This window comes from Streptomyces sp. NPDC059866 (assembly GCF_042731325.1).
GTDB lineage: Bacteria > Actinomycetota > Actinomycetes > Streptomycetales > Streptomycetaceae > Streptomyces > Streptomyces flavusporus.
The window spans coordinates 57,672-114,244 of record NZ_JBHWJT010000010.1; the positions used below are offsets into that span (position 1 = coordinate 57,672).

Sequence of the window (56,573 nt, forward strand, 5' to 3'; positions counted from 1 at the left end):
CGGCGGATGTCTTCGTACTCGGTCCTGCGGCCCATCCGCCGCAGCACGCGGCCCACTTCGAGGGGCCGCAGGTGGAGTGGGGCAGCGGGAAGGCGACCGGCGGTTCGCTCTGAGCGAACGGCCTCCCGGAGGGTGCCGTAGGCCGTGAAAGGCCGTACACGGAGATTCCGTGTACGGCCTTCTGGCTGTCGTGGGCGGGTCGGCCGCCGTCAGCGGTCCATGAGCCGGTCGAACTGCGTGGTGGTGTGCCGCAGATGGGCCACCAGTTCGTCACCGACCTTCGGTTCGGGGGCGTCGGCCGGCACGAACAGGATGGACACCTGCATGTGCGGCGGCTCGGCGAACCAGCGCTGCTTGCCGCCCCAGACGAACGGAGAGAGATTCCGGTTGACCGTGGCGAGGCCGGCCCGGGCGACGCCCTTGGCGCGCGGCATGACGCCGTGCAGCGCCTTCGGGGCCTCCAGGCCCACCCCGTGCGACGTACCGCCCGCCACGACCACCAGGAAGCCGTCGGAGGCCGCCTTCTGCTGCCGGTAGCCGAAGCGGTCGCCCTTGGTGACGCGGGTGACGTCCAGGACCGCGCCGCGGTACTCGGTGGCCTCGTGGTCCCCCAGCCACAGCCGCGTGCCGATACGGGCGCGGAAGCGGGTCTGCGGGAACTGCTGCTGCAGCCGGGCGAGTTCGTCCGCCTTGAGGTGGCTGACGAACATCGTGTGCAGCGGCAGCCGGGCCGCACGCAGGCGGTCCATCCAGCCGATGACCTCCTCGACGGCGTCCGAGCCGTCGGTGCGGTCCAGCGGCAGGTGGATCGCGAAGCCCTCGAGACGGACGTTCTCGATGGCGGCGTGCAGCTGCGGCAGGTCCCGCTCGCTGATGCCGTGCCGCTTCATCGAGGACATCACCTCGATGACCACGCGGGCGCCCACGAGGCCGTACACGCCGTCCACCGACGACACCGAGCGGATGACCCGGTCGGGCAGCGGAACCGGCTCCTCGCCGCGCCGGTACGGCGTCAGCACCAGCAGATCACCGCCGAACCAGTCCTTGATGCGCGCGGCTTCGTACGTCGTGCCGACGGCGAGGATGTCCGAGCCCAGCCGCGTGGCCTCCTCCGCCAGCCGCTCGTGCCCGAACCCGTAGCCGTTGCCCTTGCAGACCGGGACGAGACCCGGGAACTGCTCCTGCACGTGCTTGTGGTGCGCCCGCCAGCGCGCGGTGTCGACGTAGAGCGTGAGCGCCATGGCCGGACCTGGAACCTTTCTCGTGGCTGCGGTGTATCAGAGGTGTGGAAGCTATCGAACCAAACGCCCGGGGCTCAGCGGCGCGACATGTAGATGTCGAGCGCCTTGTGGAGCAGCTTGTTCAGCGGGAAGTCCCACTCGCCGAGGTATTCGGCGGCCTGCCCGCCCGTGCCGACCTTGAACTGGATCAGGCCGAAGAGGTGGTCGGTCTCGTCCAGCGAGTCGGAGATGCCACGCAGGTCGTAGACGGTGGCACCGAGCGCGTAGGCGTCGCGCAGCATCCGCCACTGCATCGCGTTCGAGGGCCGGACCTCACGGCCGATGTTGTCGGAGGCACCGTAGGAGTACCAGACGTGCCCGCCGACGATCAGCATCGTCGCCGCCGACAGGTTCACGCCGTTGTGGCGGGCGAAGTACAGCCGCATGCGGTTGGGGTCCTCGGTGTTGAGGGCCGTCCACATGCGCTGGAAGTACGACAGCGGGCGAGGCCGGAAGTGGTCGCGCACAGCGGTGATCTCGTACAGCCGCTGCCACTCCTCGAGATCGTGGTAGCCGCCCTGGACGACCTCGACACCCGCCTTCTCGGCCTTCTTGATGTTGCGGCGCCACAGCTGGTTGAAGTTCTTGTGCACCTCTTCCAGCGAGCGGTTCGCCAGCGGCACCTGGAAGACGTAACGAGGCTGTACGTCGCCGAAGCCGGCGCCCCCGTCCTCACCCTGCTGCCAGCCCATGCGGCGCAACTTGTCGGCGACCTCGAAGGCACGCGGCTCGATGAAGTCGGCCTCGATGTCACGCAGGCGCTTGACGTCGGGGTTCTGGATCCCCTGCTTGATGGACGAGGCCTCCCAGCGCCGGATGATCACCGGCGGCCCCATCTTCACGGAGAAGGCGCCCTGCTGCTTGAGGTGCGCCAGCATCGGCTGAATCCAGTCGTCGAGATTCGGCGCGAACCAGTTGATGACCGGACCCTCGGGGAGATAGGCGAGGTAGCGCTTGATCTTGGGAAGCTGGCGATAGAGAACCAGGCCCGCACCGACCAGCTCGCCGGTCCGCTCGTCGAACCAGCCGAGGTTCTCCGAGCGCCATTCCGCTTTGACGTCCGCCCAGGCCGGGACCTGCATGTGACTCGCCGACGGCAGGCTCTGGATATAGGCCAGATGCTGCTCGCGACTGATGGTCCTCAGGGTCAGGCTCATTCGGGGCGCTCCTCGGGCTGGTGTGTCCCCATGGGTTCAGGGGCTCCGGCTCTCGCGCCGAAGCCTACTGCGCCCTGCGAGCGCCCCGACTGGGCACACGGGACTTCGCCCCGGCCTGTCGCGGCCGGGGCGGTGATCAGCCTGCCTCGAGAGGCTCTGTGCGGTGTCGGCAGGTCAGAAGAGGCCGCCGAAGAGACCACCGTGGGCCATGCCCAGGAAGAAGCCGATGGCCGAGGCGCCGAGGCCCAGGATCAGTCCGAAGCGTTCGCGGGTCGTTTCCGAGATCCACTGGCCGTACGCGCCGGTGATGATCCCCACCAGACCGGTCCACGAGCTCAGCAGATGCAGGCTGTGGAACATCGCCGTGATGAAGGAGACCGCTCCGAGTACCAGGGTCACCGCGAGCAGGGCGTCCTGGACGGGGTGGGCCCTGTCGTCCGTGGCGAAAAGGGATCCGGCGGTGTTGGGTCGCAATGCCTGTGCCATGGGGCACCTCCTGCGGAAGGCGGCGCATCGTAGCGCCATACACACCCGATGTGTACAGATTGACGGTCCTCACCGCCGGATTTCAACCGGAAGCCGGTGTGCGGGTACTCTGTACCCTCTGCACCGGTGTCTGCCCAGGCCGCGGCCGGGAAGCCCGATCGGGCCCCCGATTGTCAGTGGCGGCCGATACCGTTGCGTACGCATCACAACCCTCCTGCCACGGAACGACCGTGGCCGCTGAGTCCAAAGGAGGTGGGTTCCACATGCGTCACTACGAGGTGATGGTCATCCTCGACCCCGATCTCGAGGAGCGCTCTGTCTCCCCGCTGATCGAGAACTTCCTTTCTGTCGTCCGTGACGGTGGCGGAAAGGTCGAGAAGGTCGACACCTGGGGCCGTCGTCGTCTCGCGTACGAGATCAAGAAGAAGCCCGAGGGCATCTACTCGGTCATCGACCTGCAGGCCGAGCCTGCGGTCGTCAAGGAGCTCGACCGCCAGATGAACCTGAACGAGTCGGTCCTCCGGACCAAGGTCCTTCGCCCCGAGACCCACTGAGCTCTTCCGCTCAGCTGATCTCGGGATTCGAGTAGCAGCACAAGCAGCCAGCAGCACACCCGCCGAGAGGTTCACCCATGGCAGGCGAGACCGTCATCACGGTCGTCGGCAATCTTGTCGATGACCCCGAGCTGCGCTTCACCCCGTCCGGTGCGGCGGTCGCGAAGTTCCGTGTCGCGTCCACCCCCCGCACCTTCGACCGCCAGACGAATGAGTGGAAGGACGGCGAAAGCCTCTTCCTGACCTGCTCGGTCTGGCGTCAGGCGGCGGAGAACGTCGCCGAGTCGCTTCAGCGAGGCATGCGCGTTGTCGTGCAGGGCCGGCTGAAGCAGCGGTCCTACGAGGACCGTGAGGGTGTCAAGCGCACGGTCTTCGAGCTGGACGTCGAGGAAGTCGGCCCCAGCCTGCGCAACGCCACGGCCAAGGTCACCAAGACCACCGGTCGCGGTGGCCAGGGCGGTTACAGCGGCGGTGGCGGCCAGCAGGGCGGCGGCTGGGGCGGTGGCCCCGGCGGCGGTCAGCAGGGCGGCGGCGCTCCTGCCGAAGACCCGTGGGCGACCGGCGCTCCTGCCGGTGGCCAGCAGGGTGGCGGCGGCTGGGGCGGTGGCTCCGGCGGCAGCGGCGGCAACGGCGGCGGCTACTCGGACGAGCCCCCCTTCTGAGCCGTACGGCTTAAAAGGTGGGTCGTACCCAAACTTCTTGATCACACAGGAGAAACACCATGGCGAAGCCGCCTGTGCGCAAGCCGAAGAAGAAGGTCTGCGCTTTCTGCAAGGACAAGGTCACGTACGTGGACTACAAGGACACGAACATGCTGCGGAAGTTCATTTCCGACCGCGGCAAGATCCGTGCCCGTCGCGTGACCGGCAACTGCACGCAGCACCAGCGTGATGTCGCCACGGCCGTCAAGAACAGCCGTGAGATGGCGCTGCTGCCCTACACCTCCACTGCGCGCTAAGGGAAGGGTGACCAACACATGAAGATCATCCTCACCCACGAGGTCTCCGGCCTCGGCGCCGCGGGCGACGTCGTTGACGTCAAGGACGGTTACGCTCGCAACTACCTCATCCCGCGGAAGTTCGCTATCCGCTGGACCAAGGGTGGCGAGAAGGACGTCGAGCAGATTCGTCGCGCTCGCAAGATCCACGAGATCCAGACCATCGAGCAGGCCAACCAGGTCAAGGCCCAGCTCGAGGGTGTGAAGGTCCGTCTGGCCGTCCGCTCCGGCGAGGCCGGCCGTCTCTTCGGTTCCGTCACCCCGGCCGACATCGCCTCGGCGATCAAGGCCGCCGGCGGCCCCGAGGTCGACAAGCGTCGTATCGAGCTCGGCTCTCCGATCAAGACGCTGGGCGCCCACGAGACGTCCGTGCGTCTGCACCCCGAGGTGGCCGCCAAGGTCAACATCGAGGTCATCGCTGCGTAAGCGCTGCGCTCGCTGAAGCAGTCAGTGGGGCCGCATCCTCTGGGGTGCGGCCCCACTGGTATGTCCGGGGCATGGCGGCGTGTTTCACGTGAAACACCGTCAACGCTGCTGTGTTTCACGTGAAACCGAGCAGAACGGGCGCGTCTCCTCGCGGCTCTCTCAGCGCGTGGCGCCCGTGACGAGCCAGCGTCCCGAGCGGGCCCGGATCCACAGGGTGAGTACCCGAATCGTCATCATCAGCGTCATGGCGATCCAGAGCGCGGTGAGCCCGCCGCCGAGGGTGGGGACGAAGAGCGCCACGGGCGTGAAGACGGCCAGGGTGAGCAGCATGGCCCAGGCAAGGTAAGGCCCGTCGCCAGCGCCCATGAGGACACCGTCCAAGACGAAAACCACGCCGCAGAGCGGTTGGGAGAGCGCCACCACCAGCAGGGCGGGGAGTGCGGCGTCCTTCACGGCGGAGTCGCTCGTGAACAGGGAGAGGAAGACCGGGCGGCTCACCACGACCAGGACGCCGAGTGCAAGGCCGACCACGATGCCCCACTGCACCATGCGGCGGCAGACATCGCGGGCTCCCTCGGCATCATTGGCACCGAGATAGCGTCCGATGATGGCTTGTCCGGCGATCGCGATGGCATCGAGCGCGAAGGCAAGCAGGCTCCACAGGGACAGGATGATCTGGTGCGCAGCGATATCGGCGTCACCGAGGCGAGCCGCAACGGCCGTGGCGATCATCAGGATCGCCCGCAGTGAGAGCGTGCGGACCAGCAGCGGTACGCCGGCCTGTGCAGACGCCTTGATCCCGGCGGCGTCGGGACGCAGAGAGGCGCCGTGCCTTCGGGCCCCGCGGACGACAACCACGAGATAGACCGCGGCCATGCCCCACTGAGCGATCACGGTGCCCCAGGCGGAGCCCGCGATACCGAGGCCGGCGCCGTAGACGAGGCCCGCGTTGAGAGCAGCGTTGGCGACGAAGCCCGCGACGGCGACATAGAGCGGTGTCCTGGTGTCCTGCAGGCCACGCAGGACACCGGTCGCGGCGAGTACGACGAGCATCGCGGGTATGCCGAGGGCAGAGATCCGCAGATAGGTGGTTGCGTACGGGGCCGCCGTGTCGGAGGCGCCGAAGAGTTCCACGAGGAACGGGGCCATGGGCAGGACGATGGCGATGACACCGGCGCCGAGCAGCAATGCCAGCCAGATGCCGTCCATGCCCTGGCGGATGGCTGCAGGGAGTTCGCCTGCGCCCACGCGCCGGGCCACGGCCGCCGTGGTGGCGTAAGCGAGGAAGACGAAGATGCTGACCGCGGTGGTGAGAAGGGCGGAGGCGACGCCGAGTCCGGCGAGCTGCGCCGTACCGAGGTGGCCGACGATAGCGCTGTCGGCGAGTACGAAGAGGGGCTCGGCGACCAGTGCGCCGAAGGCGGGGACGGCCAGCGAGATGATCTCTCGATCGTGCCGGCGTCGGACGGCCTTGAGGGGCGCAGGAGCCTGTGTCATGAGCACCAATCTAATCGTCCACAGGTAAGAGATGCAAAGCAATAGCGACCCTTACCTTCCGTCTCGCGGTGTGCGCTGTCGTACACAGTTCGAAGCGATCTTGGGCCGACTGGGAAAGTTTTTCTTCTGCACAGCCGGTGGATGGGAAAGGTGCAGGTCAAGGCGGGTCATTGGCGCCGACTGGGGGCTTGTTCACAGGGCTGTCCACCGCGTCGTGCACAGGTTTCGGGGAGTTCTCCACAGCATCGGGGCCGTCGTCCACATGGCCTGTGGATAACCGGATTGGCTGACGGTGCCCAGGGGCCTAACGTGGTCCGGCGCTCACTCCGTCCGCCGACTGAGAAATCGGTACAAAACTAAGGCGGGCAGAACCGGAGTTGAGCCTCTCATTTGTCAGTGCCGTGCCGTAGAAAGAGGGCATGGCGAGGTCCGCTCGGCGGACGGGAGGAGGTGGCTCGGTGAGCATTTCCGAGCCCTTGGACGACCCGTGGGCCGACAGCGGTCCCAGTGATCGTCTGCCCTCCCGCCGCCGCGGCGACGGTGGCCCCGGGCGCGATGAGCAGCATGAGCGAGGCCGGGACAACGGTGCGTGGGACGGCGGAGGTTCGTCCTTCGAAAGGGTCCCGCCGCAGGACCTCAACGCCGAGCAGTCCGTCCTGGGTGGCATGCTCCTGTCCAAGGACGCCATCGCCGACGTCGTCGAGATCCTCAAGGGCCATGACTTCTACAAGCCCGCCCACGAGACGATCTACCAGGCGATCCTCGACATCTATGCGAAGGGCGAGCCGGCCGACCCGATCACGATCGCCGCTGAGCTCACCAAGCGCGGCGAGATCAACAAGGTCGGCGGCGCATCGTATCTGCACAGCCTCGTGCAGACGGTGCCGACGGCCGCGAACGCCGAGTACTACGCGGAGATCGTCCACGAGCGTGCCGTGCTGCGCCGTCTCGTCGAGGCCGGTACCCGCATCACTCAGATGGGATACGCGGCCGACGACGACGTCGACGAGATCGTCAACCGGGCCCAGGCCGAGATCTATGCGGTCACGGAGCAGCGCACGAGCGAGGACTATCTGCCGCTCGGCGACATCATGGAGGGTGCGCTCGACGAGATCGAGGCGATCGGCTCACGCACCGGCGAGATGACCGGGGTGCCCACGGGGTTCACCGACTTCGACTCGCTCACCAACGGCCTGCACCCGGGCCAGATGGTCGTCATCGCCGCGCGTCCCGCGATGGGTAAGTCGACGCTTGCGCTGGACTTCGCGCGGGCTGCATCGATCAAGCACAACCTGCCCAGCGTCATTTTCTCTCTCGAGATGGGGCGCAACGAGATCGCGATGCGTCTGCTGTCGGCCGAAGCCCGCGTCGCGTTGCACCACATGCGATCCGGCACGATGACCGACGAGGACTGGACGCGTCTGGCCCGCCGGATGCCGGATGTCTCCGCGGCCCCGCTCTACATCGACGACTCCCCGAACCTGTCGATGATGGAGATCCGTGCCAAGTGCCGTCGCCTCAAGCAGCGCAACGACCTCAGGCTGGTCGTCATCGACTACCTCCAGCTGATGCAGTCCGGTGGTTCCAAGCGCTCCGAAAGCCGTCAGCAGGAGGTGTCGGACATGTCCCGAAACCTCAAGCTTCTGGCCAAGGAGCTGGAGATTCCCGTCATCGCGCTCTCCCAGCTGAACCGTGGCCCCGAGCAGCGCACCGACAAGAAGCCGATGGTCTCGGACCTGCGTGAGTCCGGCTCCATCGAGCAGGACGCCGACATGGTCATCCTGCTGCACCGCGAGGATGCCTACGAGAAGGAGTCGCCGCGCGCCGGCGAGGCCGACCTGATCGTGGCCAAGCACCGAAACGGTCCGACCGCGACGATCACGGTCGCGTTCCAGGGCCACTACTCCAGGTTCGTGGACATGGCGCAGACCTGATCCGGTGCCCGGCATGGCGGCACGGACGGGCAGGCGGAAATGCGCTCGACGTGCGCCGTCCGGCCGGATGAACTGTGGGCATGACGACAATTCAGGAAGAGTTGCTTCCGGGCACACGCCGGGCGCTGCTGCACCGCATCGCCGTGGCTCAGTCCGAAGGGCGTTCTCCGTCGCTGGTCGCAGCGGTCGTGCGGGACGGGCGGACCGTGTGGCACGGCGCGCGGACGTCGGTGGACGGACACGCGCCGGACGAGAACGTGCAGTACCGGATCGGCTCGATCACCAAGACGTTCACCGCGGTGCTCGTGCTGCGTCTACGCGACGAGGGCCTGCTCGATCTCGGCGACCGGCTGGAGAAGCATCTGCCCGGCACCGGTGCGGGCGAGGCCACCATCGCCGAACTGCTGGCGCACATCGGTGGTCTGGCCGCCGAATCACCCGCCCCGTGGTGGGAGCGCAGCCCGGGGTCGCTGCGTCCGGAGCTGGCCGATGTGCTCGGCGATGATCCTTTCCTGCATCCGATCGGGCGCCGGTTCCACTACTCGAACCCCGGCTACACGCTGTTGGGTGCCCTGGTTGAGCAGCTGCGCGGGGCTTCCTGGGAGGAGGTACTCCGGCGTGAAGTGCTCGAACCCCTGGGCCTCAACCGAACGAGCGCACAGCCGTCGGCCCCGCACGCGGGCGGCTGGGCGGTGCATCCCTGGGCCGATGTGCTGCTGCCGGAGCCTACGGAGGATCTCGGTCGGATGGCCCCGGCCGGTCAACTCTGGTCCACCACAGGAGACTTGGCCCGATTCGCGGTCTTCCTCGCGCAGGGCGACGATCGGGTGCTGAGCGCGGAGACTGTACGGGAGATGCGGATGCCCGCCGCGCCGGCAGAGGCCGCTGATGTCGCGGACGGGGTCACCTACGGGCTCGGCCTCCAGATCCAGCACCGTGACGGGCGTCTGCTCGTCGGTCACTCCGGGTCGCTGCCGGGCTTCCTGGCGAACCTCACCATCAGCGTGGCGGACGACGTCGCGGTGGTGGTGCTGGCCAACTGCACCTCCGGTCCGCTGTTGGCCGCCGTGGGCGCGGACCTCGTGCGTATCGTCGCCGAGGCAGAACCGCGGATTCCCGAATCATGGCACCCCCTGCCGGACGTCGACGCTTCCGTCCTGGAGTTGGCGGGGCAGTGGTACTGGGGGACTTACGCGTTTGCCCTGCGGCTGACCGGCGACGGAGGTGTGTCGCTGGAGCCACTGTCCGGCAATGGCCGCCGTTCGCGCTTCCGGGCCAATGGTGACGGCACCTGGACGGGCCTGGAGGGCTACTACGCCGGAGAACTTCTGCGGACGGTGCGCCGTCCGGACGGGTCCGTGAGTCATCTGGACCTCGGTTCGTTCGTGTTCACGCGTCAGCCGTACGACGAGAACGCGGAAGTGCCGGGCGGAGTGGACCCGGAGGGGTGGCGGGGGATCAGCTAGCGTCACCGTCCCGCGACATGAGGAGGGCTGTGTTTCACGTGAAACACAGCCCTCGTTCGTTCAGAGCGCGAGCTTGAAACCCACGTGGGACGCCGTGAATCCGAGCCGCTCGTAGAAGCGGTGGGCGTCCGTACGTGAGGAGTCGGAGGTCAGTTGTACCAACTGGCAGTCCTGGTTCCGGGATTCATCGATAGCCCACTGAATGAGCTGGGTGCCCAGCCCGCTGCCGCGCTCATCGGCATGAATCCGTACACCTTCGATGATCGACCTGGTGGCGCCGCGCCTGGACAGTCCGGGAACGATCGTGAGCTGGAGCGTGCCGACCACGCGGCCCTCGCGAACAGCGACCATCAGATGCTGGTTCGGGTCCGCGCTGAGCCGCTCCAGCGCTGCGAGGTACGGGACCAGGTCGTCCGGTGACTCGCGCCGGGCGCCCAGTGGGTCGTCCGCGAGCATTGCGACGATTGCGGGGATGTCGTCGACGACCGCGGCTCGTATCTCAAGGTCTCCCATGGCTGCACCCTATGCGGGCACCTTCACCGACTCCACAACCTGGACCAGCGGAGCAAGTTCGGGGTTCTTGGCGGCCTCGTCGAGCGCCTCACGCAGGGCCGCGTCGTTGGTCGGCCGCGCCTCCTTCAGCAGCTTCAGGCCCGCCTCGGTGACGTTGGTGTAGATGCCCCGGCGGTCGGTGGGGCACAGGTAGCGCTCCAGCAGACCGCGGTCCTCGAGTCGGGTGACCAAGCGCGTGGTGGCGCTCTGGCTGAGGACGACCGCGTCCGCGACCTGCTTCATCTGCAGGTGCCCGCCGTCGCCGTCGTGCTGTCGGCTGAGCACGTCGAGCAGAGAGTACTCGCGCACGCTGAGGCCGTGCTGGGTCTGCAGGGCGCGCTCGATGTGCGCCTCGATTCTCCCGTGCAGCAGGGAGAGGGCGCACCAGCCCTGGGCGAGGGCGGTGAGCGCGGGGTCCGTCGCTGTCATTGGCGTTTCCTCCGTCCCGGAGCGGCTGGAATCCAGGATAGACCACGGCTGCAATAGCCTGCGGTTGCATGTAGCCAGCGTATGCAACTATTGTGGACGCACGTAAAGCGCTCTTGCAATCTCTGGGAAGGTGTACACCCCATGCCTCTCGCGCTTCTGGCCCTCGCGATCGGGGCCTTCGGAATCGGCACGACCGAATTCGTGATCATGGGCTTGCTGCCCCAGGTCGCGGCCGACTTCGGGGTCTCCATCCCGACCGCCGGCTTCCTCGTGACCGGCTATGCGCTCGGTGTGATGTTCGGTGCCCCGCTGATGACCGTGCTCGGCACGAAGGTCTCCCGCAAGCGGATGCTGATGGTGTTGATGGGCCTGTTCATCGTCGGCAACCTGCTCTCCGCCATCGCTCCCGTCTTCGGGCTGATGCTCGTCGGCCGCGTGGTCGCCTCTCTCGCCCACGGTGCCTTCTTCGGTATCGGCTCGGTTGTCGCGGCCGAGCTGGTCGCCCCCGACAAGAAGGCCGGAGCCATCGCGATGATGTTCACGGGTCTGACCGTCGCCAATGTCGTGGGCGTCCCACTGGGCACGCTCGTCGGGCAGTCCGTCGGCTGGCGGGTCACCTTCGCCATCGTGGCCGTGCTGGGCGTCGTCGGTCTGGCCGGCATCGCCAAGCTCGTCCCGGAGATGCCCAAGCCCGAGGGCGTGCACCTGCGCCACGAGCTGGCTGCCTTCAAGAACGTCCAGGTCCTGCTCGCCATGGCGATGACCGTCCTCGGCTTCGGCGGAGTCTTCGCGGCCATCACCTACATCGCGCCGATGATGACCCACGTCGCCGGCTTCGCCGACGGCTCCGTCACCTGGCTGCTGGTCCTCTTCGGTCTGGGCATGGTCGGCGGCAACCTCGTCGGCGGCAGGTTCGCCGACCGCGCCCTGATGCCCATGCTGTACATCTCCCTGGGCGCCCTGGCCGTCGTGCTCGCGCTCTTCACGCTGACGGCACACGACAAGATCCTTTCGGCCGTGACCATCGCGCTGATCGGTGCCCTGGGTTTCGCCACCGTCCCGCCTCTGCAGAAGCGCGTCCTCGACCAGGCGCACGGCGCTCCCACCCTGGCTTCCGCGGTGAACATCGGCGCGTTCAACCTCGGCAACGCCCTCGCCGCCTGGCTCGGCGGCCTCGTCATCGCGGCCGGTCTCGGCTACACAGCCCCCAACTGGGTCGGAGCCGTCCTCGCCGCGGCCGCTCTGGTCCTCGCCTTCCTCTCGGCCGCTCTGGAGCGCCGCGAGAGCACCCCCAGTGCCGTGGTGGTGTCCGGTGCGCCCACCGACCAGCGGACCGCCGTCCACCACTGAACCCTGCCGAACCCCCTCGCCAGTCCCACCCGTAAGGAGAAGTCCGCATGACCACGTCCACCGCCGTCGCGCCCCTGACCATCCAGGACGCCGAGATCCTCGTCACCGCGGCCCATCGCGCCGCCGAGGCCGCCGCAGCGACCGTCAGCATCACCGTCCTGGACGCCGGCGGTCACCTGCTCGCGTTCCGGCGCGATGACCGGGCCGTACTGATCTCCGGCGAGACCAGCACCCGCAAGGCGTACACGGCCCTCCAACTGAACGCGCCGACCGCCGACCTCGTCGACGCGGTCAAGCCCGACGGGCCCTTCCACTCCCTGCCCACCGCGCTCGACCGCCCGCTGCTGTTCATCGCGGGCGGCCTGCCGATCCACCGCGGCGGGCGGCTGATCGGTGCGATCGGGGTCGGCGGGGGCGCACCGGATCAGGACCACGGCTTCGCCACGGCCGCCGCGGAGGCACTCGCCTGAGCCGGCCCCGATCAGCGGGTAACGCCGGTTCCCTGGAGGGACCGGCGTTACCCGTGCCGGAGCATCAGCCGGCAGCCACCGTCAGCGGAGCGAAGCGCCGGCTCCAGTCACCGGGCAGCTCCGCGACCCCGTACGTCATGACCGCGTTGAAGGCGACCGACGCCAGCCCTCGCTCCTTCGCCCACGCCAGCAGCTCCTCGTGCCGTACGTCGATGTCGGTGCGCAGTGGGCGGTCGGTGTGGGCGGCGAGCGAGGCGATCAGCGCCTTCGCCGTCTCGGTGTCCCGGGCGATCAGCGGGCCCACGACATGGGTGTGCATGTTGGGCCAGGCGGCCGCGTACCCGATGATCCGGCCGTCCTCCTCGGCGACGCGGACCTGGTCGGCGAAGGCCGGCAGCCGGGTGATGATGTGCGTGCGATCGGCGCCGAACACCTCCAGGTCGAGGCGAAGGAGCGTGGTGAGGTCCTCGGCGGTCGCAGGTCGAGTGGCCACCGCGAGCTCGGCGCCGCCCGGCATGAAGGGGCCGCGCAGCATCTCCGCCCGGCCGGTGACCTTGAAGCCGAGTTCCTCGTAGAGCGGGCGGCCGTTCGAGGTCGCGTGCAGAGTCAGGGGTGTGGCGCCCGTGATCGAGATCACGTGGCGCATCAGTCGCCGTCCGACACCCTGGCGGGCGTGCCGCTCGGCAACCAGGACCATGCCGACGGCTCCCAGCTCAGGGCGTTCCGGTGGCCCGTACTCGGTGACCGTGCATGCGGCGACAAGCCCTCCGTCGGGGTCGTCGATGCCGTATCCCTTGCCGGCGGTGAGAAGGAAGCCCCATTTGTGTTCCTCCCGCGGCCACCCCCGGTCCTCGGACAGGTCGGCGCAGGCGGTGAGATCGCGGAGCGTCAGACGGCGGATCGGAAGAGCAGCGAGGGCAGGAGTAGGCACGCAGGTCAGGCTGGCCGACCGGTACCCCCGACGTCCACTGGTTTCGGGAGAGACGTAAGTGCTTTTGGCCATTGTCGTGGCGACCAGCGGAGTGGGTGGACAAGCGCGGGGTGTTTCACGTGAAACATCGGAGAACGGCGGGCATCCATCTGGCTCAGTACGCGGCGGGAACACTTCTCTCGCTAGCCTCACATGCCATGGCGAGACTTCATCTCTTCGATCTCGACGGCACGTTGCTGCACGGCAGTTCCGCGCCCGTGGAGATCTCGCGGCAACTCGGGCTGGAGTCCGAGACCGTGGCGCTCGACCAGGAGATCGCAGCCGGGCTGATCGGCCCACCGGAATATGCGCAGCGGGTCCATGCGCTTTGGGCAGATCTCACGGAGGCGCACGTGGCCGCAGCCTTCGACGGCGCGCCCTGGCTGGGACGTATCCGTGACGTCTGGGCGGAGATCAGGCGCGCGGGCGACTACTGCGCTGTCGTGTCGCTGTCTCCATCGTTCTTCGTGGCGCGGCTCACGGCGTGGGGTGCGCATGCGGCACACGGATCCCGCTTCCCTGCGGTGCCGTTCACCGAGCCTGTGGACCCCGCCGGAGTCCTCAGTGCCGCGGCCAAGGTCCTCATCGCCGACCGGCTGTGCCAGGAGTTCGGCGTGACGCGGGCGGACTGCGTCGCGTACGGGGACTCGTCGTCGGACCGGGATCTCTTCGGCGTCGTTCCGGTATCCGTCGCGGTCAACGCGGACCACCATCTGGCCGCTCTCGCAACCCACTCCTATACGGGGAGGGATCTGTGGGATGCCTATGAATTGGTCCGCACCGCCCGGTAATTGAGGGAACTGATGGTTCGCCCCTTGGTCAAAAGAGTGGTGGGTCAAGGGGGGACTTGTGTGGGGTGCGGGGGCCGGTATGGTCGACTCCGGTTGCCGTCCGGGATGTGGTGCGCCCTTCCCGTGCGGGCGGAAAGAGGGGCAAGGGAGCCTAACGGGACGGAGAGATCGACGACCCGCATTCTGGGTTAAGCAGATGAGGTTTCCGCGTGAAGTGGCATGCTGCGGGGAGAGTACTGCGGCCAATGTCACACTCTCGCCCTACTTGTCCGTACGAAGTGGGAACACGAGTTGAATATGGCCGCGTTGACCGCGACAGCGAACGGGGAAAAGCAGCCGGCTACGGGGGAAGCAGGCATCTTCCGACCGAGGAAGTGCGCAGACCGACCGAAAGATGTTCGAGGCGAGGCACACCATGGACGCTCCGACCACCACGTCGGCCGACAACGGCACTTCAGACGGCGGGGGCGGCTGGTTCACGCCGCGCAAGAAGCCGATGCCGAACCCGGGCAGCGAGCGGGAGACGGCAGATGGTCGGCGCCTGGCCGCGATGCGCCCGGTGGGCAGGACAACCACCGGGACTGATCACGAGGCGCCTCCGGACGAGGTCGCACGGGGTGCCACACCGCAGGTGACGGAGCCGCACACACAAGCGCAGGCCACGGGCTCGCCGGCCTCAGCCACCCACCCCGAGCCGCGCGGCTACGGAGCTCCTGGCCCCCAGCCGGCCGCGGCCGACGCCGGGACGGATCGTGAGCGAATAACGGCACCCTCGATATCCACGCCAGCACCCGCCCCCTCCCGCACCGAGGCGCCGCCCGCCGACCGCCTGACCGCAGTCCCCAAGGCGCCGCCCGCCGCTCAGCACATGATTGCCCCCACTGAAGCGCCGCCCGCTGCTCAAGGCCCTCTCATCACCACACAGGCGCGGCCCACCGCCCAGCGAGCCCCCCTCCCCACCGAGGTACCGCCCGCGCAGCCCGCCCCCGCCCCCACCGCGCCGCCGCCCGCCGCTCACCGCGTACCCGCGCAACGGACCGCCGCCGCCGAACACACCGAGCCGTCTCTCTTCGCTGTCGGCACGGCGCCCGCAGCCGGCCCCGCCTCCAACGCCGATCTGCCCGCCCCGCACGCTGAGCCACCCACCCCGCACGCTGATCAGCCCATCGCCCACGAGGACGCCTCCCCGGACGCCGTGCTCATCCGCCGGACCATGACCACCGTGGCCCCTGTGGCCGACAAGGTCACCTCGTACTTCTACGCGCTGCTCTTCGTCCGCCACCCCGATCTGCGGCCCCTCTTCCCCGCCGCGATGGACGCCCAGCGCGACCGCCTGCTCAAGGCGCTGCTCACGGCCGCCGAGCACATCGACAACGCCGACGTCCTGGTGCCGTATCTGCAGAACCTGGGCCGCGGCCACCGCAAGTACGGCACGCGCCCCGAGCACTATCCGGCCGTCGGCGAGTGTCTGATCGGCGCGCTGAGCCGGTACGCGGAGTCGGTCTGGGACGGGGAGACCGAGGCGGCGTGGGTGCGGGCGTACACGACCATCTCGCAGGTCATGATCGACGCCGCGGCTGCGGACGAGCTGCGCGCCCCGGCCTGGTGGTACGCCGAGGTTGTCTCGCACGACCTGAGGACCCCGGACGTCGCGGTCATCACGGTCCGCCCCGACCAGCCGTATCCCTTTCTCGCCGGGCAGTACACGAGCCTGGAGACGCCGTGGTGGCCGCGTATATGGCGGCACTACTCCTTCGCGTCGGCGCCCCGCTCCGACGGACTGCTCAGTTTCCATGTGAAGGCGGTCCCCGCGGGCTGGGTCTCCAACGCCCTGGTGCACCGCGCCCGCCCCGGTGACGTCATCCGCCTCGGCCCGCCGGCCGGTTCGATGACCGTGGACCACTCCACCGACAGCGGACTGCTCTGTCTGGGCGGTGGCACGGGCATAGCGCCCATCAAGGCGCTGGTGGAGGACGTCGCCGAGCACGGCGAGCGGCGCCCCGTCGAGGTCTTCTACGGAGCCCGCACCGACCACGACCTGTACGACATCGACACGATGCTCAGGCTCCAGCAGACACACCCCTGGCTCTCGGTCCGCGCGATCATCGACCAGCAGGCACATCTCCAGCTCCCCGACGCCATAAGGGAGTACGGCCCCTGGAACGAGTACGACGCCTATCTCTCGGGCCCGCCCGGAATGATCCGCAGCGGCGTGGGCGCCCTGCGGGACGCCGGCATTCCCTCGGAGCGCATACGCCACGACTCGGTGGAGGAACTCGTCGCCGCCGGAAGCTGACCCGGCGCCGGCCACCGGCCGGGTCAGCCCAGATCGGGAGCGTGCATGGCCCGGACGCCCTCGATGTTCCCGTCGAGGTAGTGCCGCAGCGACAGAGGTACGAGATGGACGGAGGCGATCCCGACACGGGTGAACGGCACCCGTACGATCTCGTACTCGCCCGCGGGCTCGTCCACCTCGGGACCGTGCCGCAGGGACGGATCCATGGACTCGAGTCGGCAGACGAAGAAGTGCTGCACCTTCACACCGGTGGCGCCGCCGTCCTCGCCGATGTGCTCGACGGTGTCCACAAAGCACGGCACAACATCGGTGATCTTGGCCCCCAGCTCCTCGTACACCTCGCGGTGCAGAGCATGGACGACGGTGGGGTCTCCTGGTTCGACACCGCCACCGGGAGTGACCCAGTAGGGATCCACGCCGGGCTTGGTGCGCTTGATCAGGATCAGGTCGTCGCCGTCCAGGAGAACGGCGCGGGCGGTGCGCTTGACCACGGGTCGGACGGTCATGGGAGAAATGTGGCCCGGCTGGTTCCACGTGAAACATCGCGAAACGTCATCGGTCGAGCCCAGCGCGTGAGACCTTCCGATTGTTCGGCTCAGCACCATTCGGCGGCCGCACGCTGCAGCCACTCATGGGCCCGTGCGATGTGCGGCATGGCCAGGGTGCCGGTGCGCACGACCAGGAAGTACGTCCGCAGCGGCGGTACGGCCGGATCATGCAGAGCGACGACGTCACCACGCTCCAGGGCGGTCTCGCAGAGGTAGCGGGGCAGGACCGCCAGCCCGGCACCGGCGGCCGTGCAGGCGAGGACGGCGCGGAGGTCCGGGACGATGACGGTGCCGGAGGCGGCCGGGCGGGAGTCGAAGACAGCGGCCCAGTAGCGGGAGACAAAGGGCAGCGACTCGTGCACCTCGACGACGGGCAGGTTCTCCAGGGCGGACGCGCCCCTGTCGTGCAGCGTCCCGGTTCCGATCTGCTCGGCCCAGTGCGGGGCGGCGACCAGGACGTGCTCCTCGTCGCACAGTGGAGTCGCCGTGAGCAGTCCGCCGCGCGGCTGGGCTGTGCAGATGGCCAGATCATGATGGCCGGCGGCCAGTCCTTCCAGGGTCTCCTCGGCGTTGCCGAAGGACGCGCGTAGCGCGAAGCCCTGTCCGTCCTCGCCGGTCAGTTCCACGAGCGCGGGCAGTGCCCGCTCGGCGGTGAACTCAGGGGGCCCCGCCAGATGCAGGGTGCGTAACGAGGACTCGTCGTCGAGCCCGCTCTCGGCTATCTCCACCAAGGCGTCCAGATGCGGAGCGGCCTTGTGCGCGAGCTCGTCGCCTATGGTCGTCGGCGTCACTCCCCGGGCCTGCCGCAGGAACAGAGGGCGGCCCAGCTGTTGTTCCAACGTCCGGATCTGCGAGGTGACAGCCGGCTGGGAGAGGCCCAGCAGGGCGGCGGCGCGAGTGAAGGAACCGGCCCGGTGCACGGTGACGAACGTGCGCAGCAAGGCCAGATCCATGGAACGCCCTCCCCCTCCCTGTCTGTCTCCCGCCCCCGGACAGGGCCCAACTATAAATAAGTCGATAGGTCTCTGTCGCTACTGTGATTGGACACTGACACAGAGTCAACTAGCCTTGTTCGCGCGGTTCTTCGCGCGCAGAACCGAGGGCGGTCCGAGCCACGAGGGGGGAGGCTCGGACCGTCCGTTCTACGTAGCCGGGCACCCGCCGGGCGTCCGGAAAGCGGTCACTTCGCCGACTCGTCCAGCGCGGCCAGCACATCCGCCACCAGATCCCCGGGATCCTCGGCGCCGACCGACAGCCGAATGAAGCCCTCCGCAACCGCGTCCCCTCCCCAGCGCCCGCGCCGCTCCGCCGTGGAGCGCACCCCGCCGAAGCTCGTCGCGTCGTCCACGAGCCGTAGCGCGTCGAGAAAACGGTCCGCACGCGCGCGCGTGGGCAGGCTGAAGGAAACCACGCACCCATAGCGGTGCATCTGCTGCGAGGCAATCTTGTACGAGCGGTCGCTCGTCAGTCCCGGGTAGCGCACTCCGAGATCCTCGGGCCAGTCGCGCAGCGCCTCGGCGACCGCGAGGGCGCTCGCGTTCTGCCGGTCCACGCGCAGCTGGAGCGTGGCGATCGAACGGTGCGCGAGCCAGGCCTCCATGGGCCCGGGAATCGCACCGACGATCTTGCGCCAGCGGCGTACGGCAGCCATTGCCGCAGGGTCGCGGCCGGTGACGTAGCCCAGGAGGATGTCGCCGTGCCCGGTGAGCTGCTTGGTGCCGCTGGCCACGGAGAAGTCGGCGCCGAGCTCCAGCGGACGCTGTCCGAGCGGTGTCGCGAGCGTGTTGTCGACCGCGACAAGGGCGCCACGCGCGCGTGCCGCCTCTGCGAGCCGCCGGACGTCGCACACGTCCAGCCCGGGGTTCGACGGAGTCTCGATCCACAGGAGCTTCGCGCCGTCGAGGACGTCCAGCTGGGCATCACCGGCGGTCGGGGCGGTGCGCACCTCGATGCCGTACGCCTCCAGCTGAGCGCGCACCAGGGGCAGTACCTGGTAGCCGTCGCTGGGCAGGACGACCGCGTCCCCGGCGCGCAGCTGGGAGAAGACCACCGACGAGATGGCGGCCATGCCGGACGCGAACACCAGTGTCTCCACGCCGTCCTGCCCGGGCGCCTCCAGCTCGCCGATCGCGCGCTCCAGGTGGGTCCAGGTCGGGTTCTCGTCGCGGCCGTAGGTGTACGGGCCGGTGGGGTCGCCCGGCAGGTGGTAGTGGGCGGCGAACACCGGACCGGGCAGCGTCGGCTCGTGCTTCACAGGCTCGGGCAGACCGGCCCGCACCGCGCGCGTGCCGTCACCGACACCGTTGCTCTCACCCGTACTGCTCATGCTGCCCGTCCTTCCATGTGCTCACGTACTGCGGCGAGCAGTCCTTCGCTCGCCGCCTCCACCATCTCAAGGCACTCCTCGAAGCCGTCCATGCCCCCGTAGTACGGGTCGGGGACGTCGAGGTCGTCACCCGCCGCATCGGACGGGGCGTGCGAAGCACTCGCTGAGGGATCGTGGCCGGGCGACGGGCAGGTGTACGAGCGCAGCAGGCGCACCTTCGCCGCGTCCTGCTCGGTCGACGCCAGGCGGCGCAGCACCTTGAGGTGGCCCGAGTCGAGCGCGATGACCAGATCGAGCCGGGAGAACCACGACGGCTGGAACTGCCGTGCGGTGTGCTCACCGTCGTGGCCGTGCTCCTGGAGCACGGCCACGGTGCGCGGATCGGCCGGATCGCCCTCGTGCCAGCCACCCGTGCCGGCGCTCTCGACCTCGACCAGGCCGTCCAGCCCGGCCGTCACCACGCGCGCGCGGAAGACGGACTCGGCCATCGGGGAGCGGCAGATGTTGCCGGTGCAGACGAAGCAGACGCGGTACGTCATCGGTGTTCAGTCCCCGTCGGGCAGGACGACGTTGAGCGCCCAGGAGACGATCGAGATGATCAGGCCGCCCAGGACGGCCGTCCAGAAGCCCTCGACGTGGAAACTCAGGTCGAGCTTGTCGGCCAGCCACGAGGTCAGCAGCAGCATCAGCGCGTTCACCACCAGGGTGAACAGACCGAGCGTCAGGATGAGCAGCGGAAGGCTCAGCAGCTTCACGATCGGCTTGACCACGAAGTTCACCAGGCCGAAGACCAGCGCGACGAGGATCAGCGTGCCGACTTTCTTGCCGGTGCTGTCACCCGTCAGGGTGATCTTGTCGAGCAGCCATACGGCGACCGCCAGGGCGCCCGCGTTGGCGATCGTCTTGACTACGAAATTCTTCATGTGTCTGATCGTGGCAGACGAGATCGGTTACGAGTACGGGCGCGAGGCGACAAGTGGCGATGAAGGCATTCCGGCTGGACGAACTGGAGACGGAACGCGCCTCCAACGAAGGGGCCTACCTGCAGTTTCTGCGGGAACGGAACATGTCGGTCGGGCTGTACGCGCTCAATGCGGGCGAGCATGATCCACAGAAACCCCACAACCAGGACGAGGTCTACTTCATCGTGAGCGGACGCGCTTCGATCACCGTCGGCCTGGAGACCACCGACGTGGCCCGCGGGAGCGTGGTGTACGTGCCCGCCGGAGTGGCCCACAAGTTCCACCACATCAGCGAGGACCTGCGGGTGCTCGTGGTGTTCTCTCCGCCCGAGAGCTGATGCGCCGGCTCGGGGTTCCTAGGGGATCGGTCAGGGGAGGACAAGGGCTGACGGGCCCCCGCCGGGCCCCTGTCGGCCCTAGCCTTGAGGCAGGACATCACAGGAGCCGGCAGGACCGACGGGCTCAGCGGAGCCGGTGCGGCTGACGGGTGGAGAGAGAGAAGGACAAGGGCGATGCGAGAGATCTTCACGGGTCTGCCGTGGTGGGTGAAGTGGATCGCGGTGCCGGTCATCGCCCTGGTCGTGTTCGGTGGCCTGATAGCCAGCGTCGTGGGCTTCGTGATCGGGCTGCTGTTCAAGGTACTGGTCTTCGTGGCGCTGGTCGGTGGACTCGTCTACGTCGTACGGAAGTTCACGACGAGCTCTACGTCGCGCAGCGACTGGTGACAGGAGTGGGTGACGGGAACCGGTAACAGGAATCGCCGGTTCCCTCGGGCGAGGGAAGTTTTCGTACGGAGCGTCTGCAAGCGGTGGCAGACGGTTAGAGTCCGGAACTCGACGCGGGGACGACGCCCCCGCGAGCGGCGTACACCTCCGTACACCCCCAGCCGTGTTCCCCGCACGGCCCGACCTCTGGCGCTTCGGGAGTGACCCTTGGCCACGGTTGACACCGCCCCCGCACAATCCCCCGCACCCGTCGTACCCCCCGCACCCCCCCGGACCCCCCTCCCGGCCTCGGCGCTCCGCGTCAGGCCCCCCGAACAGCCCACACCGTCCCGGACCAGGCCCGAGCGATCGCGCCCGATCTCGGACTCCCCGACGAACTCCCCTCCACCAGCGCGCCCGACGGCATGCGCGGCGCGCCGACCGACGAGTGGCCCGGCCTCCCCGTCGACTCCTCCCGCTCCCCAGCAGCCCGCGACCCTCATCGGATCCGTGCAGCGCGCGATGCGCCTGCTGGAATGCGTCGCCGAGCATGAGCACGGCGCACCCGCCAAGCAACTGGCCCGCGAGACCGGCCTGGCCCTGCCTACGACGTACCACCTGCTGCGCACCCTGGTGCACGAGGGCTATCTACGCCGCGACAAAGGGCTGTTCTTCCTCGGCGAGGCGGCTGAGCGGCTGAGCAGCAGCGGGGCGCAGGAGAAACGTCGCAGCACGATCGCCGAGGCACTCGCACACTGGCGGGATGTGATCGGCGTCCCCGTGTACTACGCGATCTACCGCGACGGCGAGATCGAGGTGGTGCGCGTCTCCGACACCCCCGGCAACCCGGCGGTCGAGGAGTGGGCCGACTTCCGTGAGACCGGGCATGCGCACGCCATCGGCCAGTGCCTGCTGTCCCAGCTGGACGAGGAGGCCCGCCGCGCCCACCTCGACCGCTACCCCGTGCAGTCCATCACCCGGTACACGGTCCGTGACAGTCATGCGTTGCTGCAACGCCTCGACCAGACGGACCGGATGCAACCGGTCATCGAGCGCCAGGAGTACGCGCTGGGCGCCGTCTGTGCGGCGATTCCGATCACGCTGGGCACCACGGCCGGGACGATGGCCATTTCCCTGCCCTGTCACCAGGCCGACCGACTGCTGCCCGCGGCACGGCAGTTGCAGAGCGAGGTCGGACGCCTTCTGGGGTCGCTCGCACTCTCTATCAGTATCTGAAAACTCACTCCTTGTGATCTGGTGTGTACGTTCAGCAAGATGCCACCAGTGTCCGAAGTTCGTTCCCGGCCAGTCGACGGCAAATGACGGGGTAGGCGATGCGCGAGTCCGTACAGGCAGAGGTCATGATGAGCTTTCTCGTGTCCGAGGAGCTCTCCTTCCGCATTCCGGTGGAGCTGCGCTACGAGACGTGCGATCCCTACGCCGTGCGGCTGACCTTCCATTTGCCGGGAGACGCTCCGGTGACCTGGGCATTCGGCCGGGAGCTGCTGATCGACGGGGTGGGCCGGCCGTGCGGGGAGGGCGATGTCCGCGTCTCGCCGGTCGCACCCGAGTCGCTGGGCGACGTTCTGATCCGGCTTCAGGTCGGCAGCGACCAGGCGCTGTTCCGATCGTCGACCGCGCCGCTGGTCGCCTTCCTCGACCGTACGGACAAGCTGGTGCCGCTGGGTCAGGAAGGCGCGCTCGCCGACTTCGACGCCCATCTCGACGAGGCTTTGGACCGCATCCTGGCCGAAGAGCAGAGCGCGGGCTGACGCGGGCGCGACGGCGTGGGTGGTGTAACGCTTCGCCTGGGGCCCTGCAGGGCCGTGGGGTGGCACGGGCGGGGCTGGGGAGGTGCGTGTGGAGGTTGTGGCAGGAACGCTTCTTCCTGGGCTCTCCAGGGCCTCGAGAAACCTCAGGAGGCGGTCTCCTCGGGAGGAGCCGGGGCGGCCTCTCAAGCTGGTGCCTCCTGCCTTCTCGCCTGCCGCGCGGCGACGTCTCCCGCATCCGCTTCAGTGCTTGCGTCGCCGTCCCTTCCCGCCGCGTGCCGCCGCAGCCGGGCCACCCCCGGCCGTCGCCGGTGTCGCCGACTCCGTCCTGTGCCGGTCGGCGGAGACCACCAGGGCCGCGAGTCCCGTGGTGACCGGGACCGATGCCACCAGACCGATCGACCCCACCAGCGTGCGCACGATCTCTTCGGCGACCAGCTCGCTGTTGGCGACCGTCCCCACGCTGCTCTGCGCAATCGAGAAGAGCAGCAACAGCGGCAGTGCGGCGCCCGCGTAGGCGAGGACGAGCGTGTTGACGACCGAGGCGATGTGGTCGCGGCCGATGCGGATGCCCGCCCGGTACAGCCCGCGCCAGCCCATCGTCGGGTTGGCCTCGTGCAACTCCCAGACCGCCGAGGTCTGCGTGACCGTCACGTCGTCGAGCACACCGAGTGAACCGATGATGATGCCGGCCAGCAGCAGACCGCTCATGTCGATCGCCGGATACAGGCCATGGATCAGACCCGTGTTGTCGTCGGTGTTGCCGGTGAGCGCGGCCCAGTCGATGAACAGCGAACCGAGCACCCCGATCAGCAGCAGCGAGACAAGGGTGCCGAGCACCGCAACGGATGTTCGGGCCGACAGACCGTGGCACAGGTACAGGGCGACCAGCATGATGGCGCTCGCCCCGACCACCGCGACGACCAGCGGGTTCGAACCCTGGAGGATTGCGGGAAGGATGAAGAAGTTCAGCACCAGAAAGCTGATGGCCAGCGAGATGAGCGCCATGAGGCCGCGCATCCGGCCGACAGCCACGACGGCCACCGCGAAGATGCCGGCGAGCAGTGCCATCGGGAGCCTGCGGTTCACGTCGGTGACGGAGTACTGCAGGTCCTCAGGGGCGGAAGGCTCGTAGGCGGCCACGACCTTCTGGCCCTCGTGCAGCTGCCGTGACTGGTCCGGCTGCACGATCTCGGTGAACGTACGGCCTTTGTCCTTGCCGGTGTCGATCCGGATCGTCGCCCTCTTGCACAGGCCGTTCGCCTGCTGCTGTGCCGAGGAGCCCTCGGCGGTGGAAGTGTCGCCGTTCGGTGTGTCCGCCGAGGCGTTGACCGAGTCGCAGGGCAACTCCTCGATCTTGGTGACCGTGGCCTGCTGGGTCTGCCGGTCGAAGCCGACGCCGGTGCGCTCGTGCGGTGGGGCGCCACCGGGCCAGAGCACCGCGAGGCCGACCACCACGGCAGCGGCGAACGGGATGAGGACCGCCGCGATCACCTTGCGCAGGTGCATGGAGACGGGAGCCGCGGGCCCATGACCGTGACTGTGGGAGTGCCCGGCACCGGATCCGGCTCCTGATCCTTGTCCCGGCCCACCGGATCCCCGCCCAGGTCCGCCACCGGAGTCCTGTGCCGGTCCACCGGAGCCCTGCGCCGGTCCGCTACCGGAGCCTTGGTCGGGCCAGCCTCCAGAGCCGTTCCCCGGCCCTCTGCCAGATCCCTGTCTCGGTCCGCCCCCCGGGTTGTGGCCGCCGCCAGCCCCGGATTGCCGGTCGCCGACCCCGGAACCCGGCCCGCGCTCTTGTCCACCCGCGGCCCCGGACCCGTATCCGTCATGGGCTCCGGATCTGTATCCATCACCGGCTCCGGACCTGTACTCACCACGGGCACCGGACCGGTACTCACCACCGGCCCCGGCCCCATATCCGGCACCGAAGTCACCGAAGTCCTGTCCGCCACCAAAACCGTGCCCGCCACCGGCGCCGCGGCCGTCACCACGGCCGTTGTCCGCTCCAGAGCCGGTTCCGGGGCCCATGCCGGGGCCGGTTCCGCGCGGGGGTTCGGGCGGCGGGAACGGGGGCTGCTGATTCGTGGTCACCGACCGATCATCCCAAGAACGGCCGGGGCCCTCTGTTCAGCGCGCCCGAATTGACGCTAGCGTGGGGGCACCTTTGTACACGCGGGAGCTCGGAGCACCGGGCTGAGAGGGCGCTGACCTCCGTCTTCGCGATGTTTCACGTGGAACATCACTGTGCATGAGTGATGTTTCCCATGAAACGTCGGCAAACGGAAATCGCTGCGTCGACCGCCGAACCTGTTACCGGGTAATGCCGGCGTAGGGAGACGGTCTCATGACCAACAAGGACGCACGCACGCCTGCCTCCACGCAGAACGCGACCAACGACGCGAGCAACGGGGAGGCCGGGAAGTCCATCGGCTGGCACAAGGCGTACGTCGAAGGCTCACGCCCCGATCTGCGCGTGCCGGTCCGTCAGGTGCACCTCACCAACGGGCAGTCGGTGACCTTGTACGACACCTCAGGCCCGTACACCGATCCACTCGTCGACACCGATGTCCGCCGGGGGTTGCCGCCACTGCGGGAGAACTGGATCATCGCTCGCGGCGACACCGAGGAGTACGCGGGCCGTCCCGTCCGTCCCGAGGACGACGGGATCAAGCACACCTCGCCGCGCGGCGGCCTGCGCAACCTCGACGCGGTCTTCCCCGGCCGGCCGCGCCAGCCGCGCCGCAGCCGTGGCGAGAAGGCGGTCACGCAGCTGGCGTATGCCCGCCAGGGCGAGATCACGCCTGAGATGGAGTTCGTGGCCCTGCGGGAGAACGTTTCGCCCGAGGTGGTCCGCGAGGAGATCGCGGCGGGCCGGGCGGTCCTCCCCGCGAATGTGAACCACCCGGAGATCGAGCCGATGATCATCGGCAAGCGGTTCCTGGTCAAGGTCAACGCCAACATCGGCAATTCCGCGGTGACCTCCTCCATCGAGGAGGAGGTCGAGAAGATGACCTGGGCCACCCGCTGGGGGGCCGACACGGTCATGGACCTGTCCACCGGCCGCAACATCCACACCACCCGCGAGTGGGTGCTGCGCAACTCCCCTGTCCCCATCGGCACGGTGCCGCTCTACCAGGCCCTCGAAAAGGTCGACGGCAGGGCCGAGGAGCTGACCTGGGAGATCTACAAGGACACGGTCATCGAGCAGGCCGAGCAGGGCGTGGACTACATGACGGTGCACGCCGGAGTGCGCCTTCCGTACGTGCCGCTGACGGCGAACCGCAAGACCGGCATCGTCTCGCGCGGCGGCTCGATCATGGCCGCGTGGTGCCTGGCGCACCACAAGGAGTCGTTCCTGTACGAGAACTTCGAGGAACTCTGCGAGATCCTCGCCGCCTACGACGTCACCTATTCGCTGGGCGACGGCCTGCGGCCGGGCTCGATCGCGGACGCCAACGACGAGGCGCAGTTCGCGGAACTCCGAACTCTCGGGGAACTCAACCGAATCGCGAAGCGTTTCCATGTTCAGACCATGATCGAGGGCCCGGGCCATGTCCCGATGCACAAGATCAAGGAGAACATCGACCTTCAGCAGGAGATCTGTGATGAAGCTCCGTTCTATACGCTCGGCCCGCTGACGACGGACGTCGCGCCGGCGTACGACCACATCACCTCCGGCATCGGTGCCGCGATGATCGCCTGGTGGGGCACGGCCATGCTCTGCTATGTCACGCCCAAGGAGCACTTGGGCCTACCCAACCGTGACGACGTCAAGACCGGCGTCATCACCTACAAGATCGCCGCCCACGCAGCCGACCTCGCCAAGGGGCACCCCGGTGCACAGGAATGGGACGACGCGCTGTCCGACGCCCGCTTCGAGTTCCGGTGGGAGGACCAGTTCAACCTCGCCCTCGACCCGGACACGGCACGGGAGTTCCACGACGAGACCCTGCCGGCCGAACCCGCCAAGACGGCTCACTTCTGCTCGATGTGCGGGCCGAAGTTCTGTTCGATGAAGATCTCCCAGGACATCCGCCGCGAACACGGCGGAACGCGGGCGGAGGTCGAGGAGGGGATGGCACAGAAGTCGAAGGAGTTCGCGGCCGCGGGTAACCGCGTGTATCTGCCGATCGCGGACTGAAGACCGTCAGGCCGAGACCAGGTTGCGGTGCCCCGGTCCGCCGGGGCGCCGTGTCACCCCGGTCAGGCCGGTCCTCGGGAAAGCCGCGCCTCGGCTCTCTCGGCTCGGCAGACTGACTTCATGGCAGCGACTTCACTGAGCAAGGGTGCCAACCTTCCCATCGATGCCCGGGCGGTACGCGTCGAGCTCTCCTGGTCCGAAGGGCCGGGCGTGCCCGACGTCGACGCCTCCGCATTGCTGCTCACCGCGGCCGGACGCGTTCGGGACGACGGTGACTTCGTCTTCTACAACCAGCCGAACCACGCGTCCGATGCTGTGACCCACCTGGGGAAACAGCGTGCCGCCGGGGCCACCTCCGACACGATCGCGGTGGACCTCGGTTCACTGGAACCGGCCGTCGAACGGATCGTGCTGTGTGCGTCGGCCGACGACGGGACGTTCGGGCAGGTGCCCGGACTGATGCTGAGGCTGCTCGACGACGGGACGCGGACCGAGCTCGCCCGGTTCGAGATGGAGGCCGGGGCGGAGACCGCGTTCATCGGAGGTGAGCTGTACCTACGGCAGGGGCGGTGGAAGTTCCGTGCGGTCGGGCAGGGGTACGCCTCCGGGCTGGCGGGCCTGGCCACCGATTTCGGCATCACGGTCGACGACGCTCCGCCGGCCGTGCCGGTCCAGCCGACGGCACCTGTTCAAACCCCGCCGACACCATCCGCCCCGCCGGCCCCACCGACGGTGCCACCCACCGCACCTCCGACGACACCACCCTCACCCACCACACCCCGCCTGACCAAGGGCGAGGAACACTTGCCCGTGGACATGCGCAAGCGGCTGTCCCTGCGCAAGCAGCAGGTGGCGGTGAGCCTGACCAAGCACGGGGTCGCCGGAACCACCGCGCGCGTCATCCTGGTTCTCGACGCCTCGGGCTCCATGTCGTCCCTGTACTCCCGCGGCATCGTGAGGGACGTGGTGGAGCGCATGGCCGCTGTCGCCGCACAACTCGACGACGACGGCGAGATGCAGGCCTGGACGTTCGCCTCGAACGCAGCCCGGCTGCCTGATCTCCGGATCGGAGAGCTGCCGGAGTGGCTGCGGCTGCATGTCCGGGTCGGTGAACTGAGCCTTTTTGGCCGCAAGAAGGCGAAGAAGGGCCTCGAGGCAGGTCAGGTCGACATGCGGATGATCGGTATCCAGAACGAGGAACAGAAGGTGATCGCCCAGGTCCGGACATACGTCCGGGAGAACCCGGCCGCGGCTCCCACACTCGTGCTCTTCTTCTCCGACGGAGGTGTCTACCGCAACGCCCAGATCGAGCGAGAGCTGCGGGAGGCAGTGGAGGAACCGATCTTCTGGCAGTTCGTGGGTCTGGGGCGGTCCAACTACGGCGTGCTGGAGCGGTTCGACACCCTGCCCGGCCGTCGTGTCGACAACGTGGGCTTCTTCGCGGTCGACGACATCAGCACGGTCCCCGATCAGGAGCTGTACGACCGGCTTCTGTCGGAGTTTCCGAGCTGGATGGCCGCGGCCCGCCAGGCGGGCATCCTCTGACCGGATGTCGCCGCCCGACGCGCAGAGCACCACGGCAGGCGGGTGGCCCGTGCGGTCGGCATGGCCACGCACAGCCGCAGGTACAGCGGAGTGTGTTCGGCTTGCGCTCCCCTGGGTGGGGGCGCAAGCCGAGGGTTACTCCGGCTGGTGCTCGGGCCCCCCGAACTCCGGGCTCGTGTAGTCCGGGCTCGTGAAGCTCGGGCGCGAGCCCGGTTCCGGGCCGTCGCCGGGGCTGGTGAAGCCCGGGCGGCCGTAGCCGAGGTGCGGGATACGACTGGTCGGCGCCGACGGGGCTGTACGATGCAGTGCGGCCGGGCCGGGGTCGGCGAGGGCCTCCCGCAGAAACGGCAGGATGCCGTTCTCCAGCAGGGCCTCCTGCCAGGCTTCCCTGGCCTTGGCCACCTCGCCGCTGAGCTCGCCGTACGGACCGGCCTCCAGCGAGGGCCGGTTGCGCAGTGCGGTGAGCAGCAGCCCGACGGCGGCGACCAGGATCGCGACCGCGGTGACGGCGCCGAACACCCACCCGGTGGTGAGCATGGTCTCGGCGAAGGCCGGCTCGGGGGTCAGCATCTTCAGGATGTAGCCGACGAGCAGGAAGATCGCCGCGGCCGTTCCGGCCAGGACGGGGGCGAGGACCGCGACGACGGCGACGGCGCCCGCGCCGGCGGTTTCGGCGACCTCTCCCATAGTGGTGGCGAGCCCCACCGCGCCCGTGCCGGGCTCCGTGGAGCCGGACTCGCGGGCGGACGACGGGGTGGACGGCGCCGGGCGGCGCAGTTCCTCGCGGACCTTCACGTAGTGCTGGTACTCGGTCGCCGCGGCCGCCGTGATGAATGCGGTGGCGTTGAGCGCCATGGTGCGCAGCTGTTCAGGGTTGAGCCGCTGTCCGACAGCGGCCAGTTCCGGGCGTTGTGGTGCGGAGCGCAGCGCCTCATCGAGGATCCGCTCGTATTCCTGGCGGTCCTCGCTCAACAGGTGCTGCGGAACGCTGTTCATGTGCATCCCCCGATGCTCCGTAGGGCTGGTGGCTCGCACGCTGACGAGCCGTTGGGCAGAAACGGAGGGGAGCCTGCTACGGATAAGCCGATGGTAGAGCGGTGACGGTGCGCCGTGACAGGGGGTTTCCAGAAATTGGGCCCTGGCCTGCACCGTCGTGCGCCGGTCCGCCGTCGCGGTACGCCTGCCCGGTAAACCCTCAGATATCCAGGGGAAGTTGCTGGACCAGTAGCTTTCCGGCCATGGTCACTCCGCCGTCCATGGCGATGGCGAGGCCGTCGGCGTAGACGTGCGGTCCCTCGACCACGGGACCGGCGCTGTCCTCGCCCTCCTCGGAGCCGACCTCGCCCAGCAGATACGGAATGGGGCTGTGGCCGTGAACGATGCGGGTACCGCCGTACGTATCGAGGAGGGAGCGTACGGCGTCGGCGCCGCCCTCGTCGCGGAAGGAGAAGCGCTTGGTGAACTTGCGGAACAGGTCCCAGACTTCGTCCGCGTCGTTACGGGTGAGGGTCTCGCGGACGTTGTCGTTGACTTCCTCGATGGAGTTGCCGTACTCGAGGTAGGCGGTGGTGTCCGAGTGGACGAGCAGATGGCCGTCGACCTCCTCGACGGCGTCGAGGCGGGCCATCCACTGCAGATGGTGGTCCTGGAGGCGGTCCATGTCGGCCTTCTGGCCGCCGTTGAGCAGCCAGGCCGCCTGGAAGGTGGCGGTGCCCGCGCCGGAGTTGACGGGGGTGTCGCCGAATCGCTTGGCGCCGAGCAGCAGCAGTTCGTGGTTGCCCATCAGGGCCTTGCAGTAGCCGCCGGCCGCGGCGGCCTCGGCGGACAGCCGCATCACGAGGTCGATGACGCCGATGCCGTCCGGACCGCGGTCGGTGAAGTCGCCGAGGAACCACAGCCGGGCGGTGCCGGCGCACCACTGGCCGGCGGCGTCGATGAGGCCCTTCTCCTGCAGGGCGGCCACCAGCTCCTCGAGGTAGCCGTGGACGTCGCCCACGACGTAGAGGGGGCCGGGGCCGGTGCCGGGCTGCGGGGCCGGCGTGGGGGCGGGCGTGGGGTCGACGGTCACCTGAAGCGTGTCACCCCGACGGATGACGGGCAGGTCGCGCTCCGTGGGGGTGTACCCCTCCGGGGGGCCGACCGGTTCCGCGACGGGGCTGATGGCCTCGCCGGGATGCGTGCTGTGGACGTACGGACCGGTCTCGTGCACGTACGCGGGCACCCGGAAGTCGCGCAGCGTCGCCGTCCGCTCCACCTCGGGTCCCTGACCGGCCCCCTGAGTCATCGACCCCTCCACCATCGCGCCGCATCTGCACCGCTTCGGACTGCCTGGTCGCAGCGGCCCGCGGTGTCGTGGGCCCATCATAGGAATGCGGATCGCGCTGTGTGATGACCCAGGGGTAGTGAATCGGAGCAAGACTCCAGTTCACCGCGGCTTTCGCCCCGATTGGGCAGGGCTTTGCCCGCCTGGTGACCGCCCCGCGCCGACCCCCTCCCGGGTGACCGCCCCGCTCTACCCGTGGTCGGGCGACCGCGGCGGGCTGACCGTCGTGCGCGGGGAACGCCGCTGCGACGAGGTCCGCACGATCAGCTCGGTCGGTATCACCTGCTCGACCGGACGGTCCGATTCCATGCCTTCGATGGCGTCGATGAGCAGCTGGACCACGGCCGTGCCGATGCGGCGCGGCTTCAGGGAGAGCGTGGTGATGGCCGGCTCGGTGTTGGCGTACACGGTGGACTCGCTGCAGCAGACCAGCAGCAGATCGTCCGGTACGCGCAGTCCGTAGCGGCGGGCGGCGGCGAGCAGGTCGGTGCCGTTCGGGTCGAACAGGCCGTAGACGGCGTCCGGTCGGTCGGGGCGGGCCAGCAGCCGGTCGGCGGCGACGGCGCCCGCGCACGGGTCGTGCGCCGGGTAGGCCTCGTAGACGGGGTCCTGGCCGACGCGTTCGCACCAGTGCAGATACGCGGTGGTGGACAGGTGCGTGTACGTGTCGGTCGTGGTGCCGGTCAGCAGGCCGATGCGCCGGGCGCCCGCTTCGGCCAGGTGGTCGAGGATGCCGAGGACGGCGGCCTCGTGGTCGTTGTCGACCCAGGCCGTGACCGGGAGCGTGCCGGCCGGCCGGCCGTCGGAGACGACCGGGAGACCCTGCCGGACGAGTTCGCTGACGACCGGGTCCTGGTCGGACGGGTCGATGACCACGGTCCCGTCGAGGGCGACGTTCGACCACACGTCGTGACGCGAGGTCGCGGGCAGGATGACGAGGGCGTAACCACGGGCGAGCGCGGCGGAGGTGGCGGCGCGGGCCATCTCGGCGAAGTACGCGAACTCCGTGAAGGTGAAAGGTTCATCCCCGTATGTCGTCACGGTCAGACCGATCAGTCCGGACTTGCCGGTACGGAGGGTGCGGGCGGCGGCCGAGGGGCGGTACCCCAGTCGGTCGGCGACCTCGCGGACATGGCGTCGGGTGGCGTCGGGGAGCCGGCCCTTGCCGTTGAGGGCGTCGGAGACGGTCGTGATGGAGACCCCGGCGGCGGCGGCCACGTCTCTGATGCCCGCCCGGCCCGGCCGACTGCCTCGACGTGAGGTTTCCGCGCGGCTCACCTGGTGCTTCCCTGCTGCTGTCATGGCGAGCCGATAGTAGGGCTCACATGGTGGGGTAGTGCGGACGCATATGCACCCGTTGACAGGCACGTTTCTGCAAGGCCATTGAGCGTCAAATTCCTTGGAATGCAAGGGTGTTGACCCATTCAGTTGCAGTACTTGACGTGTCGGAGCGCACAGGCCTGCCAAGTGGTCGATGTTTCGAAGAGGTCTCAACTCACCTGCACGGGTGATGCGCGCTACGGCGTGAGCCACCGGCGCGTAGATATATGTGCAGCACGCCCCCCGATTCACCCCCTTCATACGATGATGCCCCTGATGCCAGTGAGGCAGATGGGGTTCGTCCGGCACACACGGAGGCCGCACGAGGAGGTGTGCGCAGTTACTGCCGGGCCATACGCAGCCGCGCCGAATCCTCATAAGGTGAGAAGCATTGGAAGCCGGCGGCAGTCAGGGCTGCCGGTGGTCGCGAGGAGGACTGCGGTGAGCGAGACGAGCCCGAAGCTGCGCGCCGAGCTGGAGGGGATCCCCACCTACAAGCCGGGCAAGCCGGCCGCGGCCGGCGGCCCCGTGGCCTACAAGCTGTCCTCCAACGAGAACCCCTATCCGCCGCTGCCCGGCGTGATGGAGGCCGTGACGGCGGCGGCCTCGTCCTTCAACCGCTACCCGGACCTGGCCTGCACGGACCTGATGAACGAGCTGTCCGACCGGTTCGGCGTCCCTGTCTCGCATCTGGCCACCGGCACCGGCTCGGTCGGTGTCGCCCAGCAGTTGATCCAGGCCACCAGCGGCCCCGGTGACGAGGTGATCTATGCGTGGCGCTCCTTCGAGGCGTACCCGATCATCACGCAGATCAGCGGTGCGACGTCCGTGCAGGTACCGCTGACGCCGGGCGCGGTGCACGACCTGGACGCGATGGCGGACGCGATCACGGACCGGACCCGTCTGGTCATCGTCTGCAACCCCAACAACCCCACGGGCACCGTCGTCCGACGGGCCGAGCTCGAGCGCTTCCTCGACCGGGTGCCGAGCGACGTGGTCGTCGTGCTCGACGAGGCGTACCGCGAGTTCATCCGCGACCCCGAGGTGCCGGACGGTGTCGAGCTGTACCGGAACCGGCCCAACGTCTGTGTCCTGCGGACGTTCTCGAAGGCGTACGGGCTGGCCGGCCTGCGCGTCGGCTTCGCCATCGCCCACGAGCCGGTCGCGGCTGCGCTGCGCAAGACGGCCGTGCCGTTCGGGGTGAGCCGGATTGCCCAGGAGGCGGCGATCGCCTCGCTGCGCGCCGAGGACGAGCTGTTCGGACGGGTCGGTTCGCTGGTCGGCGAGCGCAACCGCGTGGTCGACGGGCTGCGCGGCCAGGGCTGGACGCTGCCCGAGTCCCAGGCCAACTTCGTGTGGCTGCCGCTGGGGGAGCGCGCGGTCGCCTTCACGGAGGCGTGTGAGGCGGCAGGTGTGATCGTACGGCCGTTTCCCGGCGAGGGTGTGCGGGTGACGGTCGGGGAGACCGAGGCGAACGACATCCTCCTGAAGGTGACGGAAGGGTTCCGCAAGGAGTTCTAGGCGGTCGCCGACGGCGTGGAACGGGCTCGTGAGGCGGCTCTCGCCGCTTCGCGAGCCCGGTGTAGGTCCGTGGGGGACCCCCCTTCGAGGCATCGAAAGACAGTGCGCCATAATTGCTTGTGAATGTGAACGCGTTCACAAGCGCCCCCACGGCGACGTAAGGAGAGACGACGTGGACTTGGCTTTGGCGCCGGAGACGCTGGCGCGCTGGCAGTTCGGCATCACCACCGTCTACCACTTCCTGTTCGTCCCCCTGACGATCTCGCTCGCTGCCCTCACGGCCGGCCTGCAGACCGCGTGGGTGCGTACGGAGAAGGAGAAGTACCTCAAGGCGACCAAGTTCTGGGGCAAGCTCTTCCTGATCAACATCGCGATGGGTGTCGTCACCGGCATCGTGCAGGAGTTCCAGTTCGGCATGAACTGGTCCGACTACTCGCGCTTCGTCGGCGATGTCTTCGGTGCTCCCCTCGCCTTCGAGGCCCTGATCGCCTTCTTCTTCGAGTCCACCTTCATCGGGCTGTGGATCTTCGGCTGGGACAAGCTGCCGAAGAAGATCCACCTGGCCTGCATCTGGATGGTCTCGATCGGCACGCTTCTGTCGGCGTACTTCATCCTCGCGGCGAACTCCTGGATGCAGCACCCGGTCGGCTACCGGATCAACGAGGAGAAGGGCCGCGCCGAGCTCACCGACTTCTGGCTGGTCCTCACCCAGAACACGACGCTCAACCAGGTCTTCCACAGCTTCTCGGCCGCCTTCCTGACGGGTGGCGCCTTCATGGTGGGCATCGCCGCCTTCCACCTGATGCGCAAGAAGCACATCCCGGTGATGCGGACGTCGCTCCGGCTCGGCCTGGTCACCCTGGCGGTCGGCGGTCTGTTCACCGCGGTCAGCGGGGACACCCTCGGCAAGGTCATGTACGAGCAGCAGCCGATGAAGATGGCCGCCGCCGAGGCCCTGTGGGAGGGCGAGAGCCCGGCGCCGTTCTCCGTCTTCGCGTACGGGGACGTCGACAAGGGGCACAACAAGGTCGCCCTGGAGATACCCGGGCTGCTGTCCTTCCTCGCCCACAGCGACTTCGAGTCGTATGTGCCCGGCATCCACGACACCAACAAGGCCCTGCAGGAGAAGTTCGGGCCGGGTGACTACAAGCCCATCGTCCCCGTCGCCTACTGGGGCTTCCGGTGGATGATCGGCTTCGGCATGGCGTCCCTCTCCCTGGGCCTGCTGGGGCTGTGGCTCACGCGGAAGAAGTTCCTGCTGCCGGCCGCCCTGCGGACCGGGGAGGACGAGATGCCGCATCTGGTGCTGCTGAGGAAGCCACTCGGGTCGAGGCTCAGCCGGCTGTACTGGCTGCTTGCGCTCTGGACGATGGCGTTTCCGCTGATCGCCAACGCCTGGGGCTGGATCTTCACCGAGATGGGCCGTCAGCCGTGGGTCGTCTACGGCCTGTTCCAGACCCGCGACGCGGTCTCCCCCGGTGTCTCCACGGGCGAAGTGCTCACCTCGATGATCGTCTTCACGACGCTCTACGCGATCCTCGCCGTGATCGAGGTCAGGCTGCTCGCGAAGTACGTCAAGGCCGGCCCGCCCGAGCTGACCGAGGCCGACCTCAACCCGCCCACGAAGATCGGCGGCGACTCCCGTGACGCCGACAAGCCGATGGCCTTCTCGTACTAGGCCGAGGGAGCTGCACAGTCATGGAACTGCACGACGTCTGGTTCGTCCTGATCGCCGTCCTGTGGATCGGCTACTTCTTCCTCGAGGGCTTCGACTTCGGGGTCGGCGTCCTCACCAAGCTGCTCGCCCGCAACCGGTCCGAGAAGCGGGTGCTGATCAACACGATCGGGCCGGTCTGGGACGGCAACGAGGTGTGGTTGATCTCGGCCGGCGGCGCGACCTTCGCCGCCTTTCCGGAGTGGTACGCCACGCTCTTCTCGGGCTTCTACCTGCCATTGCTGCTCATCCTGGTCTGCTTGATCGTCCGGGGTGTCGCCTTCGAGTACCGGCACAAGCGACCCGAGGAGAACTGGCAGCGCAACTGGGAGAACGCGATCTTCTGGTGCTCGCTCATCCCGGCGTTCCTGTGGGGCGTGGCCTTCGGCAACATCGTTCGCGGCGTGAAGATCGACCAGAACTTCGAGTACGTCGGAAACCTCTGGGACCTGCTCAACCCGTACGCGCTTCTCGGTGGCCTCGTGACGCTGACGCTGTTCACCTTCCACGGTGCGGTGTTCACGGCACTCAAGACCGTCGGGGAGATTCGGGAGCGGGCACGGAAGCTGGCGCTCCAGGTCGGTCTGCTCACGGCCGGGCTGGCCCTGGTCTTCCTGCTCTGGACCCAGGCCGACAGCGGGGACGGCAAGAGCCTTGTCGCGATGATCGTGGCGGTCGCCGCCCTGGTCGTGGCGCTGGTGGCGAACCAGGCCGGGCGTGAGGGCTGGGCGTTCGCGCTGTCCGGCGTCACCGTCGTGGCCGCCGTCGCGATGCTCTTCCTGTCGCTCTTCCCCGACGTCATGCCCTCTTCGCTCAATGAGGAGTGGAGTCTCACGGTCACCAACGCCTCGTCGACCCCGTACACCCTGAAGATCATGACCTGGTGTGCCGGGATCGCTGCGCCGCTCGTCGTGCTGTACCAGTCGTGGACCTACTGGGTGTTCCGCAAGCGGATCGGAACACAGCACATCGCCGCGGATGCTGCCGCTGGATCCGCACACTGAGTCCGAGAGAGGCATGTTTCACGTGAAACATGCCTCTTCAGGCCCCTTCAAGCTTCTTGAGAAGAGGGTGTGTTTCACGTGAAACCGATCGACCCGCGACTGCTCCGATACGCCCGCGCCACCCGGTTCTTCCTGATGGCGGTCGTCGGCCTGGGTGCCGTCGGTGCCGGGTTGGTCATCGCGCAGGCGATGCTGATCGCCGAGACGGTGGTCGGTGCGTTCCAGCACGGGATGTCCGTCGCCGAACTGCGCACTCCCCTGCTGCTGTTGGTGGCCGTCGCCGGTGGCCGCGCGCTGGTCTCCTGGCTCACGGAGCTCGCCGCACACCGGGCGAGCGCGGCGGTGAAGTCGGAGCTTCGGAGGCGGCTGCTGGAGCGCTCCGCCCAACTGGGGCCGGGATGGCTGAGCGGGCAGCGCACCGGATCGCTGGTCGCCCTCGCCACGCGCGGAGTCGACGCCCTCGACGACTACTTTTCGCGCTATCTGCCGCAGTTGGGGCTCGCGGTGGTCGTTCCCGTGGCGGTGCTCGCCCGGATCGTCACCGAGGACTGGGTCTCCGCCGCCATCATCGTCGGCACGCTGCCGCTCATCCCCGTTTTCATGATGCTGATCGGCTGGGCCACCGAGTCCCGGATGGACCGTCAGTGGCGGCTGCTGTCCCGGTTGTCGGGGCACTTCCTGGATGTGGTCGCCGGGCTTCCGACCCTGAAGGTGTTCGGAAGGGCCAAGGCGCAGGCCGAGTCGATCCGGCGTATCACCGGCGAGTACCGGCAGGCGACGATGCGAACGCTGCGGATCGCGTTCCTGTCGTCGTTCGCGCTGGAGCTGCTCGCCACGATCTCGGTCGCGCTGGTCGCCGTGACCATCGGCATGCGGCTCGTGCACGGCGACATGGACCTGTACATCGGCCTGGTCATCCTGATCCTCGCGCCGGAGGCGTATCTGCCGTTGCGGCAGGTGGGCGCGCAGTACCACGCGGCGGCCGAGGGGCTGGCCGCGGCCGAGGAGATCTTCTCGGTTCTGGAGACTCCGGTACCGGCGTCGGGAACCAGGGCCGTGCCGACGGGCGCGGTGGCCTTCGAAGGCGTGACGGTCCGGTATCCGGGCCGCACCGCCGAGGCCGTGTCCGATGCGACCTTCACCGTCGAGCCCGGGGAGACCGTCGCGCTCGTCGGGCCGAGCGGCGTGGGCAAGTCGACACTGCTGAACGTACTGCTGGGGTTTGTGCGGCCGACCGAGGGCCGGGTGCGGATCGGGGGAGTCGATCTCACCGAGGCCGACCTGGAGCAGTGGCGGTCGCGCATCGCGTGGGTGCCGCAGCGGCCGCACCTGTACGCCGGGACGATCGCCGAGAACGTACGACTCGCCCGTCCCGACGCGGACGACGCAGCCGTACGGCAGGCGCTTCAGGACGCGGGAGCGCTCACGTTCGTGGACGCCCTCCCCCAGGGTGTCGAGACCGTGCTGGGCGAGGACGGGGCCGGGCTGTCCGCCGGGCAGCGGCAGCGGCTCGCGCTGGCGCGGGCCTTCCTCGCCGACCGGCCTGTGCTGCTGCTCGACGAACCGACCGCCGCGCTCGACGGAGCGACCGAGGCCGAGGTGGTCGAGGCGGTGCGGCGACTGGCGGCAGGCCGGACCGTTCTGCTGGTGGTGCACCGGCCGGCGCTGCTGGAGGTGGCGGACCGGGTGGTGCGGCTCGAGGAGCCCGCCCTCGCCTCACGCGTGGAAACCGGGCCCCGGGCGTCCACGGCGCGTCCGATCGAGTCCGCCCCGGCACCCGAGGCCGCGCAGGAGGAACCCGCGTCCGAACCCGCGGCGCACAGCGGCGGCGTCCTCGCCCGCGTCCGGGCCATGTCCGGGGCCCGGCGCGGCCGGCTCGGACTCGCCCTTCTGCTCGGCAGCCTCGCGCTGGGCAGCGCCGTCGGACTGATGGCCACGTCCGGATGGCTCATCTCCCGGGCCTCGCAGCACCCGCCCGTGCTGTATCTGATGGTCGCCGTGACGGCCACGCGGGCCTTCGGAATCGGTCGGGCGGTGTTCCGGTACGCGGAGCGGCTCGTATCGCACGACGCCGTGCTGCGGATGCTGGCCGACACCCGGGTCGCCGTGTACCGCCGACTGGAGCGGCTCGCGCCCGCCGGGCTGCGCCGGGCCCGACGGGGCGACCTGCTGTCGCGGCTCGTGTCCGATGTGGACGCCCTGCAGGACTACTGGCTGCGGTGGCTGCTCCCGGCCGGCGCAGCGGTCGCCGTCTCCGCGGCCTCCGTCGGCTTCACCGCCTGGCTGCTGCCCGAGGCCGGGGCGGTGCTCGCCGTCGGGCTGCTCGCGGCCGGGGCCGGTGTCCCGCTGGTCACCGGTGCCGTGGCGCGGCGGGCGGAGCGCAGGCTGGCCCCCGCCCGAGGGGTGCTCGCGACCCGCGTGGCCGACCTGCTCACCGGCACCGCGGAGCTCACCGTCGCCGGGGCGCTGCCCGCCCGTACCGCCGAGACCCGGCGGGCCGACGCGACACTCACCCGGATCGCCTCGCGCGCCGCCACCGCCACCGCTCTGGGCGACGGACTCACCGCGCTGATCTCCGGCCTGACCGTCGCCGGAGCCGCCCTGGTGGGCGTTCAGGCGGTCGCCGACGCACGGCTGAGCGGCGTGGCACTGGCCGTGGTCGTCCTCACCCCGCTGGCCGCCTTCGAGGCCGTGCTCGGGATGCCGCTCGCCGTGCAGTTCCGGCAGCGGGTGTGCAGGAGCGCCGAGCGTGTCCACGAGGTGCTGGACGCCCCCGAGCCGGTACGCGAACCGGAGCAGCCCCGGCAGGCGCCCGTGTCGCCGTTCCCGCTCGTCCTCAAGGGCCTGGCCGCCCGGCACGCGGGACAGGACCAGGACGCACTCGCCGGGTTCGACCTGACGCTCGACAAGGGGCGCCGCATCGCGGTGGTCGGCCCGTCCGGGGCCGGCAAGACGACGCTGGCGCAGGTACTGCTGCGGTTCCTGGACGCGCACGCAGGCTCGTACACGCTGGCCGGCGTGGACGCGTACGCCCTGGACAGCGACGACGTACGGCGGCTGGTCGGACTGTGCGCGCAGGACGCGCACCTCTTCGACAGCTCGGTGCGGGAGAACCTGCTCCTCGCGAAGCGGGACGCGACCGAGGGCGAGCTGCGTGACGCGCTCACGCGGGCCCGGCTGCTCGACTGGGCCGACGCACTGCCCGACGGCCTCGACACGCTGGTCGGTGAGTACGGAGCGCGGCTGTCCGGCGGGCAGCGGCAGCGGCTCGCGCTGGCCCGGGCGCTGCTGGCGGACTTCCCCGTCCTCGTCCTCGACGAGCCCGCCGAGCACCTCGACCTGCCGACGGCGGACGCGCTCACCGCCGATCTGCTGGCCGCCACCGAGGGCCGTACGACGCTGCTCATCACACACCGGCTGGCCGGGCTGGAGACCGTGGACGAAGTGATCGTGCTCGACGAGGGGCGGGTGGTGCAGCGCGGTTCCTACGCGGAGCTGGTCGCCGTGGACGGGCCGCTGCGGGCGATGGCGAAGCGGGAGGCGCAGTCCGAGCTGACCGAAGCAGCGTCGATCCTGTAGCCATTCGCCATATTTGCGCTGCTCCATCCGTAGGCGTTTGCGCGCCATGCGTACGACTGGAACGGGATCGGGCTGCCCGCGCGGGCCACGATCGCTGTCATGCGTTCATCTCGCCGCTGTCCGCTGCTTGTTTCGGTGCTGCTCTGCGCGTTCGCGTTGCTCGCGGCCCGGCCCGCCGAGGAGTCCCGGCACAGCCCGGAGGACGGCCGCGGGGACGTCGGCGTCGGCACCGAGGTGGCGCAGCTGTACGAGGACACGGCCGTGGCCACGCAGCAGTACGAGGAGGGGCGGCGCGAGGCGAGGGTGCAGCGGGCACGGGCCCGGCGGCTCGAAGGGCTCCTCGACCGTGAGCGGCGGGAGATCGCAGTGCTGCGCGAGGACCTGGGCCGGCTTGCGCGCGCCCAGTACCGCACCGGCGGGGACCTTCCCCTCACCGCGCGCATGATCCTCGCGGACGACCCGGAAAAACTGATGGAGCGTGAGCATGCCGTGAGGAAGGCGGATCTCGTCGTCGACAACGCGATCGACAAGAGCCGCCGCGCGGAGACCCGGCTCGCGGCGGACGAGGCGAGGGCTGCGGCGGCGTGGCAGGACCTGGAGAAACGGAACGCTGAGCTGGCCAAGCTGAAGAAGAGCATCGAGCAGAAGCTCGAAGAGGCGCGGTGGCGGCTGCAGGGGCAGGCGAACGCCTCCGCCAGGGCGGGCGCCTGTCGTGGTGCGGTGCGGCTCGACCAGCCGAAGGATTCCTTCACACGCGACTGGGTCGCGCCGCTGAAGACGTACGTGCTGTCCGCCGGGTTCGGCACGGGTGGTGCGCGATGGGCGAACCGGCACACGGGGCAGGATTTCGCGGTGCCGATCGGTACGCCGGTGCGGGCGGTCGGCGCGGGCAGGGTGATGAGGGTGTCGTGCGGGGGCGCCTTCGGGATCGAGATCGTGATCGAGCATCCAGGCGGCTACTACACGCAGTACGCGCATCTCGCCTCGGTCGCCGTCGACCAAGGGGATCGTGTGCTGCCGGGGCAGTGGATCGGGCAGTCGGGCACCACCGGCAACTCGACCGGCCCGCACCTGCACTTCGAGGTGCGGGTCGCCCCCGAACTGGGTGCAGGGGTGGATCCGGTGCGGTGGCTGGCTGCACGGGGTGTGGAACTGTGACCCGGTGGAGGCACCGCCGGGGATGCCGGCGGTGCGGGACGGCTACTGCACCCGCTCCGCCAGCAGCTCCTCGATCACGACCGCGACCCCGTCCTCGTTGTTCGCGACCGTCCGCCCCGAGGCCGCGGCAATCACGTCCGGGTGCGCGTTGCCCATGGCGTACGACTGGCCCGCCCAGGTGAGCATCTCGACGTCGTTGGGCATGTCACCGAAGGCGACGACCTCCTCGTGCGAGATGCCGCGCTCGGCACAGCACAAGGCGAGTGTGCTGGCCTTGGAGACACCCGGCCCACTGATCTCCAGCAGGGCGCTGGGACTGGAGCGGGTGACGTTGGCGCGATCGCCGATGGCGAGCCGGGCGAGGGTGAGGAAGGCGTCCGGGTCGATCTCGGGGTGATAGGCGAGGATCTTGAGCACCGGCTCGTCGGCGCCGGGCGCGTCGGGCGCCAGGAGCTGCTCGGCCGGAGCGAGCATGTCCGGCGTCTCCATGTGCAGCTTCGGATAGGCGGGTTCCTGGTAGAAGCCGTACGTCTGCTCGACGGCGTACACCGTGCCCGGGGCCGCGTCGCGCAGCAGCCGTACGGCGTCCAGGGCGTTCTCCCGGGCAAGCTCCCGGACCTTCACGAACCGATGGGTGCCGGGGCCGCCGTGCAGGTCCACCACCGCGGCACCGTTGCCGCAGATCGCCAGGCCATGACCATGGACATGGTCACTGACGACGTCCATCCAGCGGGCCGGGCGGCCGGTGACGAAGAAGACCTCGATGCCCGCGTCCTCGGCGGCCGCGAGGGCGGCGACCGTGCGCGGCGACACCGACTTGTCGTCCCGCAGCAGCGTGCCGTCGAGGTCGGTGGCGATCAGCCGGGGCGGAACCATGGGGGAGGCCGGGGTCTCGGGCTGTCGAGTCGCTGAGGTCACCGCGCCATTCTCGCGCATATGCCCGCACCGGCGTGCAGGAGTCCGCACAGGTGAGTGGATACCGCCCTCACCTGTGCCGTTGCGATCGGCGGACTCAGCCCAGCTGAGCCAGTGCCTCCATGGCGATCTGCTCGAAGACCTTGTCCTCCGCGGCGAAGTCGGAGTCGGGGACGGGCCAGTGGATCACGATCTCGGTGAAGCCCAGTTCCTGATGCCGTCCCGCAAAGTCCACGAACGCGTCGAGGGACTGCAACGGCCGGCCACGGTCCGGAGTGAAACCGGTGAGCAGGATCTTGTCCATCGCCGAGGCGTCGCGGCCGATCTCGGCGCATGCGGCGGCGAGATTCTCGGCCTGCCTGCGAATGGCCTGAACCGACTGCTCGGGGGTGCCGTTCTCGTACAGCTTGGGATCGCCGGTGGTCACCCACGCCTGCCCGTAGCGCGCCGCGAGCCGCAGCCCGCGCGGGCCGGTGGCGGCCACCGCGAAGGGCAGCCGGGGGCGCTGCACACAGCCCGGGATGTTGCGTGCCTCGTGCGCCGAGTAGAAGTTGCCCTCGTACGACACCGCGTCCTCGGTCAGCAGCCGGTCCAGCAGCGGCACGAACTCGCCGAACCGGTCGGCACGCTCCCGCGGGGTCCAGGCCTCCTGCCCCAGGGCCGTGGCGTCGTAGCCGGTACCGCCCGCGCCGATGCCGAGCGTGATCCGCCCGCCGGAGATGTCGTCCAGGGAGATCAGCTCCTTGGCGAGGGTCACCGGGTGGCGGAAGTTCGGTGAGGTGACCAGGGTGCCCAGGCGCAGCCGGTCGGTGACGGCTGCGGCGGCGGTCAGCGTCGGCACGGCACCGAACCACGGGCCGTCCCGGAAGCTGCGCCAGGACAGGTGGTCGTAGGTGAAGGCGCCGTGGAAGCCGAGCTGCTCCGCGCGCTGCCACGTCGCACGGCCTCCCTCGTGCCAGCGGCGGTACGGGAGGATCACGGTGCTCAGGCGCAAGGTCATGCCCTCGAGCCTAAGCGGCCCGAGCTGTTTCACGTGAAACAGCTCAACGTACGCGGCTGCTCAGCCGCGGGGTGAGCGTGATCATCGGGATCCACTGATGGCCCGTACCACCGATCCTGCGAGGTTCAGTGCGACTCAGGAAAGCGCAGGTACTGCGGGGGGACGGCCTGCGTCAGCCACACCCCGTTCGCGCTGACCCTGAAGATGTGGCCGTCCCGGTGCATCGCGCCGGCGTCCACCGACAGCACGACGGGACGGCCACGGCGGGCGCCGACCCGGGTCGCGGTCTCGCGGTCGGCCGAGAGGTGCACGTCGTGGCGGTTCATGGGCCGGAGTCCGTCGGCGCGGATCGCGTCCAGGCTGCCGGCCACCGTGCCGTGGTAGAGGTACGACGGCGGGGTCGCCGGGGGCAGTCCGAGGTCCACCTCGACGCTGTGCCCCTGGCTGGCGCGGATCCGCGTGCCCTCGATCGCGAAGCGCTTCTTGTCGTTGGTGGCGACCACGTGGTCGAGTTCCTCCCGGGTGAACCGGAAGCCGTGCGCGGCGGCCGCCGCGATCAGCGTGTCGATCTCGACCCAGCCACCCTCGTCGAGCGTGAGCCCGATCCGCTCGGGCTGGTGGCGCAGATGCTTCGAGAGGTACTTCGACACCTTCACGGTGCGTCTTTCATCCATCCCACCAGCGTGCCGGGCGAGACGTGGATCACGCACATTGTTTTGCTCGAGAGGTTTGATCCACAAGCATGGTGAGTTTTCCACAGGGAAAGGGGCGCTCCTGTGGACAACCGGCCCGGAACTCTCACAGGGTGTGGGCGCCTCGTGCCCGGCTCCCGCTCACAACGGCGGCTCCACCCGTGCGATCCTCCGCAACGCCCGAGGCATGAACCGGGCGAGCAGATGGGCGCCGCGTGCCTCGGGCGTCACCGGAACGACCGCCTCGTTGCGGACCACCGCCCGCAGGACGGCGTCGGCGACCTTCTCCGGCGGGTAGTTCCGCAGCCCGTACAGGCGCGCGGACCTCTTCTGGCGCCGCTTCTCCTCCTCCGCGTCCACGCCCACGAACCGAGCCGTGGACGTGATGCCGGTGTTGACGAAGCCGGGGCATATCGCCGTGACGCCGATGTCCTGACCGGCGAGTTCGGCGCGCAGGCACTCGCTCAGCATCAGCACGGCGGCCTTGGAGGTGCTGTACGCGGGCAGCGCCCTGGAGGGCTGGTACGCCGCCGCCGAGGCGACGTTGACGATGTGGCCGCCCTGCCCGCGCGCGGCCATCTGCCGGCCGAACAGCCGGCAGCCGTGGATCACGCCCCACAGATTGACGTCGAGGACCTTGCGCCAGTCCTCCGGTGTGGTGTCGAGGAAGGGGCCGGCCAGCCCGATTCCGGCGTTGTTCACCAGGACGTCCACCACGCCGTACTCGGTCGCGGCCTTCTCCGCGAGTTTCTCCATGGCCTGCTCGTCGGAGACGTCGACGGTCTCCGCCCAGGCCGCCGGAGCCCCGATCAGGCGGGAGTTCTCCGCCGTGCGGGCCGCCCCCTCCGCGTCCCGGTCGACGGCGATCACACGCGCGCCGGCCTCGGCGAACGCCAACGCCGTGGCCCGCCCGATGCCGCTGCCCGCGCCCGTGACCAGGACGAGCTGACCGCCGAAGCGGTCGGCGTACCGTCCGGTCGCCTCGGTCACCGGCCTGCCCGACTCGTTCGCCAGCACGAACTCCTCGATCCAGGCGGCCAGCTGATCGGGGCGCGTGCGCGGGATCCAGTGCTTGGCCGGGAGCGAGCGGCGGGTCAACCGGGGAGCCCACCGTTCCAGTTCGTCGTAGAGCTTCTCGGACAGGAACGCGTCCTTCAGGGGCGTGATGAGCTGTACGGGCGCGTGCGCGTACGCGTCCGGGCGGGGCCTGCGCAGCCGGGCCCGTACGTTGTCCCGGTACAGCCACGCCCCGTGCGCCGCGTCGGTGGGCAGCGACGAGGTCGGGTAGCCGCCGCCGGGGAACTTCTCGACGCGTTCCAGGATGCGCGGCCAGTGTTTGCCGAGGGGGCCTCGCCAGGCCAGTTCGGGCAGCACGGGCGTGTGCAGCAGGTACACGTACCAGGACTTGGCGCCCTGGCTCAGGAGCTGGCCGACGCGGCGCGGGGTCGGGCGCTTGACGCGCCGCTGGATCCAGTGGCCGTAGTGGTCCAGTGAAGGACCGGACATCGAGGTGAAGGACGCGATCCGGCCCTCGGTGCGCCGGACGGTGACGAACTCCCAGGACTGCACCGAGCCCCAGTCGTGCCCCACGAGGTGCACCGGACGGTCCGGGCTGACCGCGTCCGCGACGGCGAGGAAGTCGTCCGTCAGCTTCTCCAGGGTGAAGCCGCCGCGCAGGGGCTGCGGCGCCGTGGACCGGCCGTGGCCCCGCACGTCGTACAGCACGACGTGGAAGCGGCCGGCGAGGCGGACGGCCACCTCGGACCAGACCTCCTTGCTGTCCGGATAGCCGTGCACAAGCACGACCGTCGGCCGCTCCGGGTCCCCCAGCTCGGCCACGCACAGCTCGACCCCGCCCGTACGCACCCGGCGCTCCCGCGCGCCCTTCAGCACCGTCACTTCTCCTCCGCCCAGCGCCTGATGTGCGGCACATTGTCGTTCGGCTGCGGTACGTGCTCGTCACGAGACATCGGCGAATCTGACAGTTGTTAGAGGCTGCGTCAACAGGCGTGGCCGTTCGACCTCAGGGGGACCCTCAGGGTCCCGTACTACTCGAGAGTGACTCCAAGACGGCTCTGCGGTCTGACGACTGGCGTGGTCCGCGTCACTACCGTCTACGACGTGACTGTGATCGCGACCGAAAGCCTGAGCAAGCGGTTCCCCAGGGTGACCGCGCTTGACCGGCTCTCCGTGGACGTCGGGCCCGGTGTGACCGGCCTCGTCGGAGCCAACGGGGCCGGCAAGTCCACACTGATCAAGATCCTGCTGGGTCTGTCCCCCGCCACCGAGGGCCGTGCCGAAGTGCTCGGCCTCGACGTCGCCACCAAGGGCGCCGCCATCCGCGAGCGCGTGGGGTACATGCCGGAGCACGACTGTCTGCCGCCCGACGTCTCGGCCACCGAGTTCGTCGTCCACATGGCGCGCATGTCCGGCCTGCCGCCCACCGCCGCGCGTGAGCGCACCGCGGACACCCTGCGCCATGTCGGCCTGTACGAGGAGCGGTACCGCCCCATCGGCGGCTACTCGACCGGCATGAAGCAGCGCGTGAAGCTCGCGCAGGCCCTGGTCCACGACCCGCAGCTGGTCTTCCTGGACGAGCCGACCAACGGCCTGGACCCGGTCGGCCGCGACGAGATGCTCGGCCTGATCCGCCGCATCCACACCGACTTCGGCATCTCGGTCCTGGTCACCTCCCACCTCCTGGGCGAACTGGAACGCACCTGCGACCACGTCGTCGTCATCGACGGCGGCAAGCTCCTGCGCTCCAGCTCCACCACGGACTTCACCCAGACCACGACGACCCTCGCGATCGAGGTCACCGACACCGACGAACACCCGGACGGCACCCGCGCGGTGCGCGAAGCGCTCCACGCGCGCGGGGTGAGCGTCGACGCCGGCAGCGGCCTGCCCGGCGCCGGACACGTCCTGCTGCTCACCGCGCAGGGCGAGGAGACCTACGACCTGGTCCGGGACACCGTCGCCGACCTCGGTCTCGGCCTGGTCCGCATGGAGCAGCGCCGGCACCACATCTCGGAGGTCTTCACGACCGACACCGACACGGACACCGACGAGCAGCGGAAGGAGGCGGTCGGCCATGGCAGTTGAGCACCCCGTAGCGTCCCCGCCGGGTGACCAGACCCGTATCCACAACATCGGCTACCGCACGTACGACGGCCCGCGCCTGGGCCGCTCCTACGCCCGCCGCTCCCTCTACTCGCAGTCCCTGCGCGGCGCCTACGGCCTCGGCCGCTCGGTGAAGTCCAAGGTGCTGCCGATGCTGCTGTTCGTGGTGATGTGCGTGCCCGCGGCCATCATGGTCGCCGTCGCCGTCGCCACCAAGGCGAACGACCTGCCTGTCGAGTACACCCGCTACGCGATCATCATGCAGGCCGTCATCAGCCTGTACGTCGCCTCGCAGGCACCCCAGTCCGTCTCGCGCGACCTGCGCTTCAAGACCGTGCCGCTGTACTTCTCACGGCCGATCGAGACGGCCGACTACGTCCGCGCGAAGTACGCGGCGCTGGCGTCGGCGATGTTCATCCTCACCGCCGCCCCGCTGCTCGTCCTCTATGTGGGCGCTCTGCTGGCCAAGCTCGACTTCGCCGACCAGACCAAGGGATTCGCACAGGGACTCGTCTCCGTGGCACTGCTCTCGCTGCTCTTCGCCGGTCTCGGCCTGGTCATCGCGGCGGTCACTCCGCGCCGCGGCTTCGGCATCGCGGCCGTGATCGCCGTCCTGACCATCTCCTACGGCGCGGTCTCCACTCTTCAGGCCATCGCCGAGGTGCAGAACAGCAGCGGATCCATTGCGTGGATCGGCCTCTTCTCGCCGATCACGCTCATCGACGGCGTGCAGTCCGCGTTCCTCGGCGCGACCTCGGCGTTCCCCGGAGGCGTCGGCCCGACGAACGGGGAGGGCGTGGTCTACGTCCTCGTCGCCCTCGGCCTGATCGCCGCCTGCTACGGCCTCCTGATGCGCCGCTACCGAAAGGTCGGACTGTGACCACGCTCTCCATCGACCACGTCTCCCGCTGGTTCGGCAACGTGGTCGCCGTCAACGACATCACCATGACGATCGGCCCCGGCGTCACCGGCCTCCTGGGCCCCAACGGCGCCGGAAAGTCCACCCTGATCAACATGATGGGCGGCTTCCTGGCGCCGTCCACCGGCACGGTCACCCTCGACGGCCGGCAGGTGTGGCGCAACGAGTCGATCTACAAGCACATCGGCATCGTCCCCGAGCGCGAGGCGATGTACGACTTCCTCACCGGCCGCGAATTCGTCGTCGCCAACGCCGAGTTGCACGGCCTCGGCGCCACCGCGGCCCAAAAGGCCCTGGCCACCGTCGAGATGGAGTACGCACAGGACCGCAAGATCGCCACGTACTCCAAGGGCATGCGCCAGCGCGTGAAGATGGCGTCCGCGCTGGTCCACGACCCGTCGCTGCTCCTGCTCGACGAGCCGTTCAACGGCATGGACCCACGCCAGCGCATGCAGCTGATGGACCTGCTGCGGCGCATGGGCGACGAGGGCCGCACCGTGCTGTTCTCGTCCCACATCCTCGAAGAGGTCGAGCAACTCGCCTGGCACATCGAGGTCGTCGTCGCCGGACGGCACGCGGCCAGCGGCGACTTCCGCAAGATCCGCCGCCTGATGACCGACCGGCCGCACCGCTACCTGGTGCGTTCCAGCGACGACCGCGCCCTCGCGGCCGCGCTGATCGCCGACCCGTCGACGTCCGGCATCGAAGTCGACCTGACGGAGGGCGCGTTGCGTATCCAGGCCGTCGACTTCGGCCGTTTCACCGCCCTGCTGCCGCGGGTGGCCCGGGACCAGGGCATCCGTCTGCTGACGGTCTCGCCGTCCGACGAGTCCCTCGAGTCCGTGTTCTCGTATCTGGTCGCGGCGTAGGAGGCCGAAGATGTACGACCCCACAGTCGCCCGACTCACCTACCGGGCCCTGCTCGGCCGTCGCCGGGCCCTCATCCTCGGCGCGCTGCCGCTGCTGCTGATCGCCATCTCCGTGGTGGTGCGCGGCCTCGCCGGCGCGGACGACCAGACCGCCGCCGACCTGCTCGGCGGGCTGGCGCTCGCCACGATGGTGCCGATCATCGGCGTCATCGCGGGCACGGGCGCCATCGGGCCGGAGATCGACGACGGCTCGGTGGTGTACCTGCTGTCCAAGCCGGTGAAACGGCCGACGATCATCTTCACCAAGCTGATCGTCGCGATCGCCGTGACCATGGTGTTCTCGGCGGTGCCCACGCTCATCGCGGGCCTGATCCTGAACGGCAACGGCCAGCAGATCGCCGTCGCCTACACGGTGGCCGCGCTGGTCGCCTCCATCGCCTACGCGGCCCTGTTCCTGCTGCTCGGCACGGTGTCCCGGCACGCGGTCGTCTTCGGCCTCGTCTATGCGCTGGTCTGGGAGGCCCTGTTCGGCTCCCTCGTGGCCGGGGCGCGCACGCTGAGCGTCCAGCAGTGGTCGCTGGCGGTGGCCCACCGGGTCGGCGAGGGTGACCTGGTGACCTCGGACGTCGGGCTGCCGACCGCGACGGTGCTGCTGGTGGCGGTCACGGTGCTCGCCACCTGGTACGCCGGCCAGAAGCTGCGGTCGCTGACCCTGGCCGGGGAGGAGTGACCGGGGCCCGGCCGGCGGCTCGGCCTTGACGCGGGCTTCACCTCCGTCCGGGCACACTGGGCAAAGCGGAATGTACGGGGGAAACGCGGCTGGGAGGAACGGGGATGGCAGGGCAGACGCCGGAGAGCGAGGGGCGCGGTCGGTCCTGGAACGAGGCCGGGGACGGCGCCGGCTCCGAGACCTGGGACGACCTCGTCCTGGACGAGGACTTCATACGCACCGCCGAGACGTCCGAGCCGTCCGCGCGGGCCAGGATGCTTGCCGAACGCTGGCGCCGTGAGGAGCCCGAGCCGCAGCCCTGGCGCTCCGACGAGCCGCCTGCGGGGTGGTTCTTCAGCAAGGTGCGTCGGCGCAGGTGGCGCCGCCGGTAGCCACGGTGCGGCCCGCCCTTAATCAGTGGCGCCCAACTCGTCGTACCGGCACAGTGGTTGTGTCCACGACGCCGGATCGAGCCGGCGCCACGTTCTGGGAGAGGAGTTGGGCGATGCCCATGCACGGCAGTGCGCCCAGCTCCCGACAGGGCAGCCCGCGGCGGGCTCCGGAGTAGCCCCAACGCTCCGTCGAGCCCGTCCCGCACGGGGGGCGCCCGGGGCGGCCGCTTCGAGCACGCGGATGCACTGCGTTTGCGTGGGCCGCCTTCCCAGGTGTTGCCTCTTTGAGAGGCACCCTGCGCTGGGGCGGGGCGGGATGCGCAGCTCGGCGCTACGAGGTGCTGCTGCGCCCACCCGTGCCGCCCCAGCGGCACGACTGCCCGCAGCTACGCCGGTTGTTACGCCAGCAACCGCTCCAGCACCACCGCGATGCCGTCCTCCTCGTTCGAGGACGTCACCTCGTCCGCCACCGCCCTCAGTTCCTCATGGGCGTTGGCCATCGCCACCCCCCGGGCCGCCCAGGCGAACATCGGGATGTCGTTGGGCATGTCGCCGAAGGCGATGGTGTCCGCGGCCTTCATGCCCAGGCGGCGGGCGGCCAGTGACAGCCCCGTGGCCTTCGAGAGGCCGAGGGGGAGGAGTTCGACGATGCCCTGGCCGGCCATGGCGACGGTGACGAAGCCGCCAGCGGCCCGGCGGGCCGCCTCGGCGAGTTCGTCGTCCGTCAGCGTCGGATGCTGGATGTAGATCTTGTTCAGCGGGGCGGCCCACAGATCGGACACATCGGTGAACGGAGTGGCCGGAAGGGCGCCCGTGACCGAGTAGCCGGGCCCGACCAGCACCTCGCCGTCCAGCCCGTCGCGGCTGGCCGCCAGATACAGCGGTCCGACCTCCGCCTCGATCTTGGCCAGGGCCACCCCGGCCAGTTGCCGGTCCAGGGTCACTGACGTCAGCAGACGGTGTTCGCCGGCGTCGTAGACCTGCGCGCCCTGCCCGCAGACCGCGAGCCCGTGATAGCCGAGGTCGTCGAGGATGTGCCGGGTCCACGGGACCGCACGGCCGGTGACGACGATGTGCGCGGCGCCCGCCGCGGTGGCCGCGGCGAGCGCGTCCCGGGTGCGCTGCGAGACCGACTCGTCGGAGCGCAGCAGCGTTCCGTCGAGGTCGGTGGCGATGAGGCGGTAGGGGAAACCGGTGGTCACTTGGCCACCGGCTCCAGGACCTCCCGGCCGCCCAGATACGGGCGCAGGACCTCGGGCACGCGGACCGAGCCGTCGGCCTGCTGGTGGTTCTCCAGGATCGCCACGATCGTGCGCGGTACGGCGCACAGTGTGCCGTTGAGCGTGGCCAGCGGCCGCACCTTCTTGTCCTCGCGGACCCGGATCGACAGACGGCGGGACTGGAACTCGGTGCAGTCCGAGGTCGAGGTCAGCTCGCGGTACTTGCCCTGCGTCGGGATCCACGCCTCGCAGTCGAACTTGCGCGAGGCCGAGGCACCGAGGTCACCGGAGGCGACGTCGATGACGCGGTACGGCAGCTCCAGCGACGTCAGCCACTGCTTCTCCCACTCCAGCAGGCGCTGGTGCTCGGCCTGCGAGTCCTCGGGCGCGACGTACGAGAACATCTCGACCTTGTCGAACTGGTGGACGCGGAAGATGCCCCGTGTGTCCTTGCCGTGCGAGCCGGCCTCGCGGCGGAAGCAGGGCGAGAAGCCCGCGTAGCGCAGCGGGAGGCGGTCGGCGTCGAGGATCTCGTCCATGTGGTAGCCGGCGAGCGCCACCTCGGAGGTGCCGACCAGGTACAGGTCGTCGCTGTCCAGGTGGTAGACGTCCTGCGAGGCCTGGCCGAGGAAGCCCGTACCGCCCATGGCCTGCGGGCGGACCAGCGCCGGCGTCAGCATCGGCGTGAAGCCGGCCGCCGTGGCCTGCGCCAGCGCGGCGTTCACCAGGGCCAGCTCCAGCAGCGCGCCGACGCCCGTCAGGAAGTAGAAACGCGAGCCCGAGACCTTCGCGCCGCGCTCGACGTCGATGGCGCCGAGCAGCTGGCCGAGCTCCAGGTGGTCCTTGGGCTCGAAGCCCTCGGCGCCGAAGTCACGGATCGTGCCGTGCGTCTCCAGGGTGACGAAGTCCTCCTCGCCGCCCACGGGGACGTCCGGGTGGACGAGGTTGCCCAGCCGGAGGAGGAGCTCCTGGGTCTCGGCGTCGGCCGCGTCGCGCTCGGCGTCGGCCGTCTTGACGTCGGCGGCGAGCTGGCTCGCCTTCTTCAGCAGCTCGGCCTTCTCGTCCCCGGTGGCCTTGGGGATCAGCTTGCCGAGCGCCTTCTGCTCGGCACGCAGTTCGTCGAAGCGGACGCCGGACGACCTGCGCCGCTCGTCGGCAGACAGGAGAGCGTCGACGAGCGCGACGTCCTCTCCACGGGCGCGCTGGGAGGCGCGCACACGGTCGGGGTCCTCACGGAGCAGGCGAAGGTCAATCACGCGGTCAAGGCTACCGGTGTGGGGTGAGGGCCCACGACTCGCTATTCCGAGATGCGGCTTACGTACAGGTGTGAGTGAATTGTCGTGCTGTCAGTAATGATCTTCGGGTTCCCTTGATCGGGGCATGAGAAGGATGGCCGCTTGACTGGATTTCCTTGATGGGTACGGCACTTGGGGGTTCGGTTGTCCACAGGAATCCACACCCTCCGAAGAGTTATCCACAGGCTGTGTGAAGATCTGTGGATGTCGGAGTTGATCATTCCGAAACTCAGGGATGAAGCTCAGGATTCCAGGGGTGAATGTCACTTACGCCCACTTCCGAGTGGAAATGCTTCGCTCCGAAGGGTGGCCCGAAGGAAAAGCATGGACGAAGGGTGGCCTGCGCCCCGGTGGACACGATGAAGGCATGCGGGCCGATTTGTCGACTGAGTGGCGCTCCCCTGTCGACTTGTCCCCAGGTCGAGAAGCGTACCTGTGGATAACACCTGTGGATAACGAAAATACGCTGGTAGGACCGACCGGAAGAGGGACTGCACAGGACTGGCCGAAGGACCGCTAGAACCGGCCGTCCTGGCACCGAGCCACCCAGTCGGCCGCCGACGAGAACTCCTCGTCCGACGTGCCCGGCAGCAGCGGCCGTACGTCCGCCGTGGTCGCGTCCGCGCGCGGATACGAGCCGAGGAAGCGCACCTGGAGGCAGATCCGCTTGAGCCCCATCAGGGCCTCGGCGACCCGCCGGTCGGAGATATGGCCCTCGGCATCGATGCAGAAGCAGTAGTTGCCGATGCCGGCACCGGTCGGCCGGGACTGCAGCAGCATCAGGTTGATGCCCCGGGTGGCGAACTCGCCGAGCAGATCGCGCAGCGCGCCGGGGTGATCGTCGCGCTGCCACAGCACGACGGACGTCTTGTCCGCGCCGGTGGGCGCCGCGGGCCGGGCGGGGCGGCCGACCAGCACGAACCGTGTCTGGGCGTTCTCCGCGTCGTGGATCCCGGTCTCCAGGGCCTCGAGGCCGTACCGGGCGGCTGCGAACTCACCTGCGAAGGCCGCGTCGTACCGGCCCTCCTGCACCAGACGGGCGCCGTCCGCGTTCGAGGCCGCCGACTCCCAGACCGCGTCGGGCAGGTTCGCCTTCAGCCAGTTGCGCACCTGCGGCTGCGCGGCCGGGTGGGCGGTGACCGTCTTGATGTCCGACAGCTTGGTACCCGGCCTGACCAGCAGCGCGAAGGTGATCGACAGCAGCACCTCGCGGTAGATCATCAGCGGCTGGCCCGCGACCAGTTCGTCGAGCGTGGTGGTGATGCCGCCCTCGACGGAGTTCTCGATCGGCACGAACGCGGCCTCGGCCTCACCGGCGCGCACCGCGTCGAGCGCGGACTGCACGGACACGTACGGGATCAGCTGCCGGGTCGCCGCCTCCGGAAGCGTGCGCAGAGCGACTTCGGTGAAGGTGCCCTCGGGGCCGAGATACGCATAGCTCGCTGGCATGTCCTCACCCTAATGGGCACCCGGAAAACCGGCTCATGTGTCTCACGAGTGCCGCTCCACCGGGTGCCCCTCACCCCTCCAGCAACTCCTGCCCCACGTACTGCCCCTCCGCCGCCCCACCCGGCACCGCGAACAGCCCGCTTGCCTCGTGCCGGATGAACTGCGACAAGGCATCCCCCCGGTCCAGCTTGCGCTGTACCGTCACGAACCCGCGCAGCGGATCCGCCTGCCAGCAGATGAACAGCAGACCGGCGTCCGGCACCCCGTCGGTGCCGAAGCCGTCGTGGTACGAGAACGGGCGCCGCAGCATCGCCGCACCGCCGTTCTGGTCGGGCCGGGTGATCCGCGCGTGCGCGTTGATCGGGACGACCAGGTTGCCCTCGGCGTCCGTCTTCTCCAGGTCCATCTCGGTCGTCTCGGTGCCGCCCGACAGCGGCGCCCCGTCGGACTTGCGGCGCCCGATGACGTTCTCCTGCTCCTTCAGCGAGAGCTGCTCCCAGTCGTCGAGAAGCATGCGGATGCGTCGTACGACGGCGTAGGAGCCGTTCGCCATCCAGGCCGGGTCGTTCGAGCCGGACGCCGGCACGAAGATCCGCTGGTCGAAGTCGGAGTCGGCCGGCTTCGGATTGCGTGTGCCGTCGATCTGGCCCATCAGGTTGCGTGCCGTCATGGGGTGGGCGGTGGCACCGGGTGAGCGGTTGAAGCCGTTCATCTGCCAGCGGAGGCGGGCCGCGCTGCCCGCGTCCTTCTGGATCGCGCGCAGGGCGTGGAAGGCGACCAGGGCGTCGTTGGCGCCGATCTGCACCCACAGGTCGCCGTTGCTGCGCGCCTTGTCGAGCTGGTCGGAGGAGAAGTCGGGCAGGGGGTCGAGGGCGACCGGGCGCTGCTTCTGAAGGCCCGTACGGCCGAAGAAGCTGTGCCCGAAGCCGAAGGTGATGGTCAGCGACGAAGGCCCCGCATCACGTGCCACATCCGTGTCGTCCTGTGTCGCCGGCTCGCCCGCCATCAGCCGCCGGGCCGTCTGGGACCAGCGGCGCAGCAGCGCGGCCGCCTCCTTGCGGCCCGCGCCCGCGGCCAGGTCGAAGGCGACGAGGTGGCCGCGGGCCTGCAGGGCGGTGGTGATGCCGGGCTGATGTTTCCCGTGAAACATCAGCTGGTCGGCGCCCAGCGAGGTGAGCGGCGTCGCCTGTGCGGGCGCGGCGGCATATCCGACGGCACCGCCCGCCGCGCCGAGCACGAGCCCGGTGGCGCCGGCGGTACCGAGCAGCGCACGCCGCGAGATGCCTTCCTTCTGGGCGGCTTGAGGGGAAACCGCCCCCTTGGGGCTCGCCTCGGGAGTACGGGCCTCCGGAATGGACTGGTCAGCCATGGTGGAGTCAGCCGATCTGCGCGTTCTTGGAGACGGTGGTCTGGTCGATGTCGGAGGTCCGCACGGTGACGGCGATGTTCCACTCGCCCGCCATGGGGATCTGCACTCCGTTCGCCGACCAGTGTCCGGTGGTGACGTGGTCCGGGGCGACGGGCAGCGGTCCGATGTCCTTGGACTTCAGGGTGAAGGCGACCTTCACCTCGGGGATGTCGAAGGCGCGGCCGTTGGGCCGCTGCACATAGACGTGCATCTCGTTGCCGCCGACCCGCGCGGGGTCGATGTCGAGCCGTACGACGCCCTTGCCGTCCGCGCCGCCGGTGTCGAAGGTCATGTCGAGGGTCACGGCCCCGGCGTCGGAGGACGAGGACGACGAAGCCGACGTGGCCGCCTCGGCCTCCTCCACCGTGCGCCCCGGTTCGGCGGACGTCAGCAGGGTGGTCACCGTGAGCAGGACGACCGCGACTCCCGCCTCGGCCAGCACCGAGCGGCGCAGTCCGTGGCGGATCGGGTCGGCGTCCCGGACGCGCTTCTGGCGTGCGGTATCCATGGCGGCCCGCTGCCGGGCGAGCTGGGCGGCACGCTTCGGATCTGCGGCATCCGTCCGCTTGGAGCCGGAGGCCGCCTGCTTGCCGTCCTCGGTATCCGCCCGCTTGCCGTCACCGGGAGCGGTACGTGCCGCGACCCGTTCCTTGGTGCGTTCCTGCTGTTTCCCGCCGGTCGCGGTGAGCGTGTCCGTCAGCTGGGCGGTCCACCGCCGAGAGAGCCATGCGATGCCGACCAGCACCACCACGAGCCCGATCTTGACGAGCAGCAGCTGTCCGTACCGGGTCCCGGTGAGTGCCGTCCAGGAGCCGACCTGCCGCCAGGACTGGTAGAGGCCGGTCGCGACCAGCGCGACCACGCTGCCGAACGCGATCTGCGAGAACCGTCGTACGGCCCCCGCAGCCGGCGCAGCCTCCGCCGGCGCCCGGTACAGCGAGACCAGCAGTGCACACAGCCCCCCGAGCCAGGCCGCCACGGCGAGCAGGTGGACGACGTCGACGGGCATCGCGATCCCGGCCTGGAGGCCGGTCGAGGCGTGCTCGGACATCGCCCAGGTCGCGGCGATCCCGGCGGCCACGACACCTCCGCCGACCGCCAGTCCGAAGGTCAGGTCGCGCTTCTCGTCCTCCTCGCTTGAATCAGGCAGTCGGCGCGAAGCGCCGTCGTTCAGGGTGGTGGTGGGAGACGGGCGGGCGTACGCACCGAAGAGCACGGCGATGAACAGCGCCGCCGCGGCGAGCAGCAGCAGCCGGGACACCAGGGCCGCGCCCGTCTTGGTCTGCAGCACCTGCCCGAGCAGCTCCAGG

General features: G+C 69.3%; 52 protein-coding genes (2 of these 52 cut by a window edge). 27 read left to right on the top strand and 25 right to left on the bottom strand.

The window, feature by feature from the left end:
• A protein-coding gene (locus tag ACFV7R_RS17180) for a glycosyltransferase family 87 protein (RefSeq protein WP_385264426.1) crosses the window boundary here: on the top strand, positions 1–113 show its 3' end. It extends 1,396 nt beyond the left edge of the window; only the last 113 of its 1,509 coding nucleotides appear in the window; the start codon falls outside the window, past its left edge; it ends in the stop codon at positions 111–113.
• 96 nt (positions 114–209) lie between these two features.
• Here the strand turns inward: ACFV7R_RS17180 and ACFV7R_RS17185 are convergent, their stop codons facing one another.
• The 3 genes from ACFV7R_RS17185 to ACFV7R_RS17195 all read right to left on the bottom strand — a co-directional run bounded on the left by ACFV7R_RS17185 (position 210) and on the right by ACFV7R_RS17195 (position 2,923).
• Positions 210–1,241, bottom strand: coding sequence for an alanine racemase (locus tag ACFV7R_RS17185; RefSeq protein ID WP_129798823.1), 1,032 nt, complete (start codon positions 1,239–1,241; stop codon positions 210–212).
• Positions 1,242–1,315: 74 nt separating this feature from the next.
• Positions 1,316–2,437: a peptidoglycan bridge formation glycyltransferase FemX gene (femX, locus tag ACFV7R_RS17190; RefSeq protein WP_129798822.1), complete on the bottom strand. Its 1,122-nt coding sequence runs from the start codon at positions 2,435–2,437 to the stop codon at positions 1,316–1,318.
• A 174-nt stretch (positions 2,438–2,611) separates the two neighbouring features.
• The gene (locus ACFV7R_RS17195) at positions 2,612–2,923 is read right to left on the bottom strand and encodes a hypothetical protein (RefSeq protein ID WP_385264181.1); all 312 of its coding nucleotides are present in this window, start codon (positions 2,921–2,923) and stop codon (positions 2,612–2,614) included.
• Between the two features lie 263 nt (positions 2,924–3,186).
• Between ACFV7R_RS17195 and rpsF the strand changes: the two genes are divergently transcribed.
• From rpsF to rplI, 4 genes are all read left to right on the top strand, one after another.
• Positions 3,187–3,477 (top strand): 30S ribosomal protein S6, encoded by a 291-nt coding sequence (gene rpsF / locus ACFV7R_RS17200; RefSeq protein ID WP_009189556.1) that lies wholly within the window; start codon positions 3,187–3,189, stop codon positions 3,475–3,477.
• 77 nt (positions 3,478–3,554) lie between these two features.
• On the top strand, positions 3,555–4,139 hold the full coding sequence (locus ACFV7R_RS17205; protein WP_385264182.1) for a single-stranded DNA-binding protein: 585 nt from the start codon (positions 3,555–3,557) through the stop codon (positions 4,137–4,139).
• 59 nt (positions 4,140–4,198) lie between these two features.
• On the top strand, positions 4,199–4,435 hold the full coding sequence (gene rpsR / locus ACFV7R_RS17210; RefSeq protein WP_003949403.1) for a 30S ribosomal protein S18: 237 nt from the start codon (positions 4,199–4,201) through the stop codon (positions 4,433–4,435).
• A gap of 18 nt (positions 4,436–4,453) precedes the next feature.
• Positions 4,454–4,900: a 50S ribosomal protein L9 gene (gene rplI, locus ACFV7R_RS17215; RefSeq protein WP_129798819.1), complete on the top strand. Its 447-nt coding sequence runs from the start codon at positions 4,454–4,456 to the stop codon at positions 4,898–4,900.
• Positions 4,901–5,059: 159 nt separating this feature from the next.
• Here rplI and ACFV7R_RS17220 read toward each other — a convergent pair whose 3' ends face one another.
• A complete protein-coding gene (locus tag ACFV7R_RS17220) occupies positions 5,060–6,397 on the bottom strand; it encodes an MATE family efflux transporter (protein WP_385264184.1) in 1,338 nt (445 codons plus the stop codon).
• A gap of 458 nt (positions 6,398–6,855) precedes the next feature.
• Between ACFV7R_RS17220 and dnaB the strand changes: the two genes are divergently transcribed.
• Together dnaB and ACFV7R_RS17230 are read left to right on the top strand one after the other, a co-directional pair.
• On the top strand, positions 6,856–8,331 hold the full coding sequence (gene dnaB / locus ACFV7R_RS17225) for a replicative DNA helicase (protein ID WP_385264185.1): 1,476 nt from the start codon (positions 6,856–6,858) through the stop codon (positions 8,329–8,331).
• 80 nt (positions 8,332–8,411) lie between these two features.
• Positions 8,412–9,797 carry a serine hydrolase domain-containing protein gene (locus ACFV7R_RS17230; RefSeq protein WP_385264186.1) on the top strand — a complete coding sequence of 462 codons (1,386 nt, stop codon included), beginning with the start codon at positions 8,412–8,414 and terminating at the stop codon, positions 9,795–9,797.
• A 60-nt stretch (positions 9,798–9,857) separates the two neighbouring features.
• Here the strand turns inward: ACFV7R_RS17230 and ACFV7R_RS17235 are convergent, their stop codons facing one another.
• A complete protein-coding gene (locus ACFV7R_RS17235; protein WP_385264188.1) occupies positions 9,858–10,310 on the bottom strand; it encodes a GNAT family N-acetyltransferase in 453 nt (150 codons plus the stop codon).
• Positions 10,311–10,319: 9 nt separating this feature from the next.
• The gene (locus tag ACFV7R_RS17240; protein ID WP_385264189.1) at positions 10,320–10,778 is read right to left on the bottom strand and encodes a MarR family winged helix-turn-helix transcriptional regulator; all 459 of its coding nucleotides are present in this window, start codon (positions 10,776–10,778) and stop codon (positions 10,320–10,322) included.
• Between the two features lie 141 nt (positions 10,779–10,919).
• Here ACFV7R_RS17240 and ACFV7R_RS17245 point away from each other — a divergent pair, with 141 nt between their 5' ends.
• Positions 10,920–12,128, top strand: a complete 1,209-nt coding sequence (locus ACFV7R_RS17245; RefSeq protein WP_385264190.1) for an MFS transporter — start codon at positions 10,920–10,922, stop codon at positions 12,126–12,128.
• 47 nt (positions 12,129–12,175) lie between these two features.
• Positions 12,176–12,598 (top strand): heme-binding protein, encoded by a 423-nt coding sequence (locus ACFV7R_RS17250; RefSeq protein ID WP_129798812.1) that lies wholly within the window; start codon positions 12,176–12,178, stop codon positions 12,596–12,598.
• 64 nt (positions 12,599–12,662) lie between these two features.
• Here ACFV7R_RS17250 and ACFV7R_RS17255 read toward each other — a convergent pair whose 3' ends face one another.
• Positions 12,663–13,529, bottom strand: a complete 867-nt coding sequence (locus ACFV7R_RS17255; RefSeq protein WP_385264192.1) for a GNAT family N-acetyltransferase — start codon at positions 13,527–13,529, stop codon at positions 12,663–12,665.
• Positions 13,530–13,726: 197 nt separating this feature from the next.
• On the opposite strand from ACFV7R_RS17255, the gene ACFV7R_RS17260 reads away from it, so the two are divergent.
• Together ACFV7R_RS17260 and ACFV7R_RS17265 are read left to right on the top strand one after the other, a co-directional pair.
• Entirely contained in the window at positions 13,727–14,359 is a 633-nt protein-coding gene (locus ACFV7R_RS17260) for an HAD family hydrolase (RefSeq protein WP_385264193.1), read from the top strand.
• A gap of 415 nt (positions 14,360–14,774) precedes the next feature.
• Positions 14,775–16,655, top strand: coding sequence for a globin domain-containing protein (locus ACFV7R_RS17265; protein WP_385264194.1), 1,881 nt, complete (start codon positions 14,775–14,777; stop codon positions 16,653–16,655).
• Positions 16,656–16,678: 23 nt separating this feature from the next.
• Here ACFV7R_RS17265 and ACFV7R_RS17270 read toward each other — a convergent pair whose 3' ends face one another.
• The 5 genes from ACFV7R_RS17270 to ACFV7R_RS17290 all read right to left on the bottom strand — a co-directional run bounded on the left by ACFV7R_RS17270 (position 16,679) and on the right by ACFV7R_RS17290 (position 20,452).
• Positions 16,679–17,161, bottom strand: a complete 483-nt coding sequence (locus ACFV7R_RS17270) for an NUDIX domain-containing protein (protein ID WP_224736534.1) — start codon at positions 17,159–17,161, stop codon at positions 16,679–16,681.
• Positions 17,162–17,250: 89 nt separating this feature from the next.
• The gene (locus ACFV7R_RS17275; protein ID WP_385264195.1) at positions 17,251–18,156 is read right to left on the bottom strand and encodes a LysR family transcriptional regulator; all 906 of its coding nucleotides are present in this window, start codon (positions 18,154–18,156) and stop codon (positions 17,251–17,253) included.
• Positions 18,157–18,383: 227 nt separating this feature from the next.
• A complete protein-coding gene (locus ACFV7R_RS17280) occupies positions 18,384–19,529 on the bottom strand; it encodes a cystathionine gamma-lyase (protein WP_385264197.1) in 1,146 nt (381 codons plus the stop codon).
• A complete protein-coding gene (locus ACFV7R_RS17285; RefSeq protein ID WP_385264198.1) occupies positions 19,526–20,068 on the bottom strand; it encodes a low molecular weight protein-tyrosine-phosphatase in 543 nt (180 codons plus the stop codon). The genes ACFV7R_RS17280 and ACFV7R_RS17285 overlap by 4 nt, the downstream gene beginning before the upstream one ends.
• A gap of 6 nt (positions 20,069–20,074) precedes the next feature.
• Positions 20,075–20,452 (bottom strand): phage holin family protein, encoded by a 378-nt coding sequence (locus ACFV7R_RS17290; protein ID WP_129798804.1) that lies wholly within the window; start codon positions 20,450–20,452, stop codon positions 20,075–20,077.
• 59 nt (positions 20,453–20,511) lie between these two features.
• Here ACFV7R_RS17290 and ACFV7R_RS17295 point away from each other — a divergent pair, with 59 nt between their 5' ends.
• The 4 genes from ACFV7R_RS17295 (at position 20,512) to ACFV7R_RS17310 (ending at position 22,967) form a co-directional block, all read left to right on the top strand.
• Positions 20,512–20,829 (top strand): cupin domain-containing protein, encoded by a 318-nt coding sequence (locus ACFV7R_RS17295; RefSeq protein WP_129798803.1) that lies wholly within the window; start codon positions 20,512–20,514, stop codon positions 20,827–20,829.
• A 174-nt stretch (positions 20,830–21,003) separates the two neighbouring features.
• Entirely contained in the window at positions 21,004–21,216 is a 213-nt protein-coding gene (locus ACFV7R_RS17300) for a DUF5326 family protein (RefSeq protein WP_385264199.1), read from the top strand.
• 489 nt (positions 21,217–21,705) lie between these two features.
• Complete coding sequence (locus ACFV7R_RS17305; protein WP_385264200.1) at positions 21,706–22,431, top strand: IclR family transcriptional regulator; 726 nt, start codon at positions 21,706–21,708, stop codon at positions 22,429–22,431.
• Between the two features lie 98 nt (positions 22,432–22,529).
• Positions 22,530–22,967 (top strand): SsgA family sporulation/cell division regulator, encoded by a 438-nt coding sequence (locus ACFV7R_RS17310; RefSeq protein ID WP_129798800.1) that lies wholly within the window; start codon positions 22,530–22,532, stop codon positions 22,965–22,967.
• Between the two features lie 240 nt (positions 22,968–23,207).
• On the opposite strand, the gene ACFV7R_RS17315 is transcribed toward ACFV7R_RS17310, so the two are convergent.
• A complete protein-coding gene (locus ACFV7R_RS17315) occupies positions 23,208–25,058 on the bottom strand; it encodes a YibE/F family protein (RefSeq protein WP_385264202.1) in 1,851 nt (616 codons plus the stop codon).
• 253 nt (positions 25,059–25,311) lie between these two features.
• On the opposite strand from ACFV7R_RS17315, the gene thiC reads away from it, so the two are divergent.
• Together thiC and ACFV7R_RS17325 are read left to right on the top strand one after the other, a co-directional pair.
• Positions 25,312–27,108: a phosphomethylpyrimidine synthase ThiC gene (gene thiC, locus ACFV7R_RS17320; protein WP_385264204.1), complete on the top strand. Its 1,797-nt coding sequence runs from the start codon at positions 25,312–25,314 to the stop codon at positions 27,106–27,108.
• Between the two features lie 120 nt (positions 27,109–27,228).
• The gene (locus tag ACFV7R_RS17325) at positions 27,229–28,653 is read left to right on the top strand and encodes a VWA domain-containing protein (protein ID WP_385264205.1); all 1,425 of its coding nucleotides are present in this window, start codon (positions 27,229–27,231) and stop codon (positions 28,651–28,653) included.
• Positions 28,654–28,788: 135 nt separating this feature from the next.
• Here the strand turns inward: ACFV7R_RS17325 and ACFV7R_RS17330 are convergent, their stop codons facing one another.
• From ACFV7R_RS17330 to ACFV7R_RS17340, 3 genes are all read right to left on the bottom strand, one after another.
• Positions 28,789–29,655, bottom strand: a complete 867-nt coding sequence (locus ACFV7R_RS17330) for a hypothetical protein (RefSeq protein ID WP_385264206.1) — start codon at positions 29,653–29,655, stop codon at positions 28,789–28,791.
• A 193-nt stretch (positions 29,656–29,848) separates the two neighbouring features.
• Positions 29,849–30,952, bottom strand: a complete 1,104-nt coding sequence (locus tag ACFV7R_RS17335; protein WP_385264208.1) for a metallophosphoesterase — start codon at positions 30,950–30,952, stop codon at positions 29,849–29,851.
• Between the two features lie 213 nt (positions 30,953–31,165).
• The gene (locus ACFV7R_RS17340; protein ID WP_129798792.1) at positions 31,166–32,278 is read right to left on the bottom strand and encodes a LacI family DNA-binding transcriptional regulator; all 1,113 of its coding nucleotides are present in this window, start codon (positions 32,276–32,278) and stop codon (positions 31,166–31,168) included.
• A gap of 459 nt (positions 32,279–32,737) precedes the next feature.
• On the opposite strand from ACFV7R_RS17340, the gene hisC reads away from it, so the two are divergent.
• The 5 genes from hisC (at position 32,738) to ACFV7R_RS17365 (ending at position 41,272) form a co-directional block, all read left to right on the top strand.
• Positions 32,738–33,817 carry a histidinol-phosphate transaminase gene (gene hisC / locus ACFV7R_RS17345; protein WP_385264209.1) on the top strand — a complete coding sequence of 360 codons (1,080 nt, stop codon included), beginning with the start codon at positions 32,738–32,740 and terminating at the stop codon, positions 33,815–33,817.
• Positions 33,818–33,989: 172 nt separating this feature from the next.
• Positions 33,990–35,495 (top strand): cytochrome ubiquinol oxidase subunit I, encoded by a 1,506-nt coding sequence (locus tag ACFV7R_RS17350; RefSeq protein ID WP_385264211.1) that lies wholly within the window; start codon positions 33,990–33,992, stop codon positions 35,493–35,495.
• Between the two features lie 20 nt (positions 35,496–35,515).
• Complete coding sequence (gene cydB / locus ACFV7R_RS17355; RefSeq protein ID WP_385264212.1) at positions 35,516–36,535, top strand: cytochrome d ubiquinol oxidase subunit II; 1,020 nt, start codon at positions 35,516–35,518, stop codon at positions 36,533–36,535.
• 78 nt (positions 36,536–36,613) lie between these two features.
• Entirely contained in the window at positions 36,614–40,114 is a 3,501-nt protein-coding gene (gene cydD, locus ACFV7R_RS17360; RefSeq protein ID WP_385264214.1) for a thiol reductant ABC exporter subunit CydD, read from the top strand.
• Between the two features lie 99 nt (positions 40,115–40,213).
• Positions 40,214–41,272: a M23 family metallopeptidase gene (locus tag ACFV7R_RS17365; protein WP_385264215.1), complete on the top strand. Its 1,059-nt coding sequence runs from the start codon at positions 40,214–40,216 to the stop codon at positions 41,270–41,272.
• Positions 41,273–41,314: 42 nt separating this feature from the next.
• Here the strand turns inward: ACFV7R_RS17365 and ACFV7R_RS17370 are convergent, their stop codons facing one another.
• From ACFV7R_RS17370 to ACFV7R_RS17385, 4 genes are all read right to left on the bottom strand, one after another.
• A complete protein-coding gene (locus tag ACFV7R_RS17370; RefSeq protein WP_385264216.1) occupies positions 41,315–42,208 on the bottom strand; it encodes a Cof-type HAD-IIB family hydrolase in 894 nt (297 codons plus the stop codon).
• A 76-nt stretch (positions 42,209–42,284) separates the two neighbouring features.
• A complete protein-coding gene (locus ACFV7R_RS17375) occupies positions 42,285–43,187 on the bottom strand; it encodes an LLM class flavin-dependent oxidoreductase (RefSeq protein ID WP_385264217.1) in 903 nt (300 codons plus the stop codon).
• Between the two features lie 125 nt (positions 43,188–43,312).
• Positions 43,313–43,861, bottom strand: coding sequence for an RNA 2'-phosphotransferase (locus ACFV7R_RS17380; protein WP_385264219.1), 549 nt, complete (start codon positions 43,859–43,861; stop codon positions 43,313–43,315).
• 159 nt (positions 43,862–44,020) lie between these two features.
• A complete protein-coding gene (locus tag ACFV7R_RS17385) occupies positions 44,021–45,778 on the bottom strand; it encodes an SDR family oxidoreductase (protein WP_385264221.1) in 1,758 nt (585 codons plus the stop codon).
• A 228-nt stretch (positions 45,779–46,006) separates the two neighbouring features.
• Here ACFV7R_RS17385 and ACFV7R_RS17390 point away from each other — a divergent pair, with 228 nt between their 5' ends.
• From ACFV7R_RS17390 to ACFV7R_RS17410, 5 genes are all read left to right on the top strand, one after another.
• On the top strand, positions 46,007–46,984 hold the full coding sequence (locus tag ACFV7R_RS17390; protein WP_385264427.1) for an ABC transporter ATP-binding protein: 978 nt from the start codon (positions 46,007–46,009) through the stop codon (positions 46,982–46,984).
• Entirely contained in the window at positions 46,974–47,882 is a 909-nt protein-coding gene (locus tag ACFV7R_RS17395; RefSeq protein ID WP_129798782.1) for an ABC transporter permease, read from the top strand. The genes ACFV7R_RS17390 and ACFV7R_RS17395 overlap by 11 nt, the downstream gene beginning before the upstream one ends.
• Complete coding sequence (locus tag ACFV7R_RS17400; RefSeq protein ID WP_129798781.1) at positions 47,879–48,790, top strand: ABC transporter ATP-binding protein; 912 nt, start codon at positions 47,879–47,881, stop codon at positions 48,788–48,790. Before ACFV7R_RS17395 ends, ACFV7R_RS17400 begins: the two co-directional genes overlap by 4 nt.
• A 10-nt stretch (positions 48,791–48,800) precedes the next feature.
• Positions 48,801–49,520, top strand: a complete 720-nt coding sequence (locus ACFV7R_RS17405; protein ID WP_129798780.1) for an ABC transporter permease subunit — start codon at positions 48,801–48,803, stop codon at positions 49,518–49,520.
• 104 nt (positions 49,521–49,624) lie between these two features.
• Complete coding sequence (locus ACFV7R_RS17410; protein WP_385264223.1) at positions 49,625–49,891, top strand: hypothetical protein; 267 nt, start codon at positions 49,625–49,627, stop codon at positions 49,889–49,891.
• A gap of 398 nt (positions 49,892–50,289) precedes the next feature.
• Here ACFV7R_RS17410 and ACFV7R_RS17415 read toward each other — a convergent pair whose 3' ends face one another.
• The 5 genes from ACFV7R_RS17415 to ACFV7R_RS17435 all read right to left on the bottom strand — a co-directional run.
• Positions 50,290–51,093, bottom strand: a complete 804-nt coding sequence (locus ACFV7R_RS17415; protein ID WP_385264224.1) for an HAD family hydrolase — start codon at positions 51,091–51,093, stop codon at positions 50,290–50,292.
• Positions 51,090–52,367 (bottom strand): serine--tRNA ligase, encoded by a 1,278-nt coding sequence (gene serS / locus ACFV7R_RS17420; RefSeq protein ID WP_385264226.1) that lies wholly within the window; start codon positions 52,365–52,367, stop codon positions 51,090–51,092. Before serS ends, ACFV7R_RS17415 begins: the two co-directional genes overlap by 4 nt.
• A 555-nt stretch (positions 52,368–52,922) precedes the next feature.
• Positions 52,923–53,855 carry a prephenate dehydratase gene (gene pheA / locus ACFV7R_RS17425; RefSeq protein WP_385264228.1) on the bottom strand — a complete coding sequence of 311 codons (933 nt, stop codon included), beginning with the start codon at positions 53,853–53,855 and terminating at the stop codon, positions 52,923–52,925.
• A 70-nt stretch (positions 53,856–53,925) separates the two neighbouring features.
• On the bottom strand, positions 53,926–55,224 hold the full coding sequence (efeB, locus tag ACFV7R_RS17430) for an iron uptake transporter deferrochelatase/peroxidase subunit (RefSeq protein WP_385264230.1): 1,299 nt from the start codon (positions 55,222–55,224) through the stop codon (positions 53,926–53,928).
• A gap of 7 nt (positions 55,225–55,231) precedes the next feature.
• Positions 55,232–56,573: the 3' portion of a copper resistance CopC/CopD family protein gene (locus ACFV7R_RS17435; RefSeq protein ID WP_385264231.1), read on the bottom strand. 662 nt of this gene lie beyond the right edge of the window; only the last 1,342 of its 2,004 coding nucleotides appear in the window; the start codon falls outside the window, past its right edge; the stop codon is at positions 55,232–55,234.

Excerpts from the sequence above, each read along its gene's own strand:
- ACFV7R_RS17310 (WP_129798800.1), top strand. The coding sequence starts at position 22,530 with ATGCGCGAGTCCGTACAGGCAGAGGTCATGATGAGCTTTCTCGTGTCC.
- ACFV7R_RS17340 (WP_129798792.1), bottom strand. The coding sequence starts at position 32,278 with ATGACAGCAGCAGGGAAGCACCAGGTGAGCCGCGCGGAAACCTCACGT.
- ACFV7R_RS17220 (WP_385264184.1), bottom strand. The coding sequence starts at position 6,397 with ATGACACAGGCTCCTGCGCCCCTCAAGGCCGTCCGACGCCGGCACGAT.
- ACFV7R_RS17260 (WP_385264193.1), top strand. The coding sequence starts at position 13,727 with ATGGCGAGACTTCATCTCTTCGATCTCGACGGCACGTTGCTGCACGGC.
- ACFV7R_RS17185 (WP_129798823.1), bottom strand. The coding sequence starts at position 1,241 with ATGGCGCTCACGCTCTACGTCGACACCGCGCGCTGGCGGGCGCACCAC.
- ACFV7R_RS17195 (WP_385264181.1), bottom strand. The coding sequence starts at position 2,923 with ATGGCACAGGCATTGCGACCCAACACCGCCGGATCCCTTTTCGCCACG.
- ACFV7R_RS17375 (WP_385264217.1), bottom strand. The coding sequence starts at position 43,187 with ATGACCTTGCGCCTGAGCACCGTGATCCTCCCGTACCGCCGCTGGCAC.
- thiC (WP_385264204.1), top strand. The coding sequence starts at position 25,312 with ATGACCAACAAGGACGCACGCACGCCTGCCTCCACGCAGAACGCGACC.
- ACFV7R_RS17325 (WP_385264205.1), top strand. The coding sequence starts at position 27,229 with ATGGCAGCGACTTCACTGAGCAAGGGTGCCAACCTTCCCATCGATGCC.
- ACFV7R_RS17330 (WP_385264206.1), bottom strand. The coding sequence starts at position 29,655 with ATGCACATGAACAGCGTTCCGCAGCACCTGTTGAGCGAGGACCGCCAG.
- pheA (WP_385264228.1), bottom strand. The coding sequence starts at position 53,855 with ATGCCAGCGAGCTATGCGTATCTCGGCCCCGAGGGCACCTTCACCGAA.
- ACFV7R_RS17235 (WP_385264188.1), bottom strand. The coding sequence starts at position 10,310 with ATGGGAGACCTTGAGATACGAGCCGCGGTCGTCGACGACATCCCCGCA.
- ACFV7R_RS17245 (WP_385264190.1), top strand. The coding sequence starts at position 10,920 with ATGCCTCTCGCGCTTCTGGCCCTCGCGATCGGGGCCTTCGGAATCGGC.
- ACFV7R_RS17290 (WP_129798804.1), bottom strand. The coding sequence starts at position 20,452 with ATGAAGAATTTCGTAGTCAAGACGATCGCCAACGCGGGCGCCCTGGCG.
- rpsR (WP_003949403.1), top strand. The coding sequence starts at position 4,199 with ATGGCGAAGCCGCCTGTGCGCAAGCCGAAGAAGAAGGTCTGCGCTTTC.
- ACFV7R_RS17205 (WP_385264182.1), top strand. The coding sequence starts at position 3,555 with ATGGCAGGCGAGACCGTCATCACGGTCGTCGGCAATCTTGTCGATGAC.
- ACFV7R_RS17365 (WP_385264215.1), top strand. The coding sequence starts at position 40,214 with ATGCGTTCATCTCGCCGCTGTCCGCTGCTTGTTTCGGTGCTGCTCTGC.
- ACFV7R_RS17280 (WP_385264197.1), bottom strand. The coding sequence starts at position 19,529 with ATGAGCAGTACGGGTGAGAGCAACGGTGTCGGTGACGGCACGCGCGCG.
- cydB (WP_385264212.1), top strand. The coding sequence starts at position 35,516 with ATGGAACTGCACGACGTCTGGTTCGTCCTGATCGCCGTCCTGTGGATC.
- ACFV7R_RS17380 (WP_385264219.1), bottom strand. The coding sequence starts at position 43,861 with ATGGATGAAAGACGCACCGTGAAGGTGTCGAAGTACCTCTCGAAGCAT.
- ACFV7R_RS17370 (WP_385264216.1), bottom strand. The coding sequence starts at position 42,208 with ATGCGCGAGAATGGCGCGGTGACCTCAGCGACTCGACAGCCCGAGACC.
- ACFV7R_RS17230 (WP_385264186.1), top strand. The coding sequence starts at position 8,412 with ATGACGACAATTCAGGAAGAGTTGCTTCCGGGCACACGCCGGGCGCTG.
- ACFV7R_RS17395 (WP_129798782.1), top strand. The coding sequence starts at position 46,974 with ATGGCAGTTGAGCACCCCGTAGCGTCCCCGCCGGGTGACCAGACCCGT.
- ACFV7R_RS17250 (WP_129798812.1), top strand. The coding sequence starts at position 12,176 with ATGACCACGTCCACCGCCGTCGCGCCCCTGACCATCCAGGACGCCGAG.
- ACFV7R_RS17300 (WP_385264199.1), top strand. The coding sequence starts at position 21,004 with ATGCGAGAGATCTTCACGGGTCTGCCGTGGTGGGTGAAGTGGATCGCG.
- ACFV7R_RS17335 (WP_385264208.1), bottom strand. The coding sequence starts at position 30,952 with ATGGTGGAGGGGTCGATGACTCAGGGGGCCGGTCAGGGACCCGAGGTG.
- ACFV7R_RS17295 (WP_129798803.1), top strand. The coding sequence starts at position 20,512 with ATGAAGGCATTCCGGCTGGACGAACTGGAGACGGAACGCGCCTCCAAC.
- ACFV7R_RS17285 (WP_385264198.1), bottom strand. The coding sequence starts at position 20,068 with ATGACGTACCGCGTCTGCTTCGTCTGCACCGGCAACATCTGCCGCTCC.
- femX (WP_129798822.1), bottom strand. The coding sequence starts at position 2,437 with ATGAGCCTGACCCTGAGGACCATCAGTCGCGAGCAGCATCTGGCCTAT.
- rpsF (WP_009189556.1), top strand. The coding sequence starts at position 3,187 with ATGCGTCACTACGAGGTGATGGTCATCCTCGACCCCGATCTCGAGGAG.
- ACFV7R_RS17265 (WP_385264194.1), top strand. The coding sequence starts at position 14,775 with ATGGACGCTCCGACCACCACGTCGGCCGACAACGGCACTTCAGACGGC.
- rplI (WP_129798819.1), top strand. The coding sequence starts at position 4,454 with ATGAAGATCATCCTCACCCACGAGGTCTCCGGCCTCGGCGCCGCGGGC.
- ACFV7R_RS17270 (WP_224736534.1), bottom strand. The coding sequence starts at position 17,161 with ATGACCGTCCGACCCGTGGTCAAGCGCACCGCCCGCGCCGTTCTCCTG.
- ACFV7R_RS17240 (WP_385264189.1), bottom strand. The coding sequence starts at position 10,778 with ATGACAGCGACGGACCCCGCGCTCACCGCCCTCGCCCAGGGCTGGTGC.
- efeB (WP_385264230.1), bottom strand. The coding sequence starts at position 55,224 with ATGGCTGACCAGTCCATTCCGGAGGCCCGTACTCCCGAGGCGAGCCCC.
- ACFV7R_RS17275 (WP_385264195.1), bottom strand. The coding sequence starts at position 18,156 with ATGGATCTGGCCTTGCTGCGCACGTTCGTCACCGTGCACCGGGCCGGT.
- ACFV7R_RS17405 (WP_129798780.1), top strand. The coding sequence starts at position 48,801 with ATGTACGACCCCACAGTCGCCCGACTCACCTACCGGGCCCTGCTCGGC.
- ACFV7R_RS17410 (WP_385264223.1), top strand. The coding sequence starts at position 49,625 with ATGGCAGGGCAGACGCCGGAGAGCGAGGGGCGCGGTCGGTCCTGGAAC.